Annotated in this window: 56 protein-coding genes and 4 pseudogenes (1 of these 60 running past the window's edge); 33 read left to right on the plus strand and 27 right to left on the minus strand. The window is 56.4% G+C overall.

Annotated features, from left to right (window positions below; genetic code table 11):
* Positions 1-175: 175 nt before the first annotated feature.
* Together AC2FLZ_RS03685 and AC2FLZ_RS03690 are read left to right on the plus strand one after the other, a co-directional pair.
* Positions 176-888, plus strand: a pseudogene (locus AC2FLZ_RS03685) (IS6 family transposase).
* Between the two features lie 52 nt (positions 889-940).
* A pseudogene (locus tag AC2FLZ_RS03690) lies at positions 941-1,015 on the plus strand (IS6 family transposase); the annotation flags it as partial.
* 66 nt (positions 1,016-1,081) lie between these two features.
* Here AC2FLZ_RS03690 and AC2FLZ_RS03695 read toward each other — a convergent pair.
* The 15 genes from AC2FLZ_RS03695 to AC2FLZ_RS03765 form a co-directional block, all read right to left on the minus strand.
* Entirely contained in the window at positions 1,082-1,777 is a 696-nt protein-coding gene (locus tag AC2FLZ_RS03695) for an RraA family protein (RefSeq protein WP_480607618.1), read from the minus strand.
* Positions 1,774-2,469 carry an alpha/beta fold hydrolase gene (locus tag AC2FLZ_RS03700; RefSeq protein ID WP_480607614.1) on the minus strand — a complete coding sequence of 232 codons (696 nt, stop codon included), beginning with the start codon at positions 2,467-2,469 and terminating at the stop codon, positions 1,774-1,776. Before AC2FLZ_RS03700 ends, AC2FLZ_RS03695 begins: the two co-directional genes overlap by 4 nt.
* On the minus strand, positions 2,466-3,590 hold the full coding sequence (locus tag AC2FLZ_RS03705) for a cobalamin-independent methionine synthase II family protein (protein ID WP_480477944.1): 1,125 nt from the start codon (positions 3,588-3,590) through the stop codon (positions 2,466-2,468). Before AC2FLZ_RS03705 ends, AC2FLZ_RS03700 begins: the two co-directional genes overlap by 4 nt.
* Before the next feature lie 102 nt (positions 3,591-3,692).
* Entirely contained in the window at positions 3,693-4,655 is a 963-nt protein-coding gene (locus AC2FLZ_RS03710) for a cupin domain-containing protein (RefSeq protein WP_496812018.1), read from the minus strand.
* A gap of 151 nt (positions 4,656-4,806) precedes the next feature.
* The gene (locus tag AC2FLZ_RS03715; protein ID WP_480484715.1) at positions 4,807-5,781 is read right to left on the minus strand and encodes a nuclear transport factor 2 family protein; all 975 of its coding nucleotides are present in this window, start codon (positions 5,779-5,781) and stop codon (positions 4,807-4,809) included.
* A complete protein-coding gene (locus tag AC2FLZ_RS03720) occupies positions 5,778-6,797 on the minus strand; it encodes a LacI family DNA-binding transcriptional regulator (RefSeq protein ID WP_480477938.1) in 1,020 nt (339 codons plus the stop codon). Before AC2FLZ_RS03720 ends, AC2FLZ_RS03715 begins: the two co-directional genes overlap by 4 nt.
* Positions 6,797-7,564: an SDR family NAD(P)-dependent oxidoreductase gene (locus AC2FLZ_RS03725; protein WP_496881816.1), complete on the minus strand. Its 768-nt coding sequence runs from the start codon at positions 7,562-7,564 to the stop codon at positions 6,797-6,799. The genes AC2FLZ_RS03720 and AC2FLZ_RS03725 overlap by 1 nt, the downstream gene beginning before the upstream one ends.
* A gap of 1 nt (position 7,565) precedes the next feature.
* Positions 7,566-8,615, minus strand: a complete 1,050-nt coding sequence (locus AC2FLZ_RS03730) for an ester cyclase (RefSeq protein WP_496808229.1) — start codon at positions 8,613-8,615, stop codon at positions 7,566-7,568.
* 83 nt (positions 8,616-8,698) lie between these two features.
* Positions 8,699-10,039, minus strand: coding sequence for a histidinol dehydrogenase (hisD, locus tag AC2FLZ_RS03735; RefSeq protein ID WP_496881817.1), 1,341 nt, complete (start codon positions 10,037-10,039; stop codon positions 8,699-8,701).
* A gap of 11 nt (positions 10,040-10,050) precedes the next feature.
* The gene (locus AC2FLZ_RS03740; protein WP_496808231.1) at positions 10,051-10,581 is read right to left on the minus strand and encodes an ester cyclase; all 531 of its coding nucleotides are present in this window, start codon (positions 10,579-10,581) and stop codon (positions 10,051-10,053) included.
* A gap of 132 nt (positions 10,582-10,713) precedes the next feature.
* Positions 10,714-11,742, minus strand: coding sequence for an ester cyclase (locus AC2FLZ_RS03745; RefSeq protein ID WP_480625601.1), 1,029 nt, complete (start codon positions 11,740-11,742; stop codon positions 10,714-10,716).
* A gap of 179 nt (positions 11,743-11,921) precedes the next feature.
* Complete coding sequence (locus tag AC2FLZ_RS03750; RefSeq protein ID WP_480477928.1) at positions 11,922-12,803, minus strand: carbohydrate ABC transporter permease; 882 nt, start codon at positions 12,801-12,803, stop codon at positions 11,922-11,924.
* A 1-nt stretch (position 12,804) separates the two neighbouring features.
* Positions 12,805-13,833, minus strand: a complete 1,029-nt coding sequence (locus tag AC2FLZ_RS03755) for a carbohydrate ABC transporter permease (RefSeq protein WP_496881818.1) — start codon at positions 13,831-13,833, stop codon at positions 12,805-12,807.
* A 65-nt stretch (positions 13,834-13,898) separates the two neighbouring features.
* Complete coding sequence (locus tag AC2FLZ_RS03760) at positions 13,899-15,125, minus strand: ABC transporter substrate-binding protein (RefSeq protein ID WP_496808235.1); 1,227 nt, start codon at positions 15,123-15,125, stop codon at positions 13,899-13,901.
* Positions 15,126-15,208: 83 nt separating this feature from the next.
* Entirely contained in the window at positions 15,209-16,258 is a 1,050-nt protein-coding gene (locus AC2FLZ_RS03765; RefSeq protein WP_480484721.1) for an ABC transporter ATP-binding protein, read from the minus strand.
* A gap of 160 nt (positions 16,259-16,418) precedes the next feature.
* On the opposite strand from AC2FLZ_RS03765, the gene AC2FLZ_RS03770 reads away from it, so the two are divergent.
* From AC2FLZ_RS03770 to AC2FLZ_RS03785, 4 genes are all read left to right on the plus strand, one after another.
* Positions 16,419-17,420: a nuclear transport factor 2 family protein gene (locus AC2FLZ_RS03770; RefSeq protein WP_496881819.1), complete on the plus strand. Its 1,002-nt coding sequence runs from the start codon at positions 16,419-16,421 to the stop codon at positions 17,418-17,420.
* On the plus strand, positions 17,417-18,301 hold the full coding sequence (locus tag AC2FLZ_RS03775; protein ID WP_480623366.1) for an amidohydrolase family protein: 885 nt from the start codon (positions 17,417-17,419) through the stop codon (positions 18,299-18,301). Before AC2FLZ_RS03770 ends, AC2FLZ_RS03775 begins: the two co-directional genes overlap by 4 nt.
* A gap of 399 nt (positions 18,302-18,700) precedes the next feature.
* Entirely contained in the window at positions 18,701-19,342 is a 642-nt protein-coding gene (locus AC2FLZ_RS03780; RefSeq protein ID WP_496881820.1) for a Crp/Fnr family transcriptional regulator, read from the plus strand.
* Between the two features lie 65 nt (positions 19,343-19,407).
* Positions 19,408-19,608: a YgaP family membrane protein gene (locus AC2FLZ_RS03785; protein WP_480520765.1), complete on the plus strand. Its 201-nt coding sequence runs from the start codon at positions 19,408-19,410 to the stop codon at positions 19,606-19,608.
* 252 nt (positions 19,609-19,860) lie between these two features.
* Here AC2FLZ_RS03785 and AC2FLZ_RS03790 read toward each other — a convergent pair whose 3' ends face one another.
* Entirely contained in the window at positions 19,861-20,394 is a 534-nt protein-coding gene (locus tag AC2FLZ_RS03790; protein WP_480477912.1) for an NAD-dependent epimerase/dehydratase family protein, read from the minus strand.
* Between the two features lie 18 nt (positions 20,395-20,412).
* Between AC2FLZ_RS03790 and AC2FLZ_RS03795 the strand changes: the two genes are divergently transcribed.
* Genes AC2FLZ_RS03795 through AC2FLZ_RS03805 form a run of 3 tightly spaced genes read left to right on the plus strand, consistent with a single transcriptional unit; the run spans position 20,413 to position 21,022 of the window.
* Positions 20,413-20,607, plus strand: a complete 195-nt coding sequence (locus AC2FLZ_RS03795) for a hypothetical protein (RefSeq protein ID WP_480477910.1) — start codon at positions 20,413-20,415, stop codon at positions 20,605-20,607.
* Between the two features lie 19 nt (positions 20,608-20,626).
* Entirely contained in the window at positions 20,627-20,797 is a 171-nt protein-coding gene (locus AC2FLZ_RS03800; RefSeq protein ID WP_480555753.1) for a hypothetical protein, read from the plus strand.
* Between the two features lie 48 nt (positions 20,798-20,845).
* Entirely contained in the window at positions 20,846-21,022 is a 177-nt protein-coding gene (locus AC2FLZ_RS03805) for a MerR family transcriptional regulator (protein WP_480555809.1), read from the plus strand.
* A gap of 218 nt (positions 21,023-21,240) precedes the next feature.
* Here the strand turns inward: AC2FLZ_RS03805 and AC2FLZ_RS03810 are convergent, their stop codons facing one another.
* From AC2FLZ_RS03810 to AC2FLZ_RS03835, 6 genes and pseudogenes are all read right to left on the minus strand, one after another.
* The gene (locus AC2FLZ_RS03810; protein ID WP_480555755.1) at positions 21,241-21,402 is read right to left on the minus strand and encodes a hypothetical protein; all 162 of its coding nucleotides are present in this window, start codon (positions 21,400-21,402) and stop codon (positions 21,241-21,243) included.
* Between the two features lie 61 nt (positions 21,403-21,463).
* A complete protein-coding gene (locus AC2FLZ_RS03815) occupies positions 21,464-22,024 on the minus strand; it encodes a DUF3833 domain-containing protein (protein ID WP_480520763.1) in 561 nt (186 codons plus the stop codon).
* Complete coding sequence (locus AC2FLZ_RS03820) at positions 22,021-23,247, minus strand: MFS transporter (protein ID WP_480520761.1); 1,227 nt, start codon at positions 23,245-23,247, stop codon at positions 22,021-22,023. The genes AC2FLZ_RS03815 and AC2FLZ_RS03820 overlap by 4 nt, the downstream gene beginning before the upstream one ends.
* The gene (locus AC2FLZ_RS03825) at positions 23,247-23,741 is read right to left on the minus strand and encodes a hypothetical protein (RefSeq protein WP_480520759.1); all 495 of its coding nucleotides are present in this window, start codon (positions 23,739-23,741) and stop codon (positions 23,247-23,249) included. Before AC2FLZ_RS03825 ends, AC2FLZ_RS03820 begins: the two co-directional genes overlap by 1 nt.
* Positions 23,734-24,150, minus strand: a pseudogene (locus AC2FLZ_RS03830) (class I SAM-dependent methyltransferase); the annotation flags it as partial. The pseudogene AC2FLZ_RS03830 and the gene AC2FLZ_RS03825, both read right to left, overlap by 8 nt.
* Positions 24,151-24,178: 28 nt before the next feature.
* The gene (locus AC2FLZ_RS03835; protein ID WP_496881821.1) at positions 24,179-25,522 is read right to left on the minus strand and encodes an NAD(P)/FAD-dependent oxidoreductase; all 1,344 of its coding nucleotides are present in this window, start codon (positions 25,520-25,522) and stop codon (positions 24,179-24,181) included.
* A 127-nt stretch (positions 25,523-25,649) separates the two neighbouring features.
* On the opposite strand from AC2FLZ_RS03835, the gene AC2FLZ_RS03840 reads away from it, so the two are divergent.
* The gene (locus AC2FLZ_RS03840; RefSeq protein WP_496881822.1) at positions 25,650-26,420 is read left to right on the plus strand and encodes a DUF1365 domain-containing protein; all 771 of its coding nucleotides are present in this window, start codon (positions 25,650-25,652) and stop codon (positions 26,418-26,420) included.
* Positions 26,417-27,142, plus strand: a complete 726-nt coding sequence (locus tag AC2FLZ_RS03845; RefSeq protein ID WP_480477892.1) for an SDR family NAD(P)-dependent oxidoreductase — start codon at positions 26,417-26,419, stop codon at positions 27,140-27,142. The genes AC2FLZ_RS03840 and AC2FLZ_RS03845 overlap by 4 nt, the downstream gene beginning before the upstream one ends.
* Positions 27,143-27,385: 243 nt before the next feature.
* On the opposite strand, the gene AC2FLZ_RS03850 is transcribed toward AC2FLZ_RS03845, so the two are convergent.
* Entirely contained in the window at positions 27,386-28,096 is a 711-nt protein-coding gene (locus AC2FLZ_RS03850) for a GntR family transcriptional regulator (RefSeq protein WP_480477890.1), read from the minus strand.
* Positions 28,097-28,325: 229 nt separating this feature from the next.
* On the opposite strand from AC2FLZ_RS03850, the gene AC2FLZ_RS03855 reads away from it, so the two are divergent.
* The 6 genes from AC2FLZ_RS03855 (at position 28,326) to AC2FLZ_RS03880 (ending at position 33,661) form a co-directional block, all read left to right on the plus strand.
* Positions 28,326-29,513 (plus strand): ABC transporter substrate-binding protein, encoded by a 1,188-nt coding sequence (locus AC2FLZ_RS03855; protein ID WP_480495255.1) that lies wholly within the window; start codon positions 28,326-28,328, stop codon positions 29,511-29,513.
* A gap of 97 nt (positions 29,514-29,610) precedes the next feature.
* Positions 29,611-30,480, plus strand: a complete 870-nt coding sequence (locus AC2FLZ_RS03860; RefSeq protein WP_496881823.1) for a branched-chain amino acid ABC transporter permease — start codon at positions 29,611-29,613, stop codon at positions 30,478-30,480.
* A 19-nt stretch (positions 30,481-30,499) separates the two neighbouring features.
* The gene (locus AC2FLZ_RS03865) at positions 30,500-31,471 is read left to right on the plus strand and encodes a branched-chain amino acid ABC transporter permease (protein WP_496881864.1); all 972 of its coding nucleotides are present in this window, start codon (positions 30,500-30,502) and stop codon (positions 31,469-31,471) included.
* The gene (locus AC2FLZ_RS03870) at positions 31,468-32,250 is read left to right on the plus strand and encodes an ABC transporter ATP-binding protein (RefSeq protein ID WP_496881824.1); all 783 of its coding nucleotides are present in this window, start codon (positions 31,468-31,470) and stop codon (positions 32,248-32,250) included. Before AC2FLZ_RS03865 ends, AC2FLZ_RS03870 begins: the two co-directional genes overlap by 4 nt.
* Before the next feature lie 3 nt (positions 32,251-32,253).
* Entirely contained in the window at positions 32,254-32,976 is a 723-nt protein-coding gene (locus AC2FLZ_RS03875) for an ABC transporter ATP-binding protein (RefSeq protein ID WP_480477882.1), read from the plus strand.
* A 7-nt stretch (positions 32,977-32,983) separates the two neighbouring features.
* Entirely contained in the window at positions 32,984-33,661 is a 678-nt protein-coding gene (locus AC2FLZ_RS03880) for an aspartate/glutamate racemase family protein (protein ID WP_480477880.1), read from the plus strand.
* 421 nt (positions 33,662-34,082) lie between these two features.
* Here AC2FLZ_RS03880 and AC2FLZ_RS03885 read toward each other — a convergent pair whose 3' ends face one another.
* Entirely contained in the window at positions 34,083-34,826 is a 744-nt protein-coding gene (locus tag AC2FLZ_RS03885) for a GntR family transcriptional regulator (protein ID WP_496881825.1), read from the minus strand.
* A 124-nt stretch (positions 34,827-34,950) separates the two neighbouring features.
* Between AC2FLZ_RS03885 and AC2FLZ_RS03890 the strand changes: the two genes are divergently transcribed.
* From AC2FLZ_RS03890 to AC2FLZ_RS03955, 14 genes are all read left to right on the plus strand, one after another.
* Entirely contained in the window at positions 34,951-35,994 is a 1,044-nt protein-coding gene (locus tag AC2FLZ_RS03890) for a transporter substrate-binding domain-containing protein (RefSeq protein WP_480623377.1), read from the plus strand.
* Between the two features lie 75 nt (positions 35,995-36,069).
* Positions 36,070-37,236, plus strand: coding sequence for an amino acid ABC transporter permease (locus AC2FLZ_RS03895; RefSeq protein ID WP_480477874.1), 1,167 nt, complete (start codon positions 36,070-36,072; stop codon positions 37,234-37,236).
* Between the two features lie 3 nt (positions 37,237-37,239).
* Positions 37,240-38,313: an amino acid ABC transporter permease gene (locus tag AC2FLZ_RS03900; RefSeq protein WP_496881826.1), complete on the plus strand. Its 1,074-nt coding sequence runs from the start codon at positions 37,240-37,242 to the stop codon at positions 38,311-38,313.
* Positions 38,314-38,325: 12 nt separating this feature from the next.
* The gene (locus AC2FLZ_RS03905) at positions 38,326-39,066 is read left to right on the plus strand and encodes an amino acid ABC transporter ATP-binding protein (RefSeq protein ID WP_496881827.1); all 741 of its coding nucleotides are present in this window, start codon (positions 38,326-38,328) and stop codon (positions 39,064-39,066) included.
* Between the two features lie 8 nt (positions 39,067-39,074).
* Positions 39,075-40,028 carry an aminotransferase class IV gene (locus AC2FLZ_RS03910; protein WP_496881865.1) on the plus strand — a complete coding sequence of 318 codons (954 nt, stop codon included), beginning with the start codon at positions 39,075-39,077 and terminating at the stop codon, positions 40,026-40,028.
* Entirely contained in the window at positions 40,025-41,569 is a 1,545-nt protein-coding gene (gene betC, locus AC2FLZ_RS03915) for a choline-sulfatase (RefSeq protein WP_496881828.1), read from the plus strand. Before AC2FLZ_RS03910 ends, betC begins: the two co-directional genes overlap by 4 nt.
* Positions 41,566-42,456 carry a 4-hydroxy-tetrahydrodipicolinate synthase gene (gene dapA, locus AC2FLZ_RS03920; RefSeq protein ID WP_496881829.1) on the plus strand — a complete coding sequence of 297 codons (891 nt, stop codon included), beginning with the start codon at positions 41,566-41,568 and terminating at the stop codon, positions 42,454-42,456. The genes betC and dapA overlap by 4 nt, the downstream gene beginning before the upstream one ends.
* A gap of 67 nt (positions 42,457-42,523) precedes the next feature.
* The gene (locus AC2FLZ_RS03925; protein WP_496881830.1) at positions 42,524-43,777 is read left to right on the plus strand and encodes an NAD(P)/FAD-dependent oxidoreductase; all 1,254 of its coding nucleotides are present in this window, start codon (positions 42,524-42,526) and stop codon (positions 43,775-43,777) included.
* 20 nt (positions 43,778-43,797) lie between these two features.
* Positions 43,798-44,499 carry an SDR family oxidoreductase gene (locus AC2FLZ_RS03930; RefSeq protein ID WP_480623383.1) on the plus strand — a complete coding sequence of 234 codons (702 nt, stop codon included), beginning with the start codon at positions 43,798-43,800 and terminating at the stop codon, positions 44,497-44,499.
* Between the two features lie 10 nt (positions 44,500-44,509).
* Positions 44,510-45,988, plus strand: a complete 1,479-nt coding sequence (locus AC2FLZ_RS03935; protein WP_496881831.1) for an aldehyde dehydrogenase family protein — start codon at positions 44,510-44,512, stop codon at positions 45,986-45,988.
* A 2-nt stretch (positions 45,989-45,990) separates the two neighbouring features.
* Positions 45,991-46,788 carry a pyrroline-5-carboxylate reductase gene (locus AC2FLZ_RS03940; RefSeq protein ID WP_496881832.1) on the plus strand — a complete coding sequence of 266 codons (798 nt, stop codon included), beginning with the start codon at positions 45,991-45,993 and terminating at the stop codon, positions 46,786-46,788.
* Positions 46,785-47,546 (plus strand): SDR family NAD(P)-dependent oxidoreductase, encoded by a 762-nt coding sequence (locus AC2FLZ_RS03945; RefSeq protein ID WP_496881833.1) that lies wholly within the window; start codon positions 46,785-46,787, stop codon positions 47,544-47,546. Before AC2FLZ_RS03940 ends, AC2FLZ_RS03945 begins: the two co-directional genes overlap by 4 nt.
* Positions 47,546-48,301, plus strand: coding sequence for an SDR family NAD(P)-dependent oxidoreductase (locus AC2FLZ_RS03950; RefSeq protein WP_496881834.1), 756 nt, complete (start codon positions 47,546-47,548; stop codon positions 48,299-48,301). Before AC2FLZ_RS03945 ends, AC2FLZ_RS03950 begins: the two co-directional genes overlap by 1 nt.
* A 20-nt stretch (positions 48,302-48,321) precedes the next feature.
* On the plus strand, positions 48,322-49,338 hold the full coding sequence (locus tag AC2FLZ_RS03955; protein WP_496881835.1) for a proline racemase family protein: 1,017 nt from the start codon (positions 48,322-48,324) through the stop codon (positions 49,336-49,338).
* A 28-nt stretch (positions 49,339-49,366) separates the two neighbouring features.
* Here AC2FLZ_RS03955 and AC2FLZ_RS03960 read toward each other — a convergent pair.
* Positions 49,367-50,051: pseudogene (locus AC2FLZ_RS03960) on the minus strand (IS6 family transposase); the annotation flags it as partial.
* 373 nt (positions 50,052-50,424) lie between these two features.
* Between AC2FLZ_RS03960 and AC2FLZ_RS03965 the strand changes: the two are divergent.
* Both AC2FLZ_RS03965 and AC2FLZ_RS03970 read left to right on the plus strand, forming a co-directional pair.
* Entirely contained in the window at positions 50,425-50,655 is a 231-nt protein-coding gene (locus AC2FLZ_RS03965; protein WP_480495238.1) for a hypothetical protein, read from the plus strand.
* A 118-nt stretch (positions 50,656-50,773) separates the two neighbouring features.
* Positions 50,774-50,941: a hypothetical protein gene (locus AC2FLZ_RS03970; RefSeq protein ID WP_496881836.1), complete on the plus strand. Its 168-nt coding sequence runs from the start codon at positions 50,774-50,776 to the stop codon at positions 50,939-50,941.
* 231 nt (positions 50,942-51,172) lie between these two features.
* Here AC2FLZ_RS03970 and AC2FLZ_RS03975 read toward each other — a convergent pair whose 3' ends face one another.
* Positions 51,173-53,671 carry a hypothetical protein gene (locus AC2FLZ_RS03975; RefSeq protein WP_496881837.1) on the minus strand — a complete coding sequence of 833 codons (2,499 nt, stop codon included), beginning with the start codon at positions 53,669-53,671 and terminating at the stop codon, positions 51,173-51,175.
* 343 nt (positions 53,672-54,014) lie between these two features.
* Positions 54,015-55,811, minus strand: partial view of a DEAD/DEAH box helicase gene (locus AC2FLZ_RS03980; protein ID WP_496881838.1) — the 3' portion only. It continues 261 nt past the right edge of the window; 1,797 of the gene's 2,058 nt are visible here — the last part of the coding sequence; its start codon lies beyond the right edge, outside the window; its stop codon occupies positions 54,015-54,017.

A 55,811-nucleotide genomic window follows, 5' to 3' on the forward strand; every position in this document is an offset into this window, starting at 1 on the left:
ATTCACCGATATGTTCAATGCCATCGGCCATGTATGCGACCTCTACTCGGCGCAAGAATGTCGGAACTACTTCAAGGCTGCTGGATATGTCTCAGGTTAAAGGCGGGACGCTTTAGGAATTGAGCAACAGGCATTGCCAAGTTGATCGCGCTGTCCTTTTCGGATAGCGCGTAACATGACCATACCGACTTCATTGCTGCGGCTGAAAGGCTTCCGTTTTCCTCGCGAAATCATCGCTTATGCGGCGTGGGCATATCATCGGTTTGCGCTCAGCTCGGCAGATGTGGAGGGTTTGTTGGGGGAGCGCGGCGTGATCGTCAGCCGCGAAGCCATTCGCCTTTGGGTGAACCGTTTAGGGTCTCAGTTTGCCGATTGTATCCGACGAGACCGGCCCCAGCCGCACGACAAATGGCATATGGACGAAGTGGTCGTCCCGATCAACGGCGTGAAACATTGGCTGTGGCGTGCAATCGATGGCAATGGAGATGTACTCGACATTCTGATCCAGCCTCGCCGCAATGCCAGAGCCGCAAAGCGTTTTTTCGGTCGATTTGTTGTTGCCTATGGCGAACCACGTGTCGTTATCACGGACAAGCTGCGTAGCTGTATACCAAGCCGTTCAAGGTCATCGCGCCGGGCGCCGACCATCGGGCGCACAAGGGGCTCAACAACCGGATCGAAGGGTCACACCGGCCGACGCAAAAGCGGGAAAAGATGATGGGTCGGTTCAAATCACTAACCTAAGAGCAACGATTTCTCGTCGCCCATAACCAAATCAATACGATCTTTCGTCCCCGCCGCTATCGCCTTTCCACTCTCTCCTACCGCCATGTCAGCGCCGACGCGTTCAAGCTGTGGCAAGGTTATGCTACCGGGCTATCGGCTTGATTGCGCGGTCTCACGCTTATTCCAATCCACTTCTGATGACTTGGCAATGCCGGTCAACATAATCCGCAAAGGTCAATTCACGCCTGGGCTCCGCCCGTTTCAGCAGTTTATCCAACTGGTAGGATAATCGCCTCTCCAGTTCCATCCTTTCAGTTCTCGAAGAAACTTGCGGAAGACCCAGACGGTCCCAAGTTTAAGTCCGAGAGGCTTCAAACGCCGCCCATGCTTTTTCGAAGGCATCGAAATCGAACCCGGTTGCGCGGGCGGGATCCAGAATCAGTTTTTCGGTTTCAAGCAACTTGATGATCGCCCGTTCAAGCTTGCCCACGACTTCGGGCGGGATAACCAGCGCGCCATGCCGGTCCGCGTGCACGAGATCGCCATCCTTGATCACAAGGCCGAAAACTGTCACCGGTGTGCCAATCTCTTTTACGTGCACAAACCCGTGGCTTGGCCCGACAGACCCTGCAACTACCGGGAATCCATCCGGCAGGTCGCCGAGGTCCCGCATCACGCCGTTGGTCAGAGCGCCGCTGATGCCAAAGCCTTTGTGGACCGTCGTATTGATCTCGCCCCAAAAGGCGCCGACGCAATCTGGATAATCAAGATCCTCAACCACGGTGACAGCCGGGCCACTCCCACTTGCCATATGCCTGTAATAGTCCATCCGACGTTGGCGGATCACCTCAGGCGGTTCTGACGGCGGGCTCACAGCAGCGATCTTCGCTGTACGGGCATATCCCACCATCGCCCCCGCATCGGGATCAGAACACAACATCGTGCCCCAGGTAAATTCACTGAATCCGCGCTTGCCCTGCGCCACTTCGATGGCGTTACAAACAGTCGGAGTGTCGACCTTTTTCAGCAGGTCCAGCAAGGATTGGTTCATATCATCTCCAGCCAGCGGATCAGGGCCGCCGTTGTTTGTTGCGGTTGTTCCAATGTCGGCAGGTGGCCGGCGTTTTCGATGATCTCCAACCGGCTTTGTGGCATCAGCTCGTGCATCAACTCATGCCTTGAGACAGGGCACAGGCCATCGTCGCGCCCACAGAGAATGAGTGCTGTGTCGGTGAAGTTGCGCAGAGTGTTGCTCTGGTCAGGGCGATCACGCAGGGCTTTGGATTGATTGACGAAAACGTCCGGGCCAAGATCCATGGCCATGTCCATGCACAAATCCAGAATGGCGGCGCGGCGCGGACCGTCCGTCAGGTAGTTCGGTTTCATCTCTTCGGCCATAACCTTGCGCAGGTTGCCACGTCCGACGGCCTCAATCTGAGGGCTGCGCGTTGCTTTGACCTCGTCCAATTCAGCAAGTGGGTTCGTGTCCATCAATGCCAGACCAGCCACACGGTCCGGTGCCTGACGCAGGATTTCCATTCCCACGATGCCGCCCATCGAGAGCCCCGCCAGAGCAAAGCGTTTGGGTGCATAGACTAACACATCGGCGGCCAGCGCCTGCATCGTTTCATGGCCTCCGATTGGTGGGCACAGGATCGGGTATTTGCCTGATAAAGCGTCAATCTGCGGAGCGAACAACCGCGCATCGCACATCATTCCGGGCAGGAGGACAAGTGGCGTCATTTGACCAGGGCAGCCCCTTCGGCAAGTGCGCCCAACTTGGCGTAGGCGATATCCGGATCTACCGCACCAAAGCCGGCAAAGGTGCCAAAGCCGCAGTCCGATCCGGCGATTACACGCTCAAGTCCAACGATTTTCGTAAACCGCTCGATACGCTGAGCAATCAGTTCCGGGTGTTCGACAAAATTGGTCGTGGTGTCCACCACACCGGGCACAAGAACCTTGTCATCCGGAATTTCACCCTTGCGGTCACGGAATACCGTCCATTCATGCGCGTGGCGCGGGTTCGAGGTTTCGAACAGTACATAGCGAGATTTGGTGGACATCAGCGTCGAAAACACCTTGTCCATGCCGATGTCGCAGCAATGTGGCCCCTCGTAATTGCCCCAGCAGATATGGACGCGCACCTTGTCGGCTGGGACATTTAGCAATGCGTGGTTCAATGCCTCAACATGCATGTTGGCGATTTTCACGAACTCGTCGTCGGACAGATCGGTGAACAGCATATGCCGCGACAGGGCCAGATCCGGGCAATCCAGCTGCAAATCCAGACCCGCACCAATGATGGTCTCATATTCTTCTTTCATCGCGTCGGCCAGCGCGGCCAGATAGGCCTCGCGCGTTGGGTAGAAGTCATTCTGCAGAAAAAGGGAAATTACCCCTGGGCTGGCGGCGTTCATAAAACCGCGCGCGACCCCGTGTTCGGTCATCGCCGCCTTGAGATTGTCTATGTCCTTCTGCAGCTCAACTTGCCCTATTGAGCGCACCTCGCCCACGCACATGGGCCGTGCATATTGGGGCGTGCCGCCATCATCCGCCAGACGTTGCAGATATCCGGGAAACATTTTGAGGTCCGCAGGCGCATTGCGCGGGCTGTCACCTGCAAAACCGGTATACCGGTCCTTGACGTAAGTGGCGTAAGAAATCTTTGAGGTCTCACCGTCCGAGACGATATCTACCCCAGCCTTGGCTTGTTTCCGCACGGTCTCGGACACGGCAGCGGTCATGCAGGCGTCAAATGCAGCCTGATCGAACGGTTCCTCTCGCTCGCGAGCAAAGATGAAATCAACGACCTTCTGATTTCGTGGCAGACTTCCCACATGGGTGGTTGAAACGCGGGTCATGTCTTCATCTCCTTCCAAATCTTGATCCAGCACCGGGCCGGAAACCCGGCGCTGGATGCGCTAAGCGCGCCCCGAATGAAACCGGGACACGCAATTTTGGCTTTATACACCCGTCCAGGTCGCGCCTGCCGGATCGTCGGTTGCGGTGATACGATACAGCCCCGCTTCTCCGGTCATCGACGGCTCGGCGCTGTAGCTTTCGCCGGGCAGAACCAGTGCGGTGTCGCCGTTGGACAGGGTGGTCTCGACCTCATTGATCCTGATGCGCCAATGGCCGCTGGCCGGCATCAGAACCACGGGTTTGTCCGCCTTGATCTGTTCGGCCACGGCCGAGCCACGGGTCAGGAAATCAACCTCGAACCCTGGCTTGTCCTTGATCAGGCCGTTTTCACCGATCACAACCGCAGGCTTGTCCGCCGCCAGCGCCATCAGGTCCCAGTAGCGGGCGACATATTTGCCGATCACCGCCTCAACGGGAACCTCGGGATAGGCTTTCAGTTCTTCCTCGGTCAGCAATGGCATGGGCTGCACATTGTGCGGCAGTTCCTCGCCCTTCTTGCTGTCATAGAGAACGCCATTGTTGCCCAGCACCAGGCCATGGGCCTGCGCGTCCTCGATCACCTGAGGCGCCCAGGTCACGCCGCCACCGGCATCGTCGCCCCCCAACATCGACATGATCATGCCATAGTCCTGGCCGACATTCTCGAACCCGCGGAAGATGCCGGTCGGGATGTTGAAGATGTCACCTTCTTCAGCGATGAACTCGCCCGCCGTGCCATAACGACCCCAGAAGAACCGCCATCGACCTTTAGCAACAAAGAACACCTCGGCGGTAGTGTGACTGTGCAGTGAGTTGCGGCATTTCGGCGGTTGCCCCGCTGCGCCGATGTTGAACCCGATCTTGTCGGTGATGTGGACGTGCTGATCCGGGCTTTCGCTGACGCCGCCGCCAATGATTGTAAAGTTCTCTTTCTGGTCTGAACCTGGCGTGTGGGCGTCGATGAACGCGGTTTTACAAGGCTTCAGTTCGCCATAACGGACGATGCGGCTTTCGATGGTACTCATATCTTTTCTCCTTTTGATTTGGGTTTGATGAAATCAATCCAAACCACCCGGCGGGCGATTGTTCAGCCGCCGGGCGCGCAGGCTGGCGCGATGGGCGTGGTACCGCCGCAACGCCTGCCCGGCATCCAGATTTGAGATACGGTGCGACATTCTAGAGATCACCGGTCTTCAGCAGAATCTGTTTCCAGATCGAGGTTTCGTCAAACAAGGTGTATTCTTTGCGCAGACCCCACGGACCGAACTCGGCGTGGCTGATGCCCAGCACAAAGACCTCGGCCCCTGTGGGCACGCCGAACACGCCCCAGCCGTCATGCTTGCCGTGCAAAGACCAGCGGATCGCGGCGCGCGGCGGCATCATCGGGTCGTCACGGCCGATCTGATGGTGGATCTTGAATTCGGCACGTGGGAACGCTGCGCGCAGACCCATCCAGAACCTATCAACCGGCCCCCAACTGTGGCCGGTCGTGCCGCCGGGATATTCTGACAGAACAGCGCGGTCGTATTCAGCCTCGATCACCCTCATATCGGCATTCATGATCCGGGTCAGGATATCCGCGTATTTCTGGCCCCATTCACTGTCATTGCCACGGCCTTTATAGGGGCCGGGCCTATCGTTCGCGGGCGTGAGGGGCTGCACGCAGGCGTCTGGCCCACCCTCGCGCGCGATCAGATCGCGGGCGTATTCCTTGGGATCCCAGCCCATCTGCTGCACGATCGCGCTCTGGTCGCGGATGAGCCACTCATCGTTGATCTGGTTGTTTATTGCGTGGCAGTCGGCAAGAATGCGGTAGATCAGTTTCTTGCCAGTCGCCTTGCCATAAACACCGTCACCGAGATGGCTCGCGGTGGATAAAAGGCGATGCGACGACAGCATGCCCTCTTCTGGCGTTCCCGACCAGATCACATCCTCGCCCAACAGTGTACGATCAGGGAACTCTGCAAGGGTCGCCATAGTGGCAGCAATGACATTCTGATTTCCGACAACCACCGACCCAGGCGAACGCACGACGATGTCCGGGGCATAATAGTCGTGCAGCGTCGCAATGCCGCGATCTTCCCAGATTTCTTTGGTGATTCCTATTATGTAATCGGGAAAGTCTTTGAATTTGGGATTAAATCCCTTCATGTCTTCCATCCTTCAGGTATGCGGGCGGAGCCTCGAACAATCAGCGGCCCGTCAATCTCGACCCGACGCGGGCCGGCATCGGGGTCCTCAATCTTGCCAAGCAGAATATCGACAGTTTCGGTGACCATGCGATTGGCAGGCTGTCGAATGGTGGTCAGGTTGTAGGCTGGCCATGAGGCGACAGTGACATCGTCGTACCCGATGACCGAAACGTCGCCCGGAACATTCAGCCCTAATTCGAACCGCAGCGTGTCCATCACGGAAATGGCCATGTGATCGTTGGCGACAAACACAGCATCAGGCGGATCGGCTTCGAACATCCTCAGCGTGGCTTGCCGGGCTTCTTCCGTCGAAAAATTTCCTACCTCACGGGCGTGCAGCGTAACCCCGGCTTTCTGCAAGGCGGCAACAAACCCTGTTTCGCGGTCACGCTGGGTCGAAGCTCCTTCCCACCCGGCGATATATCCAATCTTTTGGTGCCCAGCTGCCAACAGGAACTCAGCCGCCTTTCGACCACCGGCGACGTTGTCGGATGTAACTGACGACATTGCCGTGTCATCTTGTGCCCGATTGAACAACACCATCGGTATACCGGCCGTTCGGCAGCGGTCGGACAAATCCGAGGACAAAGCCACCGAAGCGGCGATGATCCCTTCGACCTGAAAGTCGAGTATTTCTTCGACCACATTGTCGATGTTTCCAGACTCATGCGAAGCCATGAATATCAGCACGTGGTATCCACGTTCCTGTAACGTGTTTGTCAGCTTCTCCAGCGCCTCGGGATAGAACTGGTTGTTCAGATAGGCCACGACAAGCCCGATGATCCGGCTTTTCCCGGACACCACAGCGCGGGCCAGAACGTTCGGGCGATAGCCCAGTTCCTTGGCCGCCTTGCGCACCTTTTCAACGGTTTTTTTCGATGCCGACGCGCCGGGGGTGAACACACGGCTGACCGCAGATTGGCTGACCCCGGCGAGACGGGCAACTTCCAGTGATGTAACTTTTTGTGTCGCCATCAGTCTGCCGTCCAACCTCCGTCAACTATCAATGCCGTGCCCGTCACCAGCGCCGACGCGTCCGAGGCCAGATAAACCACCGCCCCCATGATGTCCTCAATCTCTCCCGGGCGACCCAGTTTTATCTTGTCCAGAATCCAGGCCCGCTTATCCGGATCGTCGAAAGTCGACTTTGTCAGATCCGTCAGAATGAAGGTGGGGCAAATCGTGTTAACCCGGATCTTTGACGGTCCGAACTCAAGCGCCATCGCCTTGGTGAAGCCTTCAACCGCGAATTTCGACGCACAATAAACCGCGCGTTCGCGACCACCAACATGGCCCATCTGGCTAGAGATATTGATCAGTGAACCGGGACGGCCGACGTCGAGCAGGCCTTTGGCAACAGCCTTGGTCAGGAAATATGCACCTTTGACATTGACCCCTATCACCGCATCGAAATCTTCAGGCTGTGTTTCCACGGCCTTGCCGTGTCGGGCAAGCCCGGCTGAGTTCAGCAGAATATCGAACGGCCCATTTTGCGCTACAGCTTCAGCGGTTGCCGCCACGTCCGAAACATCCAGTTCCAGAACCCTGGCAGACCATCCCTGCGCCGACATATCTTTTGCAATATCCTGCAGCGCACCTGCACGGCGCGCTGCCAAAGTGACCTCAGCACCATGTTCCGCCAGCGCCACAGCGCAGGCCATGCCTATGCCCGACGAGGCTCCGGCGACCAAAGCTCGCTTGCCGCTCAGGTCGAAACTGGGGGTGCTGGGAAAATGTGGCATATCAGACCTCGCCGACCGGGAATGGGATGGTGCCCGGTACACGTGCCTTATTGAACTCACGCAGTCGGGCAAAAACATCTACGCCCAATTGCCGATACGCGTCCAGCAGATCGACCAACACCCAATTCTCGCGGATCAGCCCACCTTCCAGACGCCAGAAATCAAGTGACTTCAAAGTGATCCGTTTGCCCGAAGACGCAATCCCCATCCAGCCGTCATGGGTGACGGTCTGGATCATGTTCGGCCAGCCGGTCACAGCGGCGTAGTCGCCATCACCAAAAAAATGAAAGGTAATCTCGTCAGCGTGCTGGCCACGATCGGGCATTCCGTTGAGGAAGGGAACCTGGTGCCAGTTGCGGAATCCCGCGATACCGCGCGCTGTCCCGATCCCGGCGGGGCCGTACCAGTTCATGCGCGGATGCCAGAACCGCTCCATCTCCATCACTTCGGGCCCACCCTGGCTGGGGTGTTTCTCAAGATGTTTCAGCATGTCGACGATATGATTGCACGAGGCCAGAGATTTCACCTCATCCCACGGTCCGGATACAACGCCATCCAGAGACGCCGGGCCGGGGATGCAGAACTCCAGCCCCAGAGACGGGGCCATTGGCCAGGCATTCGCCTGCATCATGACTTCGGGAATATCCCAGAGTGTCTGGATCTCGACAACCTTGCCTTCTTCGAAACGGTAGAATTCGTGGAACCGCATATGGACCAAATGCCCGGTCGGCGGGATGTCCAGCCAGGGGGCGACAAAGGTGCCGAAGTAGTGGCCGCCGCAGCCGACCCAGTCGTTGCCCTGTTCTGTCCGACCACCCATGACGATCCAGTCGCGACGCTCAAGATCGGGCATGGATTTTAGTATCGGCGCATAACAGGTGTCATAGAGTCCCTGCGGGCCGGTCAGATCTCCGAATGGATACAACATGTGGATGGCAGCATCGGGCGCGATTACCGCCTCCAGCGCATCTCGTACCCCGGCTTCGTCGAATTTATACATAGCCTCGCGCAGGGGCGCGATCAGGGCCTTGTGGGTAGAGTGAGTATCCATTGCGAAATCTCGCATCGTGTTAACTTCTTATTCAAAAAATTCTGTAGCGCCCCGGTCGATTCCGGGCGAAAGAATCGTCCCGCTTACGAGGACGCCTCCGCCGTCTCGGGATATGGTGCGCCTTCACCATAGGGCACGTTGATGCCCCCGTAACGCCGGAGGCGGATGTTGCATTGTTCGGCATGGCCGACAAAGCCTTCCAGCATGCACAGGCGCGAGCCGTATTCGCCGATCATCGCCGCGGCCTCATCAGTGACGACTTTCTGATAGCTGTGGGTTTTCATGAATTTGCCGACCCAGAGCCCGCCGGTATAGCGCCCGGCCTTCTTGGTCGGCAGTGTATGATTGGTTCCGATCACCTTGTCGCCGTTGGCCACGTTGGTGCGCGGCCCCAGGAACAGCGCGCCATAACAGGTCATGTTTTCCAAAAACCAGTCGTCGCGGTCGGTCATGACCTGAACGTGCTCGGAGGCAATGTCTTCGGCCATTTGCAGCATCTCGTCATAGGTGTCGCAGACGATGACCTCGCCATATTCTTCCCAGCTGATTTTGGCGGTACCTGCGGTGGGCAGGATTCCGAGGATACGGTCGATCTCGCTCAGTGTTTCTTGGGCCAGCTTGTGCGAGTTGGTGACGAGAACGCAGGGGCTGTTATAGCCATGCTCGGCCTGTCCCAGCAAATCGGTCGCACAAAGCTCGGCATCTGCAGCAGTTTCATCGGCGATGACCATCGTCTCGGTCGGACCCGCGAAAAGATCGATACCGACGCGGCCAAACAGCTGGCGCTTGGCTTCGGCCACAAAGGCGTTGCCGGGGCCAACCAGCATGTGAACCGGATCAATGGTCTCAGTCCCGATCGCCATGGCGCCGATGGCCTGGATCCCACCCATCACGTAGATCTCGTGGGCACCGCCCAGATGCATCGCTGCGATTACGGCCGCATTGGGTTTGCCCTGAAACGGCGGGGTACATGCGATGATGCGCGGAACACCCGCAACCTTTGCTGTTGCGACCGACATATGCGCCGATGCCACCATCGGGAACTTGCCGCCCGGCACGTAGCAGCCAACCGACTGCACAGGGATGTTCTTGTGACCCAAAATCACTCCTGGCAGAGTTTCAACCTCGATATCCAGCATCGAGTCGCGTTGTGCCTGCGCAAAGTTCGTCACCTGCTTCTGCGCGAATTTGATATCGGCCAGTTCGCGTTCAGTCAGCGAGTTGATCAATTCGTCGATCTGATCCTGGCTTAGACGGAAGCATTCCGGCGAGTAATTGTCGAACTTCTCTGACAGCTCACGCACAGCGGTATCGCCGCGGGTTTCGATATCCGCCAGCGTTGCCTCGACAACAGCTCGGGTTTTGGCATCGTCTTCTGCTCGGTCAGCTTCTGGTTTGCCGCGTTTCAGGTATTCAATAGCCATTGTCTCTATCCTCAATTTTCAGGCCGGGGTGGAGTTTTTTCTCCCCGGTCAAATGCTTCCCAGCCTTCGCCATTGAACAGATCAACGCCAAGCTGCGTGGCGACATGGGCGAAGTCGACATTCACCCAATTGTCGATGATCTTGCCATCGACGACTTTCCAGAAATCCATGTAACGGATCTCGACCCGCTTTCCCGTCGGAGCGATGCCCAAGAACTCGCCCGAATGAGTCGCCTCCTGTCGGCCAAAAGCGGCAGCCCACTCGCCCATGTAAAGTCGGGCCTCGTCGATGCAGGTCTTATCAGAAAATGCTGCCTGGAACGGGCGCTGCCAGTTGTTCTGAAACTCCTTGAGCCCAGTTTTGGTGCCGCAGCCCTGGTTGCCGATCCAGCGGAACCCTTCGGCGAAGAATTCGCCGATATCGTCGATGCGGTGATCATTCAAACCATCGACCATGCCCTCGATCACGGCGCGGGTTTCGGTTGTCTTGCTCATGTCCGTGTCTTTGGTCAGCACGGCCTGTTCGGGGCGGGAGCCCTTCATGTGTTTTTTCCTTTTATGGTTACCAAGGGGTTTTCTGTGTCGACTGGGAAGGTCAGCCTGCTGTCAGAAAATCCCTTGGCATCCGGTTGAGCGCCGGGTGGCGCGCAATGGCGTTATGTCTGGCAGAACAGCTCATTGGGTCTGTTCAGAAATTTCGGCAAAAAGGTCGTAACCCAGTTGCAACAGCAGATGTGGAATATCGAGCATGCACCAGTTCTCGATGATCTTGCCGTCTGCGCAGCGCCACCAGTCGCAGTCACGCATAAAAACGCGCTTTCCCGTTGGCTCCAGGTCCAGGAAGGGTTTGACGTGGACGCCGGTGATCTGCGGCCAGCCGCACAGGAACGCATAGTCGCCATCCCCGGCCTTGCAATTCGAACCAACGCCGGTGACGCCTGCATCCGTGCCGTCGCCCCAGCCCTCGAACGTGTTTTCGAAAGGGGACTGGAAGCCGGCAAACGCATCCACTGTCGCATAAGAGCCTAGCCCGCCGGGACCGTACCACACCATTCGGTCATCCCAATAAGGTCGCCAGCTTTGGTCTTCGGTCGTCAGCTGTATTAGCATGTCCTCGACCAGATCTGCTGTGGCGCGTGACTGCGCTGGGTCTGATGGCCCAATGACGATGCCGTCATGAGTTGCCGGACCTGGCACGACACCTTCATAGCCCTGTAGGTTCAAAGGCCAGAGGCCGAGTGCGATGATCAGTTCTGCAAAGCCGAGGAAGACATAGGATTCGACGATCTTGCCATCTTCCATTCGGTGGAATTCACCAAACCGCAGAAATGCCAGTTTGCCACTGGGTGGAATACCACAAAGCGGTCGCGTGAAATGACCATGGAAATACCCGGTTGAGGTGACCCACTCGCTTCCCAGGTATTCGCCACCCGTGACCACATAGTTCTGACGGGTGAGCCCCTCGAACGCCTCTGATATCGCAAAGATGACAGAGCTGACGTAGCCGTTGCCATCGTGGGCTGCATTGATCGGATGGCTCGCTTCGGTAGTGGCCGTTGCGGCGAAAATCTCGCTGGCGGCCGTCTCCATGGTCTCGCCGAGGCCCTTATCAAAGCTTTCGAGAAACTGACGATAAAGCTGTTTGTTTTCAAACGTGGTTCCGGTAGCAATACCCATCGCTGGGCGATTTGCGCGCTTGTTCATGGCGCTTTCCTTTTTAGAACGTGTTCCTATTCGCTGTGACGGTGTGCTGGCACGAGGACCTGCGCGCATCAAAGCAAATGGAATTCGTCCCGGCCGACGGGCCCCGCGCGCAGCCAAGTTCAGGCTGGCTGCGTGCGCGTGGGCAGATACGGACTGAGGATGAGTGCGCCCCATTTGTGTCAGCCTTTCACAGCCCCGGCGGTCAGGCCGCCCACGATCTGACGCTGGAAGAACATCACCAGGAGGAACAGTGGAACTGTGGCTGAAACCACCGCCGCAACAGCAAACATCACGTTGCCCTCAGTCTGTGTTGTACCGAGGAAGGCGGCGATGGCAGGCACCATTGTGCGGTTGCTTTCGGACAGCAGCATCGCGCCCACAGCAAAATCGTTATAGGCCAACAGGAAGGAGAACAGCCCGGTGGTAATGACACCCGGCCACATCACCGGAATGATCACGCGTCGGAAAGCCTGAAACTGGTTGCATCCGTCGACCTTGGCACTTTCATCCAACTCGCTTGGGATGTTCTTGAAGAAGGAATGCAGCATCCACAGGGTGAACGGCTGGTTGATTGCCACCAGCACGATAATGGTGGTCGGAAGAATCCCCCAAACATTCCATTCAAAGAAGGGCAGAAGATATCCTGAGACCAGAGTGATTGGCGGCATTGCACGGAAAATCAACGCCGTGATCAAAAGCCAAAATGTGTAGTTATAGGTTGACCGCGAAAGGGCGTAACCCCCTAACGTTCCGATGGTCAGCGAGATGGTAACTACAAAGAAACACACGATCCCGGTGTTCAGAACATTGCGCCAGAACTCTTCCTGAATCCATGCGCCCTCATATCCGGTGGTGGTGAACGGCGAGCCATAAACCGCTTCGGTTCGGGCGCCGGTCAGGGCGTTGGTCCAGTCAGCGATCGAGAAGAAATCCAGCTCGACCTTGAACGATCCCCAAACCGTCCAAAGGAACGGAAAGGCGGCCAGGATAAACCAAAGGAGCACAAACAGGGACGAGGCGATCCGAAGGCTTGTAGGCATTCTTTGTGCGCGGCTGGCCATATTATCTCGCTCCTTTGAAATCGCGCCAGGTGCGGACAAGCACGGGCGACAGAAGAGTGGCGACCCCGATTATCGTCATCACAGAGGTAGCGGCAGCGGAAGACAGTTGCCGAGTCTCGCCACCGAGATCGTAAAAGATGAAGGTGCTGAGTGATTGCGCATGCGCTTGTGCGCTGAAGCCGATGATAGGTTCAAACACCTTGAAGTTATCCATCAACTGGATCAGCGCAACAAATGTGACCAGAGGCATGAGGTGGGGAACAACCACAAATTTGACCTGTTGCCAGCGCGTAGCCCCGTCGATCTGGGCAGCCTCGATCTGGTCTTGGGGCAAGGTTTGCAGACCAGCATAGAACACGACAAAGGCAAAAGGAGCGGCGTGCCAAACACCATAGACCATCAGTGCTACCCACATCAGCCCTGTTGAGGCTTTTAGGCTGAAATTCGGATCTCCGGCCAGATATACGAGGGCGTTTCCGATCACCCCGCGACTGTCAATCATCCAAAACAGGATGAGCGAACCGATCAGCGGGGTCACAATCATGGGCAGAAGAGAGAAAAAGATCATCAGACCCTTGAGTTGCCGGTGCAAAGAGTTGACCGCCAACGCAATCAACAGCCCCAATACAATTGTGAGCGGTGTCACGACAGCTACGAAGGTCAGCGTAAACGCCATTGCCCGATAAAAGGGCAAATTCCCGAGCTCCGAGAAAAACTCGCCCCAATTGTCACTCGAGGCCCAGATTTGACCAAACTCCTGTGTCGCCAGATGGCCTCGATTAAAGTAAATGTCCAATCCCACAAACCGGCCCAGAGGTTGCTCGGCGCGAAGGGCCGCAGTGGCCGCTTGATCAACAGTGGTCTCGGTTGTGCATCCGATAAGCGGGGTGCAGTTCTCAACCTCCAACAGAACGGCCGGGTGCGGGGCGAAAATCGATTGGGTCACCACCGAGACAATAGGCATGGCGATGAACAACAACATCGCAAGACCTGTGGGCAAGAAGAACCAAAGGAATGTCTTATGGCGCACGTTGCAATCCTCTCATCGGTGTGTTTGTGCGGACGCCGTTCAAGAACGCCCGCACAAGGCACATCTTATTGAAGGTAACCTTGCTCGATGGCGGCAGCCCGATAAGCAGCCTCGACATCGGCCAATGCCTGCTCGGCTGATTCCTTACCTTGCATGAAGTCCGCAAGTTCGTTGCCGAGCGCCGTGTGCATCAAGCCCATGTAAGGCAACATCGGATAGGGCAGTGTACCCATCTTGGCTGCCGCAAACACACCTTGGGCATCTTTACCAGGCTGGTAACCTTCGATAAGCCAGACTGCCAGAGGCGTGGTTTCATCATTCAGCATGTCCGGGCGGATGCCGTGCTTCATAGCAATGAACGTGGCCTCAGCTTCTTCATCCGGAATGTTTTTTCCGACAGTCCAACCGTCCCACCACAGGGTCGTCGCTGGTGTGGTGCCGCCGCCAACCGTCAGCGGAGCGCCAATCGCATGGCCATCGATCACCTCCTGTAGCACACCTTCGGTAGTGGTTTGCTGCGATGCGCGCGAGCCCCACATATTCATGATCGCAACGTTGCCAGCGCGGTATTCGGCATTGGTGGCATTAGAGTCATGCGTCAGGAAGTCGGGATTCATGTATTCCGACAAAGCCTTCATCATGTTCAGGGTGTTGACACCGGCCTCAGAATTCACGTTGGGTTCCGCCGTACCGGGTTTAAAATGGCTGCCGCCATAGCCAAGGAACATATTGTTGAATTCCTGCGCCAGGTTCCAACCCGATGCATAGGCTCCACCAACCGGGTTTTGCATGATGCCCTGCGCACGAATGGCCTCGGCCACCTCGAGCATTTCCTCATAGGTGGTCGGCACTTCGACGCCAGCCTGTTCCAGAACATCCTTGCGATACATCAGATGCTGCGCGTTCGCCATAAAGGCGACGGCCATGATGTTGTCGCCAATCTTGATCAGCTGCCCAGGCTGCAGGTCCTGGCCATATTTTTCCACCAGATCATTGAGCGGACGAATAACGTCTTCGTTCATCAGTGCCACAACCGAACTATTGGCGATGATTGCGGTTGTGTATTCCGACGGATTGCCTGACAGGCCAGCCACGTTGATGGTCTGGTGCTCGGATGTCAGGTTGGATTCTACCGGCGCTCCGGTGCATTCCTTTGCTCCGGCTGCGACGGCCTGGATGGCCGCAAATTCATTACCGACTATGTTGACACGTGCGCCGATTTCGCAGGCATATCCTGCGCTTGCGGCAAAGGCGGCTACCGAGCCGGCCAATGCAATATTCTTCAGAAACATCAATATTCCTCCCTAGATGGATGGGTGCATCTTCGAAGTCTGCACCCTGGATACCCCGTCCCAACGGGTGTCGTTTGCGGTTCTCAGCCTTCCAGGCGAGCCCCAGTTTGCGCATCAAACAGATGGCAGTGGTCGGTATGGATATGAATCGAGACCTGATCGTCGATTTCGGCCCGATAGGTTTTGTCGGCCTTGACCGAGACCAGCGCACCACCGATCCGAACCGAGACCATGGTGCTGTCGCCCAACAGCTCTTGTGTATAGATCGGTGCATTGATCTCGCCGCCGCTTTCCACAACATTGGCGTCCTCGGCGCGAAACCCCAGCGTGATAGGACCGTCGGGCGCGTTCAACCCGTGTACCTCAGTGCTTTTGGCGCGAAACACGCCACCCTGAACCTCGCCATCGACAAGGTTCATTGCCGGGTTGCCGATAAAGCTGGCGACAAAGGTGTTGGCGGGGGTGTCATATATATCGACCGGAGTACCGACCTGTTGCACGACACCCTGTTTCATGATCACCACCCGATCAGCCAGTGTCATAGCCTCGATCTGGTCGTGGGTGACATAGATCGTGGTGACCGCCAATTCGTGGCTGAGGTTCTTGATCTGTGCGCGGGTGGAAACGCGCAGTTTTGCGTCAAGGTTGGATAGTGGCTCGTCCATAAGGAACACGTTCGGCTCGCGCACTATGGCACGAGCCAAGGCAACCCTCTGACGCTGACCACCAGACAATTCCGCTGGCTTGCGGTGCAGGAAGTCATCCAACTCAACCATGGCCGAAGCGCGCCGCACTTTTTCGTCATGGGTAGCAGGGTCAATACCGCGAACTTTAAGCGGGAAGCGAATATTCTCGTAAACGTTCATGTTGGGGTACAGGGCGTATGACTGGAACACCATTGCAACGTCTCGGTCTTTGGGCTCCATGTCATTTACTCGGGCGCCGTCTATCAGGATGTCACCCTCAGATGCGTCCTCGAGGCCAGCAATCATGCGCATTGTCGTGGTCTTTCCGCAACCTGACGGCCCAAGAAGTACCAGAAATTCCTTGTCGGCTATTGTCAGGTCAAAATTGTCAACTCCGACAAACGATCCCCAACGCTTTCCAACATTGCGAAGTTGAATTTCGGCCATTCTGTCCTCCCTGCTGCACTCGTAGTGCATACGCTTGCAAAACCATAGACAACAAAAGAAACATCTGGCAAGCTTTTTTTGCATGCGTGTGCAAAAGCCGACTTCATCTTCCTCGCAATTCGCCCCTTGGCAGCGACTAAAGAACTGAAAGAAAATAATAATGTCCTATGAAATCCAAAAATCGATCATCTTGGATTACTACACGGCGCTCAGCAGCGTAAAAGAATCGGATATCGCCAACACGTTGTCTGAGTTCTGCACAGAAGACTACCTGTGGCGCGGTTTCCACCCGTTTGATGAGCTTCGGGGCACCCATGACGTAGCACAGGCATTCTGGCGTCCCCTGAAGCAAAGTCTAAGGAAAATGCAGCGCCGGATGGACGTGTTCATGGCCGGAAAAAACGAGATGGACGGATTCACCTTGGTCTGGGTTGTTTCAATGGGGCATCTGATGGGCCTGTTCGACAATGCGTGGCTGGGCATCGCCCCCACGGGCAAGATGGCGTTTTTGCGCTATTGTGAGTTCAACAAGATCGAGAATGGCAAGATCGCCGAAACGGCGATGTATTTCGACATCCCGCATTTCATGATGCAGGTCGGGTTGCAGCCCTTCCCGCCTCAAACTGCAGCCCATCTGGTTCAACCCGGACCGATGACGCATGACGGGTTGATGTTCAGCCCGCAGCCTGCCGAAGAAGGCGAGAAAACTCTCGACACGATCAATGCCATGATTTCCGATCTCGGCCAATGGAACAGCGGCCTGAGCCTTGAGGAAGAATTGCGCCAGACATGGAGCGAAGACATGATTTGGTGGGGGCCCGCAGGGATCGGTGCGACCTATACGATTGAGCGTTATGCAAAGCAGCACTCAGGCCCGTTCCGCGCATCCTTAACGGACCGCTCGAAGACCAAGCACATTTGCCGCTTGGCTGAGGGTCACTATGGCGGCTTTTTCGGCTGGCCGAATTTCACGGCGCGGCCCACCGGCGGGTTCATGGGTATGCCCGCCACAGGCAAGGCCGGTGAATTCCGTGTGATCGACATCTATCGTCGCGCGGGTGACAAGCTGGCCGAGAACTGGGTTTTCATTGACCTGCTGCACTTCTGGAAACAACAGGGTGTCGATATTTTGGGGTGCATGTCGAAAGTACCGCGAACATGACCGGCTGGATCGATGCCCATCACCACCTTTGGGACCTTGAAGCTGTAAACTACCCCTGGCTGATGGCGCGCGGGGTGGAAAGGTTCTTTGGCGACCCGACGCCGATTCAACGGAATTATCTACTGCGCGAGTTCCGGTCCGAAGCCGCGCCCTGCGGAGTCGGTGCCTCGATCCATATCCAGGTGGGGGCCAAAAACGGTCTGGACGAAGCCCGGTGGGTTCAAGCTGTCGCCGAAACCAATCCAGACTGGCCAATGGCGCAGGTTGTGTTCTGTGACCTGACCTCGGCTGACCTACACGCCCAGCTTGATACGTTTCAGGCCCTTCCAACTGTACGCGGTGTGCGCCAGATCGTCGGGCGCGCACCCGGAGAGGACGCGCAGACGGGAACCAATTTCCTGTTGGACGATCCGCGGTTTCTGGACGGACTGAATGAGGCTGGACGGCGTGACCTCAGCTTTGATCTGCAGCTCATTCCTGATTTGATCGGAAAAACCACCCGAGTTCTCGCGCAAGCCTCGAATACACGAGTCGCTCTATGCCATGCCGGATCACCATATGACCGCACTCCGGCGGGCCTGAAAAGCTGGGCTCAAAGATTGCGCGCTCTGTCCGATCTGCCGCACGTCTCATGCAAGCTCTCAGGTCTGGGCATGTTCGATCACAACTGGGCGCCTGAGAGTATTCGCCCGATCGTGGAGATTTGCCTTGAACAATTCGGACCAAAGAGGGTCATGTTTGGCTCGAATTTCCCGGTCGACAAACTCTATGGCAATTACACATCGCTGGTACAGGCTTACCGTGATCTGGTTCCGGCTGAGGCCCAATCGGCTGTGTTCAGAGAAACCGCCGCACACTTCTATGATCTCAAGATGCCCTGAGAATGCTATTCATCCTTGAAACAATAAGGTTCTGTCGCAGATTTCTTTGAGAACTGCACAGACGGAGCTGGAGAGGCGATTTTCCCGCCAGTTGTTAGGCCGGTAATCGGCTCTCAGGAGTCATCTCGACTTCCGCCCATCTGACAGCGATGACTTTGACGTTCCGGCACTCAAACGCAACGGGGACAGTCGTTCCGGGGAACCCGTAGGAATGGGGAAGCCTTCCTAAAGATAATGGAGCTCGTTTCGGACCCATGAGGTGTTGGTATTCAAGGCTTGAATTGACAGAATCTTCAACATTGATCCTGTGCAGATGGGTTCGTCACAGATTAATTGGGTTTGCCCGCGAGGGTCCCAAGGCAAAAAACCCGGAAGAGAGCGTGATACGGAGGTAAAGCAGTGACCCAACAGAACTGGAGCCAGGCAATTCTCGACCGGCTCAAGTCCGAAGGAAGTCGTCTGGCCATACCTGACGGATACCAACTGTTTGCACCGGGCGCTTACGATGAGGTGTTTTTGATCATTCGTTCGGGCATCGTCCGAGTGGAACAAACCAGCCCGTCAGGGCGGACCGTTGTTCTTTATCGGGTTGGCCCGTACGACAGTTGCGTTATGACGACCTCGTGCATGTTGTCGGACATCCCCTATTCAGGGTTCGGTTATGCCGAGGGGCCGGTGACGGCGCTGGCCATCGGGCGGGACAAGTTCAACACGTTGCTGGCCACAGATGCAGAATTTCGAGGTGCGGTCTTCATGGCGTTTTCACAACGCATTGTTGAACTGTCCGAGGTTATCGATGATCTTCTACTTAACCGGATGGACCTGAAATTGGCGCAGTGGCTTTTGGATCAAGGCGCACATTCGGGCGATATCCGCACCACGCACCAGCGCATTGCGGCCGAACTGGGCAGCGCACGCGAAGTCATGTCCCGTATCCTCAAGGATTTTGAACATCGGGGATGGGTCAGGCTTGAGCGAGGTGTGATTTATCTGCAGGATCGCCCAGCCCTGCACCACCATGCCAGAACGGGAGTTGTGTGACCTCGTCACATAACACGGTTTGGAAAACAGCGAATCTTGGACCAGATAATCAAGGAGATTCGACCATGCAATTCACGTCTAATGTTGGTTCTGTCGACCGGGTTCTGCGCCTGATCCTCGGTGGCGTGCTGATCCTTCTGGCACTGACCGGCACCATCGGCCCCTGGGGTTGGCTTGGAGCTGTGTTTGTGCTGACGGCCTTCATGAAATTCTGCCCGATTTATGCGCTTCTGGGTCTGTGCACCAACAAGCAAGCCAAGCCGTAACACGTCCTACCCTTGCCTCGCGCAACACTGGGATTCGTCTGGGTTCCGGCGTTGTGCGGCGGGCGCGGCGTTCCTCGGGGCATCCACTGTTGTCCATCCCCCAGCTGACAACCGGCACCAAATTCGAAAGGTGTCAGCATTCGGGCCAGCATGTCGCCTTCTACCCCTAGCACCAGACCGCTACGCAGTTGCACAACCCGGATGCCCATACCCACGATTGGCGCAGCGGCGCGCTCCCATGTGTCGCACACCTCATGGATGAAGACGGGGTGGTAGGTGTCGTCTTCGGTGAGGATCTCGTCTTGCCGCGGCCCATACCAGCCCACGGCGGAACCGGTGATTAGGCAAGATGGTTTTTGATCCAGCCTGCGGATCAGTGCGACGAAATCTTTCGTCATCACGACCCGAGACTGCAGGATGCGCGCGTTTCCGACGCGTCCAATGCGCGTTTGCCACCAGCTCACCTGCCAGATTGACGATGGCGTCAAAGCGCTCTGTGTTGTCAATTTGCTCGAGTGAGGTGATCAGGCGTACCGGATGGGGCAATGCGTCGGCCTTTTGCAGGTTGCGGGTCAGGACGGTGACGTGGTGGCCACCAGCAACCAGGGCCTCGACCAGACGTTGCCTGATGAAACCGGTGCCACCCGTGATCAGCAGATGTTGTCGGGGCGCGAGTTGCGTGACCAGAGAGGCCGCGTTGACGGCATTCAACCGCGTGCTGCGTGCGGCCGCCAGCAAATCGCGCGCGCTGAACAGCGCCACACCAAACGCGGCAAGGGTAGCCATGATGCTCCAACTGCCGTGATGGACAGCCATTCGCCGTCCAATTCGCCCTTCGTGCCGATGAAAACGATCTGGCTTCCAGGCGCTCGCACCGTCGAACAGATCGAAGGACTTGTGGAAGCTCTCTCGCACGGTGCGTTGCCGGAACCTGTCACGCAGCAGATCGAAGCCCTGATTGCACGTGAACCGGAAGACACGCCGGACAGGGCACGTTGAAAGAAACCCATTGCGGGCAGTGGGCGAACGCCTGATTTGTTTGCAACTGGCCTTTTTGCCTGAGCGCTACCATCTGGCAGTAGGGCATGCGGCGACCAATCTAATGGAAGTTGAGAGTCCTATTTATCCTATGCTGCACTGTCGTCGAAAGCCGATTGCTGAGAAGCTCTATAAAAGACGCTTGACCTGAAGTAGCTTCAGGACTGTAGGAGCCTGGGCGAAAGGGTCTGATAGTATGATGATTTCAGAAGTTGCCGGACTCACCGGGCTCAGCATCTCGACAATTCGCTTCCATGAGAAATCGGGGCTATGCCCTTCATCCAACGCGGCTCGGATGGCAAACGCAGGTTCAAGAAGACAGATGTCGATTGGTTGGAGTTATTGGCGTCACTTCGCTCGACAGGAGTGCCTTTGACGGAAATGCGATCTTTTGCAGAGCTCTACGCATCTGGCGACGGCAAGGTCCCTGAGCGCAAAGCTGTCCTGTTGGCGCATAGGCGACGACTTGACGACCATCTCGCCATGGCTCTGCTTGATTCCGGGTGTCTGTCTCATCTCCACTCCTTGGTGGTTACGATGTGCCAGAAACCCTCTCTTATCAAATCAACCTAAACTGTCCCATTCGCGCTGACGTCAGACAATATAGATCACACCCCAGATGCCAAAGCCCCACCCCGAGGGTTGATCCGGCCAGAAGTCCATGGTGACAGGAAACTGTTCGGGCCGGTAGCCTGCGAATTCATTTGTCATCAATGGCGACGGCTCAAACACAACAGACGCCAGTGCAACTGTCATCGCAAGAATGGGTAGATTTTGTTCATCAGGACAGGTCCTTCTGTTCGGGTCCCATCCCGGTTCAGCGTCGTGCTTCGTGGTCCGGGCGCATGGTCGCGATCAACTCGGCCACCTTGATGCCGAATTTGCGCATCTCGGACTTGTTCATGATGACTCCGTTTTCAGTTAGGTAAAGCCAGTCGGTTGCTGTCAGCGTGTGACCGCCCGCGTCTTCCGGCAGAATGATCTGGTACTCCATCTTGATTGTTGACCCAGAAACGACTCCTCGTGCCTCGCCGACAATGTCGTCGGCGGTGGCGGTGAACGTGTTGCCGTCGCTGAGCTTCAGGAACCATTTGCGACTTTGCTTTTTGCCGTTTGAATAGGTGAACTCTTCGCTCAGCGTACCAGTGTCGCCGTCCCATTCACCGACCATTCTGGCAACGAAGCTGTTCGTCATCTTTCCGGTTGGGCCATAAATCAGACCTTCGGAGAGGATTTCACCGCTCAGGTGGGTTTTGAGCGAAAAGGCAGGGCTTGTATCGGCATAGTCTGACGAGGTTTGTGCGCGAAAACTGAGAAACATGGACTTTGCCGCCATGACCAGAGCGGCAAGAATGAGCAGGGCAGTAAGGAGTTTCATTGGGTTGGGTTCTCCGTAGGAAGCGCCAGGACAAGCGCCAAGGCGCCGAGTTTCAGGATGCAGGGAAGGACGGCATAAGAGATGTTCAATGTATTCAGGGCCTCAGTGCTGTTTGTCGCGCCGGGTCTAAAGCCACTGCTTTCCAGCACGGGCAGAACAGCGAAAGCGGCCACAGCAAGGCCAAGTTTGCCCGCAAAGGACCAGATGCCAAAAGCTAACGATGCCTTTAGACCCGCCCGGGTCAGCGCCACCGAAAACATAGCCGGAAGGATAACCATATCGGCCCCCAGGGCGGCGCCGGATGCCAGGCAGATCACCGCAAAGCCAACCTGACTGCCGGGTGTTAGGAACGCGGCCCCGACAAAGCCGAGGATTGCCAAGGGCATGGCGACCAACAGCGTGGCCTTCGAGCCCATTCTTTGGCTCAGACGGGCCCATAGCGGCACGCTGAAACCTGCGCTGAGAAAGAACAGGATCAACAAGGGGCCGGCTTTGCCCGGCAGTTGTAAGCGGTCTTCCACGAAAAAAAGAAACAATGTCGAGGTAATGGCAACAGGTAGGCTGTTGACCAGTGCCAACACGAGAAGTCTCAGAGCGCCAGTTTGGCGTAGCGCACCAAGGGACATACGGTCGCCTTCGATGGGTTCGCGACGCCAGATCGGCAGGGTGATCACGGCAACGACAAGGGCCAGCGCTCCAAGAAACAGGCCAAACGCTTCGTATCCCTGACCGGTGGCCCCAAGGGTGACAAGGAAAGCCGGTGCAATGGCGGCAATCACCACGCCAGCCAGCATGCCACCCTCACGAAACGCCGCCAGCGTCATCAGAGAGCGTGGCGTCGGTGTGGCTGCCAGAGTGGCGCTGCGTCCATAGAGCAGGATCATGCCAAGACTGTAGGCCGAGAAGAGCAGAACAAGGATTGCCACCAGACGTGGCATCGCGTTTGGCCCCGGTTGAGCGGTGAATAGCAATGGAAAGCCGATCGCCAGCCCAAGCGCCGCGGCGCTGGCAAACAGGATTTGTGCCCGTGGCCAGCGGTCGATTGCCCAGCCAATCAGTGGGTCCTGAACAAGATCGACCAGCCGGATGACCAACAGGATCGTGCCAATTGCCCCCAGCCCGATGCCAAGCTCGACCGAAGCAAACCGCGGCAAGTGGATGTAAAGCGGAATGCCAGCCGCGGCCAGCATCAGCGCATAGAGGCTGACACGCGGGTAAAGCATCACTCGCCCTTCAGTTTCCGGGTGAAGGATTCCGAACGTGTGTTTTCGCCAAGAAAGATCGACATGAACCTGTTCTTGATCCTAGGATGGCTTAGCGTGCAAACCCGTTTTCCATTGTGCCAGAACCCGATTTGGTTTGGCCCCTTGGAGATGGCGACATAGCGGTCACCCTTGCGTACATCGTTGAAACACATTTCCAACTGGCCGCGCGCCGGCAGGGTGGCCCCGGTACGGCTCAGTTCGCGCATGGTGGCTTCGACCAGATCAAGTTCTGTCAGGTTGCGGAGGTATTTCAGCTCGAGCCCGAAATCCTTGCTCCAGTCCAGAGGTGCTCCGGACTTGGTGAAGAGCTGAGCTTCGTAGAGCGGGAGGCCTATATAACGAAAAGTTGCCGTGCCGCGCGTTTCGGCATCGGGCAGCACAGATTTGATTGCGGACGCCTGCGTACCCGTGGGCGACGCGAGCAAGGCAAAAGCAAAGACAAAACTACGCATGGGCCATCTCCACTTGAACGACATTGGTATGCCCCACGGCAAAGGACGCGGCACAGATCTCGAGATAGTACTGCCAGTTGCGGAAGAAGCTCTCGCCATATCCCAGTTCCGAAACGCGACGCTTTTGCGCGGTAAGGTTATTGGCCCAGTTCCGACAGGTTCGGGCATAATCCTGCCCGAAAGCAAAGCTGTCGCAAGCTGTGAATCCAGCGTTACTGGCTTGGGCCTCGATAACACGGTCCGACAGCAGCATGCCGCCAGGGAAAACGTATTGGCGGATGTAATCGGACGAGGACTTGTATGTGTCAAAAAAGCTGTCTTTGACGGTGATCGCTTGCAACAACACGCGCCCACCCTCGGCCAAGCTGCGCTTGAGCGTTGCAAAGTAGCTGGGCCAGTAGCGCTCGCCCTCGGGGGTGCGCAGGATCAGCTGCCCGTCATGCAGTCGCTCGCAGGTCGATAGAAAATTCGATTTCAGAGCCTTGTTGATCAAGCGCATTTTCCATTCCTGTGATTAGGTGACGTTCATTCAGGGCGCGCACGACGCGCATTGCACTGGCGATACCGTCCTCGTGAAACCCGTGCCGGTTCCATGCTCCGGCAAACCATGTCCGGTTGCGTCCCTGCATTTCCCGAATGTCGCGCTGTGCCTTGAGCGCTGCCTTGTCAAACATCGGGTGGGCGAAGTTCGCTACGTCATAAACTTTGTCCTGAGGGATCTCGGTCGACGGGTTCAGGGTGACGAACAGGGGATCGGATTCAGGGATATTCTGCAGCCTGTTCATCCAATAAGTGAGGCCGATGTCGCCATCCTGCGACCGGTACGCCCAGCTCGACCAGCAGGCGCGCCGCCGGGGCATCTGATTTTCATCACAATGCAGAACAGCCGTATTGGGTTGATAGCGGATGTTACCAAGAGCGGCTGCTTCGGCGTGTGTCGCGTCTTGCCCCAAGATCTGGAGGGCCTGGTCCGAATGGCAAGCCATGATGATCTCGTCAAAAGAAGCCGATAGGCCCTTGTCAGCAAAGATGCGCACTTCATGCGTGTCGCGCTGGACATGCCGAACCGGTGCATCGGTGCGAATGACACAGCCGCGAGCCAGAAGCGCGGATTCCAACCGGCGGACATATTCGATGCTGCCACCTTTCACCGTCCACCACTGATGTTCGCCAGATCCGGCTAAAAGTGCGTGGTTGCGGAAGAATTGTACCAGCGATTTCGCCGGGAATTGGTCTATATCTTCAACCGGGGTTGACCAGATCGCTCCGCACATCGGCATCAGGTAGTTGTTGCGGAACCAATCGCCGAGGCCCAGCTCCTCGACCAGTTCACCAATGGTCTTGTTGTCATCCGTAGCGGCAGCCTCGGCACGCTTTCCAAAGCGAATGATGTCCGCAATCATCTTGTAAAACTGCGGTCGCAGCAGGTTACGTTTTTGCGCAGTGATCGATCCCACGTTGTTCAGACCGTATTCCAGCCAGCCATCATTGATGCTGGCGCCAAAACTCATCACGCTCTTGATCACCGGAACGTCGAGATCACGGAACAGCCGCGTCAGGTAGGGATAGGTTACGTAGTTGAACACGATGAAACCGGTGTCGACCGGTTGGTCGCCGTTCTTGCCCGCCATCACGGTTCGGGCATGCCCGCCTAGACGCGGGGATGCTTCAAACAGGGTGACGTCATGGTAGGGCGCCAGATAATAGGCGGACGAGAGGCCCGATATACCACCGCCGACAATTGCGATTTTCTTTCTTGGGCCGTGAATCTGATCGAACATGCCGTCCTCATCTTTACAACGTTATGAGGCTGTTACGCGGCGCCGGTCAAATTGGATCAGAAAAGCACGAGAATAGTTTTCAACGCGTTCTGATCCATGAGCCGCGCAGCCGCGTATAGGACACATGATGCTGGAACATATTCAGGCCCAAACCCTGCATGCCCGACGCGGAAAGCTGAAGAACACCTTCAGCTACGGTGTCGATTTTGTGTTGACCGATCTTGGTGTTAAGGCGCCTTGGCTGTTGTCGCGAAACCGGTTCAATCTATGGTCACTGTGGGATCGTCAGCATGGCGGAACACGGGGTGACGGGCGCGGGTTGGCGTGGTTCAAGCAGGTTCTGCAAGAGAGTGGGTTACGAACCAAGGACGCACAACTTTTGCTTCTGACCCAGCCAAGCTTCCTTTGGTTTCATTTCAACCCGGTCAGCTTTTGGATTGCGCTGGTTGATGGCACCCCGAGGGCCTTTGTTGCCGAGGTTAATAGCACCTTCGGCCAGCGACATTGCTATTTTTGCGCACACGAAGGATTTCGCCCGATCGCACGTAGTGACACTCTGGTTGCCGAGAAACTCATGCACGTGTCTCCGTTTCAGAGAATTGCAGGTCACTACCGGTTCAATTTCGGCTTCAGTGACACACGGATCGACATTCGCATTTCCTTTGAAAATGAAGACCAGGGCGTTCTGGCTACGCTATCCGGAGAGCGGCGTGCGGCAACAAACAGGTCGCTCCTTTGGGCCGCCGTCCGCCGACCCTTGGGTGCGGTGCGGGTTTTGGCGCTGATCCATTGGCAGGCGGCGATCCTGTATCTGAAACGCGCGCCGTTTCTTCGGAAACGCCCTGCGCCCGCGGCTCTTATAAGCGAAAGCCAGCCGTTAGGTGACGTCGGCAAATGACCGATTTCCTAAACAAGACATATTGGCTCATCGGAGCTAGCGAAGGATTGGGGCGAGCCCTTGCGAAGCGACTGGACGCAGAAGGTGCGCACCTGATCTTGTCGGCGCGTAATCGCGAGCGACTGAATGCCCTGAATGCCGAGTTGACCAGTGCAACCGTGCTTGCGCTGGACGTGACCGATGGCGACTCCGTGCGTCGCGCGGCGCAGGCGGTGGGTGATGTGGACGGTGTGATTTATAATGTCGGCGCCTACGAGCCCATGGGCACAACAGAGTGGGACAGCGAAACCGCGTTGACCATGGTGGATGTCAATTTCACCGGGGCGATGCGTGTCTTGGGCGAAGTGGTGCCAAGGATGGTTGCGCAGGATCGGGGCGACATTACCCTGATCGGATCACTGGCGGGATATCGCGGTCTTCCCGCCGCGATCGGGTATGGCGCCAGCAAGGCTGCATTGATCAGCCTTGCCGAAACCATGCGTTTTGATCTTAGAGACAGCGGAGTATTTGTGCGTCTGATCAATCCCGGTTTCATCAAGACCCGCCTGACCCTGAAAAACAAATTCCGTATGCCCATGTTGATGACGCCCGAAGATGCCGCGACCCGTGTGTTGAAGGCCATGACAAGGCGCCGTTTCCGCACGGATTTCCCGGCGCCGTTTTCCTGGGTGATCCGCGCGCTCGCAATTCTGCCGGACTGGCTGGTTTATCGCGGGAAGTAACGCCGTTTCCAACTTGTTCCGAAACGATGGGGCTGCCGAGTTTTCAGCAGCCCCAGATTGTTGGCGGTGCCCTGCCACGACGAACAGGTTATTGTCCTTAGTTACGGGCTGGTCGCGTGACGGGAAGCGACCGTGTTGCACGGATCGCTCGAATTCCTTCGGCGGCACGTTTTCAGAAAGGCCCGGCCAGAATGCCCTTTTAGTTCAACGATCCTGTTCGGACGGAGTTTGTGACAGAACCAATTACATGCGTCCGGTGAGTATCTTAGCCAGATCAGGTTCAACCTTTTGGGTTTTTTCCAGATCCAGGCTGTTTTTAACGTGAAGAAGGTGGTGTTGGATGCTGTCTACCGCAGATTGCGGGTCACCACTCGCGATCGCATTGATGATCGACGCGTGCTCATCATCGGGGCAAGATGAGTCCTTGTTGGTTCCAAACAGCGCCACGATCAGAGAAGACCGGGTCACCAGTTCCCTGACGACGCGAGTGAGAACTGCGTTGTTGTGGCATTTAGCTAACTCGACATGAAATTCACCAGAGAGCCTGATAATTTCTGTTTGGTCGTTCCTTGCCCTAGCCTCATCTTCTTTTTTGATATGAAGCCGCAACGCTTTGACCCCCGCGTTGCTAATTTCTCGCGTCAAATCCCGAACGATACCGGTTTCGATCATCAAGCGGGCCTCAAACACGTCTCGGGCTTCTTCGGGGCTTGGGCAAGCAATGAATGCACCGCGGTTGGAATGAAGTTCAACAATGCCTTGGCTACTTAACAACAACAATGCGCGGCGGACGCGCATGCGACCAACGCCAAAGGTCTCACATAAGGTTTGTTCACTCAATTTGGTTCGTGGAGCCAGCTTTTGTTCCATTACGGCGGAATAAATTCGATCAACGATCAATTGCTCATCCGGATCAGATTGGACGGTGTCGAGTATTTGTTGTGCGTCTGTCATCTGGTTTCAATTCGACTGGAATTCTTGTGCGTTTTTCTTAGACGCACGGCTTCTGACTGACAATATATTGAGTATTTGTTCACAATATCAACACTGCCATTCATTAAAAAATGTTGACATAGATTGTTAACAATGTTGAGTTTGGCAGCATCACCGGGATTCGACCTGTGACTCAATGACCTTTGCAAGCGCCCGAAAGAGGCGCCCGAACCTCAATAGGGAGGAAAAAATGAAACGCAGAAATCTGATGAAATCATCGGCGGCCCTGGCGCTGGCCATATCCGTTCTGGGCTCCACCGCCTGGGCGGAAAACCCGGTTCTCAAGATTGGCTTTGTTGGTGTGACTTCAGGTCCGGCAGCGGCCTGGGGCATCTCGAACCAGCGCTCGATGGAAGCACGCGCTGACTGGATCAATGAATCCGGCGGCTACAAGATCGGTGATACCACTTACGATATCGAAATCGTCTCGTTCGATGACCAGAAAGACCCCAAGCGCGCAATCGCGGGCATGGAGAAGATGGCACAGGAAGGCATCCACTATGTGGTTGGTCCGAATGTGGATGACGGCGCTGCTGCCGTGCGCCCTGTGGCCGAGGCTCAAGGGATCATGTATTTCCCATATGCCTTCCCGAAAGAGCTTTATACAGCGCCCGCGTCAAACGCGGTTCTGGGCATGGTCGCGAACTATCAGTCCGGCCCGGCGATTTACGAATACCTGCGCGACGAAAAAGGCGTGAAGACCGTGGCCTTTGTTGCGGCAAACGAGTCCGACCCGCTAAGCCAGCGCGACGGCGGTATCGCGGCAGCAAATGCGCTGGGTCTGGAAGTTGTTTCTGACAACGTAACCTATCAGGTGGATACGACTGATTTTACCCCGGTTCTGACGCCTGTAATGCGCACGCAGCCTGATCTTCTGGTTCTGTCCGGCGTCTCCCCGGCCAATGCACCTCAGTTGATCCGGTCTGCGCGCGAACTGGGGTATCAGGGCATCATCTCGACCGAGACTGCGCAGGATGCGACGGTTCTGCGCGAAGGTGCGGGCGATCTGGCCAACGGGTTCATCTCGGTCGGCGGTGCATCTACACCTGAAATCGCATCGGACGACATGAAGGAATTCGTCAAGCGTTACACCGATATGTTCGGCGAATATAACGATGAATCGAATACCAAGGTCTATGCACTGGAGTATATTCTGGCGACTTTGAACGCCAACCCGGCGGGTATTGACGACGTCAAGGCGTTTCAGACCACGATGGACACGTTCGAAGCACCGAACCCCTTCATGAAGGGTGACGCCGTGATGCGCTATGTCGGAACAACCTCCTTCGGACAAAAGCGCCAGATTGCGGTCCCGCTGGTAGTGAATGTCTACCAGGACGGAGAGTTTGAAACACTCTTTGTCGCTGAAGTCGACTGAGCCGGAACTCCCCAAGACAAGGCGAAAGCCTAACGAGCCACTCAAACTCCCGGGCTGATGATCGGCCCGGGAAACCCGAACCCAACGCGGGACTATCATGGAACAGATACTAGCAAACGGCATCTACCTGGGCGCGCAATATGCGATGATCGCCTTAGGTTTGACGCTGATCTTTGCCCTGATGAACGTACTGAATTTTGCTCATGGACAGATGTACGTTCTCGGCGGCTTTGTGACCTACACCTTCTACGGACAACTTGGCTGGCCTTTCATCCTTGCGCTGCTGGCGTCCTGTATCACTCTGGCCGTGCTTGGGGCGCTGATAGAACGGTTTCTGTTCGCCCCAGTCATACGACGATCGTCGCGCGAAGAAAGCACAATGCTGTTGGCAGCGGGACTGGCGTTTCTGTTTGACGCGGTCATTCTGTTGGTCTTTGGAGAAAAACAGCGCGGTGTGCCCAAGATCGTCAACGGAGTCTTCAACTGGGATTTCAAGTTGATCATGCCATATGACCGTATTTTGATCTGCGTGCTGGCTATCCTGTCGATCGCCACTTTCATCCTGTTTATGCAATACTCCAAAACTGGCCGTGCCCTGCGTGCGCTGGCGCAGGACAGAACCGCTGCCCAACTGATGGGCGTCAATGTCGCTCGGTACTCCATGATTGGGTTTGCCTTGGGCGCGATGCTGGCCGGATTGGTCGGAGGATTGCTGGTGACCATCACAGGCGTCAATCTGGGCATGGGCGGGCCAACCTCGATCAAAGCATTCATGATGGTGATGATCGGCGGTGCAGGCGTGATTTCCGGTGCAATTGCGGGCGGAATTATCCTTGGTTTCATGGAAGCCATCGGTCTGGCCGTTCTGTCTCAATATGGCGACATCACTTACCTGCTGATCTTCGTCTCACTGATGATTTTCCTGGCCATCCGCCCGCAAGGCCTGATGGGCAAACCGTGGGGATAACGCAGTGCCAAAACTTTCAATGATCCAATGGGCCGGTTTGGCGGTCTTCCTGCTGGCCATCTTCATCGCGGTTCCCGGCTTTGTCGCCGCGTCCGGACGGTCTGACCTGTACTACACGCTGACATCGGTGGCATTGCTGTCGATCGCCAGTGCCGGTGTCTGGCTTACTTTCTATATCGGCCGCATTAACATCGGGCAGGGCGCTTTTGCCCTGATCGGAGCTTATGTCTCGGCCATTCTGGTGACCAAGGCTGGCATTTCGTTCTGGCTGTCCCTGCCGCTTGCGGGCCTCTTTGCAGCTGGTGTGGCGGTTCTGATCGGCCTGCCGATCCTGCGGCTGCGGGGTGTGTATTTTGCAATGATCTCACTGGTGCTGACACAGGTCGTCACCTTGACTGCGCTGGCCCTGCCCGTCACCAATGGTGCCAAGGGCATCACTTCGATCCCGCTTCCGGGTGGGGTGTCGATCCTTGGTATCCCTCTGATACCCGATTTCGGAACGCTGGAGAACCCAAGGCTGGCCTTCTACTACACGGCCTGCGTTCTGATGGTCCTGACCTTTGCCGCCATGTACCGGCTGGTGAATTCGCGCCTTGGCCATCTTTGTCGCTCGATGCAGCAGAATGAGGAACTGGCCAGCTCCATCGGTGTGAACATCTCGTATATCCGGGTCATCGTCTTTGCCATCTCGTCCTTTCTGGGCGGCATTGGCGGCGCGATGTTCGGATCGATTGCGCAATCGGTTTATCCGTCCAGCTTTCAGGTCGCCGACAGTGTGAACTTCATGCTGAACTGCTTCCTCGGTGGTCTGGGATATGTGTTTGGCCCGATGCTGGGCACGCTGGTTCTGTATTTTGGCTGGGACCTGTTGTTCGAATTGGGTCGCTTCCAACTGCTGGCCTATTCCAGCTTGCTGATCATCCTGATGCTGTTCCTGCCCAACGGGCTGCTTAGCCTGCGTCTGCCCGGCAAGAAAGGAGAGGACAAATGAGCCATCTTCTGGAAGTCCGCCACGTCACCAAGAAATTTGGTGGCCTAACCGCGAACAGCAACATCTCGTTCAACGTCAATGAGAACGAGATCCTGTCGGTGATCGGACCGAACGGTGCGGGTAAAAGCACGCTGTTCAAGATGATTTCGTCCTTTCTGCCGACCACGACCGGAGAGGTGCTGTTCAAGGGTGAGAGGATTTCAAACCTGAAACCGCACGCAGTGGCGCGTAAAGGCGTTGTCCGTACGTTTCAGGAAACGACGATCTTCAAATCCATGACAGTGCGCGAAAGCATCATCGTCGCGCAGCACTTACGGGCCCGTGCCTCGCTGGCCGGGTATTTCTGGGGCACAAAAACGGCGCATGAGGATGTTGACAGTTTCGGGCAATATGCCGACGATCTAATCGATTTCCTCGGAATGACCGAGATCGCCAACGAACAGGCCTCAAACCTGCCACAGGGAAACCTGCGGGCGTTGGGGATCGCGATTGGTCTGGCAACAGATCCCAAGGTGTTGCTGCTGGATGAACCCTTCGCCGGGATGAACCATGACGAGACCATGAAAATGGTCAATCTGGTGCGCAAGGTGCGGGATGACCGGGGGGTGACCGTTCTACTGGTAGAACATGACATGCCTGCGGTGATGAATATCTCGGACCGGATCGTCGTGCTGAACTTCGGTGAGATGATCGCCGAGGGCACACCGGTAGAAATCCAGAACAACGAAAAAGTTATCGAAGCCTATCTGGGCAGCGCCGACGACGAGATTGGGATCTGAGCCATGACCAAGATGTTAGATTTCAAGGACGTCGAGCTCTACTACGATCACGTCTATGCCCTTAAAGGGGTATCAATTGATCTTGAGCAAGGCGAAACAGTTGCTCTGATCGGCGCCAATGGGGCAGGCAAAAGCTCGATCCTGCGGGCGATTACCGGGCTGGCGAAAATCAAATCCGGATCGGTGGCGTTTGAAGGTGAAGATATCGCCGGAACCAACCCGGCCGAGATTGTCTCGAAAGGCATCGCAATGGTTCCAGAAGGGCGGCGCGTCTTCCCGTACATGTCGGTAAAAGACAATCTTCTGATGGGGGCGTTTACCCGCTCAGACAAAGCGGATGTTCAACGCACTCTGGATTCGGTTCTGGAACGGTTTCCGCGTCTGAAAGAGCGCTACAGCCAGTCGGCAGGAACCTTGTCGGGTGGCGAGCAGCAGATGATGGTGATCGGGCGCGCTCTGATGGCTAAGCCACGCCTGCTGTTGCTGGATGAGCCGTCGTTGGGAATTGCGCCCAAACTGGTGCAGGACATTGCGCGGTCTATTGTGGCTATCAACCGGGACGAAGGTGTGTCTGTACTGCTGGTGGAACAGAACTCGCGCATGGCGCTGTCGATATCGCACCGCGCCTATGCACTAACCACAGGAAATGTGGTGATCTCCGGCAATTCCAAAGAGCTTTTGACCGATCCACGTATCAAAGCCGCCTATCTGGGCGGGGAAGTGTGAGTATGTTGTGAAACTGCTGGTCGTCAATCCCAACACTACAAGTTCCATGACCCGTAAGATTGCGAAAGCGGCGCACGCTTGTGCACATCCCGAGACCGAGATCATAGCAGTGAACTCGCAAGATGGCCCGGCCAGTATTCAGGGGTATCTGGATGTTTCGACCTGCGTTCCGGGTCTGCTGGATGTGGTGAAGGCACACCCGGACGTGGACGCCATTGTTGTGGCGTGTTTCGACGACACCGGAGTCGACGCTGTGCGCTGTATAACTTCGGCGCCGGTCATCGGCGTCGGGGAAGCGGCCTACCACGCGGCCTCCATGATAAGCCCAAAATTCAGTGTAATTACAACCTTGTCCCGGTCTCTCGCAGGATTGGAAGCAAATTTGCTGCGCTACGGTTTGGATCGCAGATGTGTTCGGGTTCGGGCATCGGATGTACCGGTTCTGAAGCTTGAGGAAAACGATCCGGCGACCATCGACAAAATAAGGGTCGAAATTCGCGCCGCAATTGAGGAGGATAGAGCGGAAGCAATTGTTTTGGGCTGTGCGGGAATGACCGACCTCATGGCGCACCTATCGGAAGAATTCAAACTACCCGTTGTCGATGGCGTTGCCTGTGCCGTTACCTTTGCCGAAGCTTTGGTCAAAGCCAAGCTCACGACTTCGAAACTTTGTTCCTATTCCTAGGTGCTTGTTCCCAGAGTTTGATGGTGTGATAAATTCTTTGGAATCGGATAGGGGCTTTGGGACCACGTCGTCGCTGGAGCGACTTGTCTATGCATGCCGTCAAAGCAGAAATACGGTGGTCGCAGGCTTTCAGCACAATACTGAACTCGGAGCTTGAGTTTAAACCAAAGGCTGTCGCGATTTAGAGTAAGCGGCAGACGGTAGCGACAAGATGCCATCAACCAATTTTATCTTGAGGGAGTATGCGATTGTCGTTGTCTTCCAATGGCAACCACTCTTGCCTTTGGATAACACCCCCGATCAGCTTCGCCCACATTTGCAGAATCCGCTCCACAAGATGCCGTGACTAAGCACCAAACCAATCCTTGTAAGATCGCTGAAAAAGTTCGGCTTGCTCAATACTTTTGCGACAGTGCCCAATTTAGGTGCCGGAACCCATCGATCCTTTGCGCGTGGAAAGATCAAAGTCAAAGTCTTCGCTATAATTGGCGCTCATGAACATAACAAACCGGTCGTGGAAATGCCTCGTGTGGGCGTGGGCCAGTCTATCAGCCTCCGGCACATCCCTGTCGCGAATAGCGTCAATCATGTCGTAGTGATCCGGGCTCAGAAGATGTTCGGTCGCCGATTCCGCTAGATAATCAAAATGCATGTGCAATATGCGCCGTCCTTCCGAAAGAAGCTGACCATAGGCACGTCCGAGGTAAGGGTTTCTACCTGCTGTGGCGATCACCATGTGAAAGTCGTAGTTCGTCGCCGACATCTCTAGATAGTTGTTTTCGGCGCAGGCGCGATCAAAGGCCTGGGCCTTTTTCGTCATATTCTGGATTTCGTCCTCGGTCCGGTTTTGCGCCGCCAGACGCGTGTTGATCCGCTGTAGAAAATCCAGGGCTTCGACATAGCGGGGAAAGCCTTCAAAGTCGATTGGTGCAACCAGAGTTGAGCGGTTCGACAGCATCACTACCAAACCTTCGGCGGACAACCGAACCAGCGCTTCGCGCACGGGTGAGCGCGACATGGCGAATCGTTCCGACAAGCTGGTTTCATCCAGTGGCGATCCCGGCTTTAGCTCGAGTGTCAGAATCTCCCTCTTGAGTTCGCCATAGACAAACTTCGATCCACGACCCTTTGCGTGCCGTTGAGGAAGTTGCTGTGAATCAACCATTTTTTCTTAGTCCCTAATGAAGTGCCTGGGTCAAGTAGTTCGGCTTCGACTAAGTTTTTATTGACATGTCGCCATCGTGTCGACAGAAATCATGCAGACAAAATGTCGACACAGGGAGGTGAAAATGAAATTTGCCAAGGCTATTGCATCATCAGCGGTGGCGGTTGTTGCTGCGTCTCAGATGGCGCATGCGCAGGTCGCTGAAGACAGCCGTCTGAACACAGTCCTCGAACGCGGTTCGCTTCTGTGTAGCGGCCACAACGGTTCGTTTCTTGGATTTGCCGAGGTTGACGATCAGGGGAACTGGCGCGGTGTGGACATCGATTTGTGCAAGGCACTTGCGGCAGGTCTGTTTGGAACGTCCGAAGGTAACCTTGAGATTGTTCCGATAAGCTGGGCCCAGCGTTGGCCGTCTCTGCAATCCGGTGACATTGACGTTGTCATCAAGGTGTCCGGTTGGACCCAAAGCCGGGACACGGAGCTCAACCTGGCCTATAGCCGCCCGTATTTCATTGGTGCGTTTCAGGCAATGACGCGCACGGATCTCGGCGCCAAGACGATGGCGGATCTGGCCGGAGGGTCCATTTGTGTTGCTGCCGGTACTTCGACCGAGCGCGCCACTGCAACTTATCTCGACACGCATCAGATCGACGCCGAATTGCTGACTTTCGAGAATGGCGACGAACTACGCAATTCCTATTATGAGGGCCGCTGCGACAGTATTATCGAATGGGCGCCCAGCCTTGCCGCAGGGCGTGTCGATGCGCCGGACGGCGCGGATGCTCATGTCATCCTGCCGGATGTGATCGCACTGGAGGCGGAAGGCATCATTGTCCCGGAAGGCGACCCGGATTGGCTGGACGTCCAGAACTGGATGCTGTCCTCGCTGTGGTTCGCCGAAATGGAAGGAATCACGTCGGAGAACATCGACGACATGCGCGCCAACCCGCCTTCAGCGACGGTTGGTACATTTCTGGGAGTAAACCCGGGATATGGTGCGCGCCTGGGTCTGTCGGATGACTGGGCGTACAACATGATCAAAGAGGTCGGCAACTTTGCCGAAATCTACGACCGCAACATCGGATCTGGCTCTCCCTATAACCTGCCGCGTGGGATCAACAATCTCTATAACGCGGGCGGTGTCTTCTATCCGATGATCATCGACTAATACGTCGATGCCTACCGGGCGCAGCCTTTGGATTGCGCCCGGCTCAGGTCAGGTTGCCGCTTGGGGGATAAGCCGATGCAATCACTCATCAAAAGCAGAAAGTTCCGGGATACCGGACTGCAATTCGCATTTGTAGGCGGAATTGCGTCAATGCTGATTGTCATGGTGCTGGTTGGCCGCGCCAATCTCGAGGCGCAGGGAATGACTTCGGGGTTCGGGTTTCTTGAACGGGCCACAGGCTGGCGTATCAGCTTTTCTCTGATCGACTACAGCACGAACTCGACCTATGCGCGGGCAATTCTGGTCGGAATCCTCAATTCCCTGTTCCTTGGCGCTATTGCCCTGCCGATCGCCACGATCATGGGTGTCGCGGTAGGGGTCATGCGGACATCGGGCAACGGAATGGCCGAGCTGGTCGGCACCACATTTGTCGAGCTGTTCCGTAATGCGCCCCTAATCCTGCAGCTGTTGTTCTGGTACACGCTGCTTTTGTCTCTGCCCAGCCCCCGAAATGCAGAACCGATGCTGGGCGGTATCGCCCTGACAGGGCGCGGCATCTATATTCCGGGGCTCAATGTAACCGGTGCTTCTGTTTTTGTCTCCGTTCTGGTCATCGTCGCCGCGTTTGCGGCAGCGCTGTGGCTGGGGGCCAAGCGCTGGCCGGATTTGCATTTGCGAAAAGCCAGCAAGGAGAGAAAACTGCTGTGGTCTGCGGCTCTGGTTGCGGCCATTACAGCGATGTGGCTAGGGCGCATTCCCGAGACGCCCTTGGTAAGTGTTCCCGAAGCAGCCGGTTTGAATTTCCGCGGTGGAATCCGCGTTTCACCGGAACTGATGGCCTGTCTCATTGCCATCGCGATTTACGGCGCAGCCTACATTGCTGAAATCGTTCGGGCCGGCTTCAATGCCATTCCGAAAGGTCAGTCCGAGGCTGGACGCGCCCTAGGTCTGTCCTCGTGGTACATCTTCAGTCGCATTCGCCTTCCGTTGGCCATCCGCATCGTGATGCCAACGCTGATCAACCAGTATGTCTGGCTGTTCAAGGCGACTACGATTGGTATCGCTATCAGCTTCACCGACTTCTTCATGGTGATAAGCACTGCGATCAATCAGTCGGGGCAGACGCTGGAACTGATCGCGATACTGATGGGTGGTTTTCTGATCATCAACTATTCGATGGCCTGGGTTCTGAATCGCGTGAATGATGCGATCAAGCTCAAGGGCACGCAGCTGAGGATCTGAATGATGACCGATCTTTCAATTCCAAACACGCCTGCGTTCGGCAAGATCAAGAAACACTATTTTGCGACCCCACTGAATAGCGCGATCACCGTTCTTCTTGCAGCATTCACGGCCTGGGTTTTGTGGAACCTTTTCAACTGGGCGGTTCTCGAGGCGATCTGGGGCTATGGCAAGAACGAGGAGTGCCGCGCGCACGAGCATGGGGCCTGCTGGTCCTTTGTTGCGACGCGCTGGCGGATCGTGCTGTTCGGCCTCTACCCGTTCGAGGAACAGTGGCGCTCGGCGCTTGCCTGTATCGTCATGCTGGTAGTCGCGATCCTGTCCTGTGTTCCGGTGTTCTGGAATGCAATGCGCCTGCCGATTTTGTGGGTCGCCGGGTTCGGAGCCTTTTACATTCTGATGCGCGGTGGTGTCTTTGGCCTGACACCCGTGGTCGAGCGTGACTGGGGCGGGCTATCCCTGACGGTGTTCATATTTTCCGCCGTCTGCTTGATGGGCATGCCGTTGTCGATTGTTTTTGCCCTGCTGCGTAGGTCTGAACTGCCTTGGATCGCCAAAACCATGGCGCTGGTGATCGACGTCATCCGGTCCTTGCCGCTGCTGTCGATCATGTTCACCTTCGCCATCGTCTTGCCATTCGTGCTGCCGGGCTGGGCGATCGGTGACAAGCTGTACCGCGTGATCGTTGGCTACGCGATTTTCTTTGCTTGCTATCAGGCCGAGATCATACGTGGCGGCATGCAGGCTATTCCGGCTGGTCAGGAAGAGGCCGCCAAGGCGCTTGGCATGGGCTACTGGCACCGGATCGGGTACATCGTGCTGCCGCAGGCCTTTCGCAACGCATTGCCGCCGACGATCAACCAGTTCGTCATCACGTTCAAGGAAACCTCGCTGGTCACCATTATCGGCTTCTTCGATATCTTGGCCTCGGGCCGTGCCGCCGCTGGTACCGCCGACTGGAGCTTTGCGACGATCGAAATGTACGTGTTTGTCGGCCTCATCTTCTTTGTCTTCGTGTTCTCACTGTCCCGCTATGGCGCCTATCTGGAACGCCGCATGAGCGTTGGCAGCCGTTGAGGAGGAAATCACATGTCTGAGCAAGCCATCTCGATCCGTGCCATGAACAAGTTCTATGGCGGCTTTCACGCGCTGAAGGACATCGATCTTGACGTTGGTCGGGGTGAGAAAGTGGTCATTTGCGGCCCGTCGGGGTCGGGAAAATCCACCCTGATCCGCTGCATCAACCGGCTTGAAGAACATCAGGCTGGGACCATAGAAGTTAACGGCATTCCGCTGGATGACAATGTCGACAACATCGACGAAATCCGGCGCGAGGCGGGAATGGTATTTCAGAACTTCAATCTGTTCCCGCACATGACCATTCTTGAAAACTGCACGCTGGCTCCGACGCTTGTGCGCAAAAAGTCCCGCGAAGAGGCCGAGCAAATTGCCATGTCCTATCTGGAGCGGGTCAAGATCCCAGAACAGGCTCACAAATATCCCGGTGAGCTTTCGGGAGGCCAGCAGCAGCGCGTGGCCATCGCCCGCGCCCTGTGCATGGCGCCTGAGATCATGCTGTTCGACGAGCCGACTTCGGCGCTGGATCCCGAGATGATTTCTGAGGTGCTGGATGTGATGGTCGGACTGGCCGAGGAGGGCATGACCATGGTCTGCGTGACGCATGAGATGGGATTCGCACGTCAGGTGGCGGATCGGGTGATCTTCATGGCGGAGGGCGAAATCATCGAACAGGCCCCGCCTGGCGAGTTTTTCGAGAACCCTAAAAGCGAACGCACCAAAACCTTTCTTGGTCAGGTCCTCGGTCACTGATCATGGCGATGGATTCTCACGACATATCCACCCACGACGCCGAAGTGGACGCACGCAATGATGCGCTTCAGATCTACGTAAATGGCGAGCTTGTGCCCAAGGAAGAGGCCAGCGTCTCTGTTTATGACAGCGGCTTCATGCTGGGCGATGGCATGTGGGAAGGTTTGCGATTGTATGATGGCGAATGGGCCTTTTTCGACGAACATATGGACCGACTCTTCAATTCACTCAAATCGGTCTCGATCGATATCGGCATGGGCCCCGAGGACATACGGGGCATTCTGGATCAGACGGCAGCGGCCAATGGCATGATCTCCGACGCCCATTGCCGTCTGATGATCACACGCGGTCGCAAGGCGAAACCGTTTCAGCACCCGGGCCTCAGCAGGTTCGGCCCAACGATTGTTGCGATTATTGAACACTCCAAACCCGCTGAGGGTCTGCAATCGCAGGGTATCCGGCTGGCCACCGTGCCGCAGGTCCGGGGGTTGCCGACCAGCCAGGACCCGAAGTTCAATAGCCATTCCAAGCTCAATTGCGTGATCGCCTGTCTTCAGGCGGAGCAGGCCGGCGCGGATGAGGGTCTGATGCTGGACCCGCATGGGTTTGTGAACACCACCAACGCCTGCAATTTCTTTATCGTCCGGCGAGGCGAAGTTTGGACATCGACCGGGGACTACTGCATGAACGGTGTAACCCGCGCCAAGGTCATCTCGCTGTGCCGCCAGAATGACATTCCGGCCTTTGAAAAAAACTTCTCGGTATACGAGGCCTATGGCGCGGATGAGGCGTTTCTGACCGGCACGTTCGGGGCGCAGACGCCTGTAGCCTCAATCGATGGCAAAACGATTGGTGATGAAGGCGGCGCAGGTCCGGTCACTCGGCAAATCCGAGAACTCTACAAAGATCTAGTCGCCAATAACGTGGCAACCCAGAAATCCCAGCGCGGACGATCGTCATGAAACCAAACATCATCCTGTTCATGGTCGACCAATTGACCTCGTTCGTGCTGAATGCCTATGGGGGAACGGTCTGCAAAACGCCCAATATCGACGCGCTTGCCGCGCGTGGCAAGGTTTTTGAGAACGCCTATTGCCCCTATCCCTTATGTGCACCGTCGCGTTTCGGCATGATGGCCGGACGGCTGCCGTCGCGCATCGGGGCCTATGATAATGGGGCCGAATTCACCGCGTCCACACCGACCTTCGCCCACTATCTGCGGCTGAACGGCTACTATACCTGCATCTCGGGCAAGATGCATTTCGTGGGCCCGGACCAGTATCACGGGTTCGAGGAACGGTTGACCACCGAGATTTACCCAGCCGACATGTCCTGGACGCCGGATGCGGATTTCCGCGATTTCAACAAGGATGAAGAACGCGCCTATACTTTTGGCGTCTCGACCATCGACACAGTGCGCGACGCAGGCCCGGTCGCCCGTTCGATGCAGATCGACTACGACGAGGATGTTGTTCACCACGCGGTGCGAGAGCTTTACACCCGAGCCCGCAGCGACGATGACCGCCCGTTCATGATGACGGTTTCACTGACTCATCCGCACGATCCTTATGTGATTACCCGAGACTATTGGGACAGGTACGATGACGCACACATCGACGCGCCACGCGTGCCACATATCCCAGTCGATCAGCGCGACGCGCACAGCCAATCGCTCTACTACCACTATGGTCAGGACAAGTGCGAACTGAGCGATGCCGATTATCGCAATGCCCGGCGCGGGTATTACGGCATGATCTCATATGTGGATGATCTGTTCGGTCGGCTGATGCAGGCGCTGGAGGACAGTGGCTACGCAGACAACACAGTTGTAATGTTCGCCTCGGATCACGGCGACATGATCGGCGAGCGCGGGATGTGGTTTAAGAAAACCCTGTTCAACCCCGCGATTCAGGTACCGTTGATCATTGCCCATCCCGAACACGCTCCGGGTCGCGTTTCTGCCCCGGTATCGCTGTTGGATATCTTTCCAACCCTCCTCGATATCAGTGGCGTGCCCGCCAAGGATATAAGGACACCGCTTGACGGGCGCAGCCTGTTGCCAGCGCTGCGCGGAGAGCCCCAGTGCGGTCCGGTTTTTTCCGAACATATCGACGGCGGCACGTCAGCCCCGCGTGTCTGCATCCGCGACGGTGAGAAAAAACTGATACTCTCGCGCGCCTATCCGCCACAATTCTATGACCTGTCCAACGACCCGCTGGAACAGACAAACATCGCGGGGCAGGGCGATCCTGACGAGGCACGCCTAACCCAACTGGCCGAGGAGACCTGGCCGCTGGACACTTTGCTGGACGACGTCGTGGCCAGCCAGGTGGCCCGCAAGCTGATCGACACTGCACTGTCTACAGGGCGTGAGGAAATTTGGGATTTTACACCGCGTCCCCTGACCCAGAACACCAACTATGTCCGTCGGGGCGACGCGTTTCCAACCGTCGAGCGGCGTGGATACCTCTACTACAACAAATCACAGGACTCTGACCAATGAGCTACAACGTGAAACTCTCTGGCATCATGCCAGCCCTGGTGACGCCGTTTGGCGACGATAGCAAGATCGATTTCGGCGCGTTCGAAAAGCTGCTGTCGCATCTCCGCGAGGCTGGCGTCACAGGTTGGGCCCCAAATGGTTCAACTGGTGAGTACTTCTCGCAGAGTAATGAAGAACGCCGAGCCGTCCTGCAATTCGTCAAAGACTTTGCCAACGACGGCGAAATCCTGATCGCAGGAACAAATGCCCCTGCAACGCGTGAGGTGATCGCGCAAACGGCGATGGCCAAGGAAATCGGCTATGACACCGTGCTGCTTGCGCCGCCATTCTATACACGCCCGACGCAGGACGAACTGATCCGGCATTATGAAACCGTACTGGAGGAGGTGGATGTCAATCTGGTTCTCTACAGCTATCCGGCAAAGGATGGCGCGGATATCAGCTTTGAGCTCATGGATCATTTCGCCGACAATCCACGCGTGATCGGTATTAAGGAAAGTTCGGGTGTGTTGCAACGCGCCGTCGACATTGCCAGCCGGTATGAGGGCAAAATTCAGCTGATCTCGGGTTCGGACGACATTGCGTTAGACTTCATGTTCTGGGGCGCGGATAGCTGGATCTGCGGACCGTCGAACTGCATGGCCCGGGCCTGCTGCGATCTGGACCGTGCCTATCGGTCAGGGGATTTGAACACGGCGCGCGAGATGATGAAGAAGCTCTATCGTGCCATGAATATCCTTGAGTCCGGCAAGTTCGTTCAAAAGATCAAATACGGCTGCGAACTTCAGGGTTTGTCGATGGGCGAATGTCGCGCACCTCTTGGGCCGCTGACGGATGAGGAAAAGGCAGACATGCGCGCGGCGATGGAGCCGATCCTGAACTGGTAGTCCCTTCCCGGGTGCGCTTGGCTACATGCCGTTTGCGCCCGGTCGTCCATCAAGTCTGCGAACTGCGATGCCCCAGACCGAACAACAGTTTGACACTGCCATCATCGGCGCCGGTATCATCGGTGCTGCGCTTGGCTATGAGCTTCAGAAACGGGGGCACAGGGTGGCCCTCATTGATCGTGGGGTGCCCGGACACGGTGCGTCTTTCGGCAATATGGCCTCGATCGCCGTGACCGAATTTATGCCGGTGTCGCGCCCTTCGGTCTGGATGCAAACACCGCGTTGGCTTTTGGACCCCGAAGGACCCATACGCGTGGCTCCGGCTTATGCTCCACGTCTTGTCCCGTGGTTCCTACGGTTCTTCAGGGCTGGTTTCCCATCGCGGCTGCGGCAGTTGGAGGCGAACGGAGCGGCGTTGTGCAAACGTGCATTGCCAGATATGCAGACCCTGATGGCCGAAATCGGCCTTGCGGATGATGTCAGCAAAGCCGGGTGCTTGTCACTTTATGCCAATGATCAGGAGTTTGAGGCAGATCGCGAGCGGCTGGATATGCTTGACCGGTACGGTTTCGATTATGAGGTGATCGGCGGCAATCGGTTGCGCGAACTGGAGCCAGACATTGCTCCGGTCATTCAAAAAGCGGTCCTGTTGCCGGATAACCGGACTGTTCGAAATCCGTTCGACATCGTGTCCCGGCTTGCTGAGATTATTGCAGCCAGGGGCGGACAGATCGTTCGGGGCGATGTTATCGGGTTTGAGGCAACGGGCGAAGAAAAGACCGTGTGTCTTGGTGACGGCGCTCGTTTGCGTGCGAAACATGTGGTCATCTGTGCTGGGGCTTTTTCGGCCCGTCTGTCCAAAATGCTGGGTGAACCGCTGCCATTGGAGACAGAGCGTGGCTATCACACGCAGATCATGTCTCCGGGGGTCACACTGGGCCATTCGATCATCTGGCCTGCCAAGGCGTTCATGGTGAGCCCGACTGCCGGTGGAATTCGTATTGGCGGAACCGTCGAGATGGCGGGTCTTGAGGCCGCGCCCAATTATAGCCGCGCCAGGATCACTGTCGCGCGGGCACGTCTGGCGCTACCGGGGTTATCTCTTGATGAAACATCCGAATGGATGGGACACCGGCCGGCCTTGCCGGATACGATCCCGGTGATGTCAACCTCAGGCAAGATGCCGGGGGTGTTCTATTCCACGGGACATGGACATCTGGGTCTGACCTATGCTGCGACTGCGGCCCGGTTGATGGGGCAGCACATTTCCGGAGAGATACCCGATGTCGATCTGCACCCCTATAGGGTCGACCGATTTTAATTTGAAAACAGGAGCGGACCATGACCGAAAAGATATGTCTTATCATTGGCGGTGGGCGCGGAATGGGCGCAGCCACGGCGCGCGAAATGCACGCGCGGGGATACAATCTGGCGCTTATGTCACCATCGGAGTCCTGCGAGTTACTGGCTCAGGAGCTGGGCAGCGTTGCCCACCGAGGTAAGGCCGAAAACGCAGAGGATACGCAGGCGGTCTTTGACCTTGCCATGGCCACCTTTGGGCGCATCGACGCTTGCCTGATCCATGTGGGTGGCCCGCCTAAAGGAGATCTGCTTGAAATCCCGGAAGAGGACTGGGATCGCGCCCATGAGATGGTTCTGAAACCGGTCATCCGCATGGCGAAGCTGCTGGCGCCGGTGATGGAGGCGCAGGGTGGTGGCTCAATCGTCAACATCACAACCTTTTCAGCATTTGAGCCATCTCTGACCTTTCCGACCTCCAGCGTCTACCGCGTTGGTGTCTCCAGCTTTACCAAGCAATTCTCGGACCGGTATGGCCCGGCCAATATCCGCATGAACTGCCTGCTGCCCGGTTTCACCGACAGCCTCGACTTGCCGCATAAATTCGCCGAGATGTCGGCCCTTGGCCGTCTGGCTCGGGCCGAGGAACAGGCCAAAGCGGCTGCGTTTCTGCTGAGTGACGACAGCAGCTACATCACCGGTCAATCTCTGCGCGTCGACGGCGGCGTCACCCGGCATATGTAAAGGAAACGCCATGCGGGACAAACTGTTTATCAACAACGAATGGGTTGCTGCCGCCTCTGGCGAGGTGTTCGACGTGGTGGACCCATCGAACAATGTGGTCGTGCACAAAGTCGCCAAAGGTGGTCCAGCCGATGTCGACGCGGCGGTCAAAGCGGCCCGTACGGCTTTTGACACCGGCCCCTGGCCAAAACTTTGCGGTGCCGAGCGCGCCACTGTTTTGCGCAAGATGGGCGACGAAATCGCTGCGCGCACGGATGAGCTGGCCCGGATGGAGGTGATGGATAACGGCAAACCCCTACCCGAGGCGGTGTGGGATATCGAAGACACGGCCGGAGTCTTTCACTTCTATGCGGATCTGGCGGAACGTCTGGACAATAATGCCGAAGAACAAATTCCTTTGGGCATGGAGGGGTTCACCTCAAAGGCTGTGAAGGAACCTATTGGGGTGGCGGGTGCGATCATCCCGTGGAATTTTCCGATGCTGATGGCCTCGTGGAAAGTGGCCCCAGCGTTGGCCGCAGGGTGTACGGTTGTGCTTAAACCCTCGGAGATCACACCGCTGACAGCGCTTGAGCTTGGGGATATTGCACTTAAGGCAGGTCTGCCTGCCGGAGCATTGAACATCGTCACCGGTTTCGGCCCGGATGCAGGCGCGCGGCTGGCTGAACACCCGGATGTGGACAAGCTTGCTTTTACCGGATCGGTGCCAACCGGATCGCGCATCATGGCGGCAGCGGCGCAGAATGTGAAAACCATCTCACTGGAACTGGGCGGCAAATCGCCTTTGATTGTGTTTGCAGATACGCCCATCGAAGAAGCCGTCGAGTGGATCATGTTTGGTATCTTCTGGAACCAGGGTGAGGTGTGCTCGGCCACCTCGCGTGTGCTGGTCGAGGCTCCGATCTATGATGCGGTGATGTCTCGGCTGGTTGAAGAGGCTGGCAAGATCAAGATTGGCCATGGGCTGGAGGATGGCGTGTTGCTAGGCCCGCAGGTCAACAAAGTACAGCAAGGGAAAATTCTGGCCGCGATCGAGAAGGGCAAGGCCGAGGGTGCCCGGCTGGTCTGTGGCGGTGGCGTTCCCGAAGGGTTCGAGCAGGGCTGCTATGTTGAACCCACCATCTTTGCCGATGCGCCACTGGACGGGCATGTATGGAATGAAGAGATATTTGGACCAGTGGTCTGTGTCCGCTCCTTCACCACAGAAGAGGAAGCGGTCGAGCTTGCCAATGCGTCTGAATTCGGTCTGGCCGCAGCCGTCATGTCCGCCGATACCGACCGCGCTGAGCGGGTTGCCCGGGCCTTTCAGGCTGGCATTGTCTGGATCAACTGCTCGCAACCGACCTTCACAGAAGCGCCTTGGGGCGGATACAAAAAATCGGGCATCGGGCGGGAACTGGGAGTTTGGGGCCTGAACAACTACCTCGAAACCAAACAAATCACGTCTTATGACCGCTCTAAACCCTGGGGTTGGTATATCAAGGAGTAGGGATGCGACTTGGCTTCATCGGAACTGGCGTCATAACCGAAGCGGTGGTGACCGGATTGCTGGCGTCAGATGTTGATGTAACTGCAATCCACGTCACCGAACGCAATCGCACCATCTCGGCGCGGTTGGCAGCGGTGAGTGAAAAGGTGCAGGTCTGCACAGACGCGCAGGCCGTTGTTGATGGGTCCGATCTGGTGTTTCTGGCTATCCGCCCGCAGGACGCGCAGGCGGTGCTATCGTCCTTTCGATTTGCCGAGGGGCAGCATGTTTGCAGCCTGATCGCTACGGTGACCCACGAGGCTCTGCAAGACTGGATCGGCACGTCTGTGCGCCTGTTCCGTGCAATTCCTTTGCCCTCGGTCGCCCATCATCGTGGCGTGACGGTTCTGTTTCCGCATGACCCGGTTGGCGAAGCGCTGTTTGGCCCGCTGGGGGCCGTGGTCAGCGCCCGAACAGTGGAAGAGTTTGATGCTTTCGCCGCTGCAAGTGCTGTGATGGGAACGTATTTTGGTTTTCTGGGTGCTGTCTCAGACTGGATGCAATCCAATGGGATTGGGCGGGTGGATGCGCAACACTATCTGAGCGGAGTTTTTTCCGGATTGGCGCATACCGCAATGGAAGATCGCGACAAACCTTATGAATTGCTGCGGGTCGAACACTCGACGCCCGCAGGACTGAATGCGCAACTGTTCGAGGTTTTTGCAAATGCAGGTGGCCCCGAGGCTTTGAAAGCGGGGCTCGACATCGTATTGCTACGGCTGAGCAATGCGCGCCAAGCGACCGAGGGAGTGGCGGATTGACTCGTTCTCTGCAAGATAAAACCGTTCTGTTGACAGGGGCCACCGGGTCCATTGGCCAGGCTATCGCACGCGAATTGGCAACAGTGGGTGCACGTGTTTTGCTGCACTATCACAGCAACGTGGCCCGTGCCGAGGCGTTGGCAACAGAGATTGGGCAAGGGGCGAGTGCACTTGCCGCTGATCTGTCCGACCCTTTGGGGCCAAATGCGCTGTGGGAAGCCGCCGAAACCCAAGCAGGTCGGATAGATGCGCTAATCAATAACGCGGGCATTCTAACGGCTTCATCCGTGGATGATCCTTTAGAGTCTTGGCATCGGGTCTGGCATGGCGATCTTCAGGTCAACCTGATGGCCACCGCTGATCTGAGCCGCGCGGCCATTCGGCATTTCCGGGCGCAGGGCGGCGGGCGGATCATCAACATGGCGTCGCGCGCAGGGCAGGGCGGATATCGGGCCGAGGCGATGTCTTATGGCGCGACCAAAGCGGCCCTGATCAACCTGACCCAAAGCATCGCGCGAGGCTTCGGCGCCGACGGGATTACGGCGGTGGCTATTGCGCCGGGTTGGGTGCGGTCCGAGATGTCCGAGGATTTCATCCACACGCATGGCGAAGCGGCTGCCCTTTCGGGCATCCCGCTGGGTCAGATGGCCAAGCCGGAGGAAATTGCCGAACTAGTAGCCTTTGTTCTTCGGCCCTCGCAGGCTTCGCTTACAGGTGCGGTTCTGGATATAAATGGCGCAAGTCAGATGAGGTCATGATGCAGCGTTTTGAAGGAAAATCTGTTGTCGTCACCGGTGGAGCAGGGGGTATTGGCACCGCGATCTGTCAGCGGTTTGCAGATGAAGGGGCTTTGGTTTGTGTCGCCGATGCAAATTTGACCAGGGCGGAAACCGTCGCCGGGAACATACAGGCGGCTGGAGGTCAGGCGGAAGCCCAAGCGTTTGACCTAACCGATCCTGCAAAGATTCGGGACTTTGTCCGGGACTGGACTTGCGCAGGGCGCAGGATAGACGTGTTGTGCAACAATGCCGGGCTGATGCGGCGGGGCGCTTTGATGGAACTGTCTGCTGAAGACTGGCAACAAACCTTCGCCGTCAATGTCGATGCACTATTTCATGTGTGTCAGGCCGTCATCCCGGTGATGCAGGGTCAGGGTGGTGGGGCTATCGTCAATACGGCATCACAATGGGGGATTCACCCGGCGCCAGGCCATATCGCCTATAACACTGCCAAGGCGGCTGTTGTTGCTTTCACCCAGAACCTTGCTCGCGACTATGCGCCGGACAATATTCGCGTGAATGGCGTTGCCCCGGGCGAAGTCCGGACGCCGATGCTGGAAAGCAATCTGGCACGGTCGGGGCGCAGTCTTGCCGATCTGAACGCACTTGTGCCGTTTGGCCGGATTGGAGAGCCAGATGAGATTGCCGCCCTCATCGCTTTTCTGGCCTCGGACGAGGCGCAATATCTCTGTGGCTCGATGGTGGAATTCACCGGTGCGCAGGCTGTGGCTTAGAAAACGGAAAGGACAAACTCATGCGCTGGTCCCGAATTCTACAAACGGTCGACGTGCATTGCGCCGGCGAAATCGGCCGTGTCGTGACCGGAGGAGTGCTGGACATTCCCGGGGCAACCATGGCCGATAAGCTGGATCATTTGAACAAGGTCGATGACAGCCTGCGCCAGCTCTTGTGCTCGGAACCGCGTTCGGCCCCGGCCGGGTCTTTTTGTTTGCTGGTCCCGCCTTGCGACCCTGCGGCAGACATTGGGTTCATCGTGCTGCAACCTGATCAGGCCCATGCGATGTCGGGATCCAATGCAATGTGTGCAGTCACGGCCCTGCTTGAAACGGGCATGATCCCTATGGTCGAGCCCGAAACAACCGTGACGCTGGATACCGCTGCTGGTCTGGTGCGCGCGGTGGCCCGTTGTTCCAACGGGAAGGTGACCAAAGTGTCGCTGGATATGCCGCCTTCATTTGTTGCCAAGAAGGACAGTGAAATCGATACCCCGGACTGGGGGAAAATCCGCTATGATCTGTGTTTTGGAGGAGTATTCTATGCACTGGTGGATGTGGACCAGATCGGGTTGTCGATCACTCCGGGCAACGCCCGCGAGCTTGCCACGCGCGGAGTCGCCCTACGTAATATGATCGCCGAAACCGAAGATGCGCCGCATCCGACCACTCCGGCTCTGAACGGTCTGGCCTATGTCATGTTCCGGTCAACGGACTCGGATGGTGCGGTGCGGACCTGCACAACGCTGCGCCCTGGGCGCGCTGACCGATCGCCTTGCGGCACTGGATCGAACGCCAACATGGCGGTGCGTCATGCGGCAGGATTGGCATCACCGGGCGACATTGTGGTGTCGCGTTCGATCATCGGAGGTGAGTTCACCACCGAGCTTTTGGACATCACCAACGTGGGATCATATGCGGCGATCCGGAACCGAGTGTCGGGGCAGTGCTGGATCTACGGGTTAACCCAGATCGGCTTGGATCCGACCGACCCTTTCCCTCAGGGTTTTCGTCTATCAGACACTTGGGGCGGTTAGATTGGAAGTTGCAAGGAACTTTCGGACTTCAAGCAGCTTGAGTGGCAGCATTCCAGACGTCAAGTGCCTCGAGGCGGTGACATCGGATTGTTAAGGCGGAGCGGCGGCGAGAGGGAACACAGAAATAACTCCGAATGGCTGAATGGGTTGCTATGAACCTCTGTAAACCTCCTGAAGAGCGATGGGCTTGCATCGACCGTTCCCTCTTTTGGAAAGGGAGGTGGCTGTTCTCGGCTCGATTGTTCAAGCCTTTGAGCGACCAGTGATCCAACTCCTGCGCCAGCTGCGCTTGGCGGTACCATATGAACGCAGTTTGTCAGTGATGATCCGCTTGGGAAGGAAACCAAGACGCTTAAGAAGGCTGCGCAACATCCGATTGCCCGCCCGTTTGCCCTATTTCGGCTGGAGGACTTCGTCCAACACGAGGCCATGCTGATCGACTGCGCGCCAAAGCCGATACTTGCGATCTGAGATTCTCACCTCAACTTCATCCAGATGCCAGATCTCACCTGAACGCTTCTGTCTCTGCCGCAGGTTTCGAGCTACCGCCGGCCCAAACTTGATGACCCGATGCAGGACCGTCTCGTATGATGCACTGATCCCGCTCTGCGCAGCATCGCTTTAACTTCCCGGAAGCTCAGGTTGCAGCGAACGTACAGCCATACCGCGTGCGCGAATATCAGGTGGAAACTGGTGGCGCTTGTAACTGATCGACGATGACTTCATCGACGTCACCTACGTCCAACTGCGGGCAAGAGCAACAAAACACAGTTAACGTGACAACACCCCCCGTACCGTCCGGCGCCATCGGGTAGTCAGAAGTCGGGTGACCTAAAAAACAGCAGTGGTCTTTGTCATGGACACCACGATATCCACGGAGCGGTATATCCGCGCTACCCTTGCAGCACTGCAGGAGGTTTATCGAGAGGCCGCGGGATCAGCGGGGCAGCAGACGCGATCAGTTTCGGGCTTGTCGGCTATCGTGACCGCCTCGAGGCAGCTCCGGGCCTTGGGTATGACCTTCGGACTTTCGCGGACCTTCAGCAGGGCCTTGACGTTGACAACTTCCTGAGTGGCATCGATCAGATGCAAGAAGCGGAATCCAGCAGCAAGAATTTTCGCGAAGACAGCTATCGCGGTATTGAATACGCATTGGAAGACATGGACTGGAGCGACTTTGGGCGTCGGCTTATCGTACTGGTTACAGATGCAGGTCCTCGCGAATTCGATGATCAGTATTCTACCACGGGGCTGAGCGCCGAAAGTCTGAACCGGATTATCCGTGAGCGCATAACCTGGAAGAAGCATTGCAGATGATTGTCGACCAGGCCGAGCGGAACGTCGTGAACCCTGATCATTTCTTTGCACAGGTTCTTGGAGATGCCGCAGAGCTGATCAGGTATCACGCCAATCAGACCCAAGCCTTGCCGAAGTTGTGGCGTTGGACGAATACCTGCCTGACCTGTCCTATAAGTCTCAGATCATGATTATCACTGAGGATGATTTGGTGCGCCTTCCGATTTCAGAACAGCAAACCATCGTGAACGGGCTGTATGACAAGATCGAACGGTACCGGTGGTACAACGAGTCGACCGATCAATAGGTTGATTACCTCTGGGCCGGGCCGCAGGCAGGAAACTTGCTGTACCCGATGTTGTTGGATGAGCTGCCATAATCCCAGAGGTTTTGCCGCGAAGTTTTTGCTCGAGCGAAACCCTCCAAAGCGGTTTCTAGATCATTTGACCATGCACCTAGCGGGCGATGGGTTCCTTTTCTGGCCAAACGATTTGAAAGAAGTGCTTTGCCGCACCGCGCAGATCGAAAAGGGCCAAGCTCAATCCGGCAACCCAGCTTTCCGAAGATCTCCGACAAACCTGTCAAGATTGCTTTGTTGCAGGTTTTCGAATGCCAGACAGACACGGGAACAGGTCATGTCAGGGCGTTTTTCTTGGCTCTGTCCAATTATTCGTCTCGCCTCGTCTGTGGCTTTCTGCCGTATCAGTATCGCCGCCAGCACATAACGGCCGAATGGATCAACCGATTTGCCCTCCAATGCCGTTCTCGCACAAGTTTCGGCCTGGCTAAAGCGGTCGAGAAAGTAAAGGCAAAAGGCCTTAGCCAACAATTTCACCTTGAAATAAGGACCCGATGGTCCAAACCGGGTTGCGGTCTCGAAATGCGATAGCGCTAGCTTTGCTTGCCCGTTTGCGAGATGCGCATATCCAAGAACCAAGTGAGCGTTTGCCGCGCTTGGGTTGAGGCTGACGGCAAGCTGTGCCTCCGCAATAGCGGCATCGTGTTTGTTGAACTGCGTGTAGGCACGGGCAAGACTGGCATGCGCAAAACTGCTTTGTTCATCCAACGCCACAGCGCGCTCTGCGTGATAAAGTGCGCGTTCTCTGGCCTCATTTCGATTATCGACCCGTACGAAGAACAGTTTCCGAAGCTCGGCATTTGCCATCACCGCGTGCGCAAGTGCATAGTCTGGTGCGATATCAATTGTTCTGTTTAGAATATCCCTTGCCTTCTGAGTATCTTCATCTGTGAATTTGAACAGATGCCACAGTGCTTTTTGAACGCTGTCCCATACGTTGACTTCGCCACGTTTTAGCCGCGCTTGCTCACGCACGTCGAACCTTAACTCCCAATCTATGTGCCCCACAACGGCTGATGCGATCTCCTCCTGCAAGGAAAAGACATCTTCTGTCTTGTGATCCAGGCGATCGGCCCAAAGATCATGCCCGGTCGATGTATCTACCAGATGGGCAGTTACGCGAACGCGCTGATCGTCATAACGGACGGTGCCCTCAACCAAATAGTGAGCCCCGAGACGTTGCGCGATCTCTTCTCCGAGCAAAGAAGCATCCTTGAGGAGCTTGGTGGAGGAAGGTGAGACGACTGACAGCCAATCCACTTTGGCAAGTTCGGTCACGAGTTCATGGTTGATGCCAGCCACAAATCCGTTGGTGTCGCTTTGTCCACTAATGCAGTCAAACGGCAGCACCGCAATGACCGGCTTCTGTGGCGTCGGTAGCTGGGTAACCATCTGATCATACAGTCGGTCTTTTTCGGCGGGAGGTTTGGTTATTGGTGCAAGTGTTTCGGCCTCAGGTCGAGGTTCGGTCAAAGGTTCCAGCGTTGTTGGAAAACGGAACACAGGTCCGTGCCTGGGCCATTCAACATTGTTGAGCGTCATGTAGTCTTTGAGATTGTGAGCTGCATACAAGAATGCGTGGCTGCGCGCACCGACGCTGAGGTTCTTATGTGCGAAATTCAGTCCCACTGCGACACGGGCCAGCAAGTATTGGCTTTCCATAAAGCTGAGCCGGTGGCTTTCGTGGCGCTCAACCCAACTCATAGCGCCTCGCCGCAGAGTTCTGACAAACTCGACGATGCCGACGTCATCCTGCCAAAGCCCTAATGTGTGGTGTTTTGAATGAAAGAGGCCAAGGTCATCAAGGATAGCATCCCATTGGGCAGGTACACAATTTCCGCGCCGCGCCAAGAGGTATGCCAACTCGAAATAGGCATGATCATAAAATAAGAACTGCTTGTCTTCGTACAGTGCCAAATCGATTAGAAAATAATCTGGATCGCGGCTTTTGTGCGCTTGAACCAGTACATTGTAGCCATGCAGATCCCCGTGCACTCGACCTTTTGCTGCTCTTACGCTCAACCGGCTTGGAAGATGCTCGTCACAGGCAAAAGCCAGTGGGTTCGGGTACCAATGTCCTTCAAACATCAGACAACGTTCATTCGGGTCATGACCGCAAATACCCGAAAGAAAGTGATGAAGCCGACCTAGCTTAGGATCCAATCTATAGCCGAGCCATCCCGAAAGCAGATCCCGAGGCGATTGCAAACCAGGCGCCATGCTGTAATCAACGTTCCAGTCATCAAGCAGGCTTGTCGACAGCCGCTCAAGTACGTTCAAGGCCAGTTCGTAGCCGCAATCGTTCCAGGGAAGTGAGTATTCAAGCCCTTGAGCCACAACGGTGGAAAGTATCGTAATCTTACCGTCGTATTCCAAAGAGTGGACGATGCGCGCCAAATGCCTTGATCCAAACGCGGGAACTGCTTCGAACGCCTCCCGATGCCTTTGGTTTTCGGCCTTTTCATTCCATTCCGGATCGGGAAGAGCGTCAAACTTAAGAATGGCCTGGCCGCTGAACGCGTCGCATGTAATGTCGACAATATAAACAAGGGCTCCGGACTTACCGGCACTTAGCTGACGGTGAAAATAAATTTCATCCTCTACTGACCACTTGTCAGCAACCAGTGGCAAAAGCTCGATAAACGCTTCAGGCCATGAGAGATCATTATTAGCGGGCACTAACTACACTCCGCAGAAGTGTGGCCAAGGGTTGTGTAAATCTTTAAAGCGGCACCGTTTTGTGACATGATACACAAACAATTGTGTGAACCAAGGCGCTAAAGCTGACCGGTCAGAGCGTTCTGCGCGACGGATGACCTTGCCAATTGAGCCCGAAGGGCTGCAACACACATGAAAGTCCGCCTTGCGAAGAAACATCGATGCGCATTTGAACGCGATCCATGTCTGCTCTTGGCCGTCCGTGTCCTTCGCCCTCAAGCGGATTGGGTGGAAGGATTAAGGACCGCCTAGGACGATGCGCCACTGTACCGGTGTCCTTGATGAATGTCTCTTGCCCGAGCGCTCAGTTTCTCTTTGAAGGCTTGCGGAAAGGCCTTGCTTCTCCGCCCTTGCCGTTTTTGCTTTTTGAACGCGGAGCTTTCGAGTCTTTGGTGTCGGTCTTGAAACGCGCCTTTTGTGCTTTCAGAGATTTGGATGTGTCAGAAGCGTTCTTATCTTGCTTTTGTCGCTTCTTATCCATTGCGACGGGCTGTGGTTTAGCCTTTCCGCGCTCACGCGTCGGTCGCGCTTGCGGAGCCGAGTCCCGTTTTTTCTTGTCTTCGCTTGCTTGTCTGTTCGACGTACCTGCCGCAGATTTTCCTTTGCTCTTAGGGCGCTCGGATGCAGTCCGGACATCTTGGTCAGAACGTTCGGAGCCAGGCACAGCTTTCCACGGTTTGCCTGAATCAAGCGCTCGGGATTTGGCGGGCTCGACCGATGATTGTGGGGCTGCAGGCGGTCCTTTGGGCGAGGCATCGAAATCTGGGGTGCCCACCAGCTCGGTCAACGTCGCACCTTGTTCTATGATGAGATCAGCGCCCAGTTCTTGTTTCATTGCGGGCACAGCATCATTGGCGATCTCGACAAAGGTCTCTTGATACTGAACGCGGATTGCGCCGATAGCGTCTTTGGACAAACCCGCGTTGCGGCACAGCATTGGCAGCAACCAACGCGGCTCCGCACGCTGTTTGCGTCCCAAAGAAAGTGAGAACCATGTGCTTGGCCCAAACGCCGCGCGCCGATCAGTGTCGCGTTTTCCAGACTCTGGTGCCGTTCCAAGGATCTCGGGTGCCGAGTGGCGCTCTCGGTAGAGGCGCATATAGGCTGCGGCGATCTGCTCGGGAGTTCTTCCGCTGAGCAGCCGCTCGGCAAAAGCCGTTTCCTCAGCACTTGGCGGCTCATCCAGGGCGGGATTGGAAATGATGCGTTCCTCTTCCCGTTTAAACACCTCATCGGCTGAGGGTGGTGCGCCCCATTCGGCCTCCAGCTTGGCGGTTTTCAGCAATCGTTGTGCCTTTGAACGCTGCCGAGCCGGCACGATCAGAATGGATGTTCCCTTGCGTCCGGCACGGCCTGTCCGTCCAGAGCGATGCAACAAAGTTTCCGCATTTGAGGGCAGATCCGCATGGATCACCAACTCCAACCCTGGAAGATCAATGCCGCGGGCGGCCACGTCGGTCGCAACGCAAACCTGCGCGCGCCCGTCACGCAGGGCTTGCATCGCGTTGGTGCGCTCTGCCTGACTGAGTTCCCCTGACAGTGAGACGACAGAAAACCCCCGATTGGAAAGTTTCGCGGTCAGGCGCGCCACCATAGACCGGGTGTTGGCGAACACAATCGTGGTTTGAACGTCGTGATAACACAGCAAATTGATGATCGCTTTTTCAATATCCGACGGAGCTACGTTCAAGGCACTATAGGTTATATCCGAATGCTGGACATCTGCGCTTCCGACCTTGATCCGCTGCGCACCCTCTTTCTGGTAGGTCCGGGCAAGCCTGGCAATGCCTCGTGGAACAGTGGCAGAGAACATCAGGGTGCGCCGGTTTTCGGGCGTTTGATCAAGGATGTATTCAAGATCTTCGGCGAACCCCATGTCCAGCATTTCATCGGCTTCGTCGAGGACGACGGTCCGCAGATCGCTCAGGTCGATCACCCCACGTGTGATATGATCGCGCAGCCGCCCAGGTGTGGCGACTACGACATGTGCGCCGCGTTCAAGCGCCCTGCGCTCTGTGCGCGCATCCATACCACCGACAGCCGATGCAGTAACGATCCCGGCTTCGGCAAACAGCCAGTCGAATTCTCTCCGCACTTGCAG

The organism is Ruegeria sp. YKSF131 (genome assembly GCF_059612645.1).

Excerpts from the sequence above, each read along its gene's own strand:
- AC2FLZ_RS03855 (WP_480495255.1), top strand. The coding sequence starts at position 28,326 with ATGAAACGCAGAAATCTGATGAAATCATCGGCGGCCCTGGCGCTGGCC.
- AC2FLZ_RS03925 (WP_496881830.1), top strand. The coding sequence starts at position 42,524 with ATGCCCCAGACCGAACAACAGTTTGACACTGCCATCATCGGCGCCGGT.
- AC2FLZ_RS03785 (WP_480520765.1), top strand. The coding sequence starts at position 19,408 with ATGCAATTCACGTCTAATGTTGGTTCTGTCGACCGGGTTCTGCGCCTG.
- AC2FLZ_RS03940 (WP_496881832.1), top strand. The coding sequence starts at position 45,991 with ATGCGACTTGGCTTCATCGGAACTGGCGTCATAACCGAAGCGGTGGTG.
- AC2FLZ_RS03695 (WP_480607618.1), bottom strand. The coding sequence starts at position 1,777 with ATGAACCAATCCTTGCTGGACCTGCTGAAAAAGGTCGACACTCCGACT.
- AC2FLZ_RS03700 (WP_480607614.1), bottom strand. The coding sequence starts at position 2,469 with ATGACGCCACTTGTCCTCCTGCCCGGAATGATGTGCGATGCGCGGTTG.
- AC2FLZ_RS03815 (WP_480520763.1), bottom strand. The coding sequence starts at position 22,024 with ATGAAACTCCTTACTGCCCTGCTCATTCTTGCCGCTCTGGTCATGGCG.
- AC2FLZ_RS03810 (WP_480555755.1), bottom strand. The coding sequence starts at position 21,402 with ATGACAGTTGCACTGGCGTCTGTTGTGTTTGAGCCGTCGCCATTGATG.
- AC2FLZ_RS03760 (WP_496808235.1), bottom strand. The coding sequence starts at position 15,125 with ATGTTTCTGAAGAATATTGCATTGGCCGGCTCGGTAGCCGCCTTTGCC.
- AC2FLZ_RS03790 (WP_480477912.1), bottom strand. The coding sequence starts at position 20,394 with ATGGCTACCCTTGCCGCGTTTGGTGTGGCGCTGTTCAGCGCGCGCGAT.
- AC2FLZ_RS03720 (WP_480477938.1), bottom strand. The coding sequence starts at position 6,797 with ATGGCGACACAAAAAGTTACATCACTGGAAGTTGCCCGTCTCGCCGGG.
- betC (WP_496881828.1), top strand. The coding sequence starts at position 40,025 with ATGAAACCAAACATCATCCTGTTCATGGTCGACCAATTGACCTCGTTC.
- AC2FLZ_RS03870 (WP_496881824.1), top strand. The coding sequence starts at position 31,468 with ATGAGCCATCTTCTGGAAGTCCGCCACGTCACCAAGAAATTTGGTGGC.
- AC2FLZ_RS03825 (WP_480520759.1), bottom strand. The coding sequence starts at position 23,741 with ATGCGTAGTTTTGTCTTTGCTTTTGCCTTGCTCGCGTCGCCCACGGGT.
- AC2FLZ_RS03775 (WP_480623366.1), top strand. The coding sequence starts at position 17,417 with ATGACCGGCTGGATCGATGCCCATCACCACCTTTGGGACCTTGAAGCT.
- AC2FLZ_RS03930 (WP_480623383.1), top strand. The coding sequence starts at position 43,798 with ATGACCGAAAAGATATGTCTTATCATTGGCGGTGGGCGCGGAATGGGC.
- dapA (WP_496881829.1), top strand. The coding sequence starts at position 41,566 with ATGAGCTACAACGTGAAACTCTCTGGCATCATGCCAGCCCTGGTGACG.
- AC2FLZ_RS03860 (WP_496881823.1), top strand. The coding sequence starts at position 29,611 with ATGGAACAGATACTAGCAAACGGCATCTACCTGGGCGCGCAATATGCG.
- AC2FLZ_RS03950 (WP_496881834.1), top strand. The coding sequence starts at position 47,546 with ATGCAGCGTTTTGAAGGAAAATCTGTTGTCGTCACCGGTGGAGCAGGG.
- AC2FLZ_RS03705 (WP_480477944.1), bottom strand. The coding sequence starts at position 3,590 with ATGACCCGCGTTTCAACCACCCATGTGGGAAGTCTGCCACGAAATCAG.
- AC2FLZ_RS03740 (WP_496808231.1), bottom strand. The coding sequence starts at position 10,581 with ATGAAGGGCTCCCGCCCCGAACAGGCCGTGCTGACCAAAGACACGGAC.
- AC2FLZ_RS03725 (WP_496881816.1), bottom strand. The coding sequence starts at position 7,564 with ATGCCACATTTTCCCAGCACCCCCAGTTTCGACCTGAGCGGCAAGCGA.
- AC2FLZ_RS03710 (WP_496812018.1), bottom strand. The coding sequence starts at position 4,655 with ATGAGTACCATCGAAAGCCGCATCGTCCGTTATGGCGAACTGAAGCCT.
- AC2FLZ_RS03935 (WP_496881831.1), top strand. The coding sequence starts at position 44,510 with ATGCGGGACAAACTGTTTATCAACAACGAATGGGTTGCTGCCGCCTCT.
- AC2FLZ_RS03910 (WP_496881865.1), top strand. The coding sequence starts at position 39,075 with ATGGATTCTCACGACATATCCACCCACGACGCCGAAGTGGACGCACGC.
- AC2FLZ_RS03770 (WP_496881819.1), top strand. The coding sequence starts at position 16,419 with ATGTCCTATGAAATCCAAAAATCGATCATCTTGGATTACTACACGGCG.
- AC2FLZ_RS03955 (WP_496881835.1), top strand. The coding sequence starts at position 48,322 with ATGCGCTGGTCCCGAATTCTACAAACGGTCGACGTGCATTGCGCCGGC.
- AC2FLZ_RS03715 (WP_480484715.1), bottom strand. The coding sequence starts at position 5,781 with ATGAAGGGATTTAATCCCAAATTCAAAGACTTTCCCGATTACATAATA.
- AC2FLZ_RS03805 (WP_480555809.1), top strand. The coding sequence starts at position 20,846 with ATGATTTCAGAAGTTGCCGGACTCACCGGGCTCAGCATCTCGACAATT.
- AC2FLZ_RS03900 (WP_496881826.1), top strand. The coding sequence starts at position 37,240 with ATGACCGATCTTTCAATTCCAAACACGCCTGCGTTCGGCAAGATCAAG.
- AC2FLZ_RS03795 (WP_480477910.1), top strand. The coding sequence starts at position 20,413 with ATGGACAGCCATTCGCCGTCCAATTCGCCCTTCGTGCCGATGAAAACG.
- AC2FLZ_RS03965 (WP_480495238.1), top strand. The coding sequence starts at position 50,425 with ATGCAAGAAGCGGAATCCAGCAGCAAGAATTTTCGCGAAGACAGCTAT.
- AC2FLZ_RS03890 (WP_480623377.1), top strand. The coding sequence starts at position 34,951 with ATGAAATTTGCCAAGGCTATTGCATCATCAGCGGTGGCGGTTGTTGCT.
- AC2FLZ_RS03875 (WP_480477882.1), top strand. The coding sequence starts at position 32,254 with ATGACCAAGATGTTAGATTTCAAGGACGTCGAGCTCTACTACGATCAC.
- AC2FLZ_RS03905 (WP_496881827.1), top strand. The coding sequence starts at position 38,326 with ATGTCTGAGCAAGCCATCTCGATCCGTGCCATGAACAAGTTCTATGGC.
- AC2FLZ_RS03865 (WP_496881864.1), top strand. The coding sequence starts at position 30,500 with ATGATCCAATGGGCCGGTTTGGCGGTCTTCCTGCTGGCCATCTTCATC.
- AC2FLZ_RS03730 (WP_496808229.1), bottom strand. The coding sequence starts at position 8,615 with ATGGATACTCACTCTACCCACAAGGCCCTGATCGCGCCCCTGCGCGAG.
- AC2FLZ_RS03845 (WP_480477892.1), top strand. The coding sequence starts at position 26,417 with ATGACCGATTTCCTAAACAAGACATATTGGCTCATCGGAGCTAGCGAA.
- AC2FLZ_RS03750 (WP_480477928.1), bottom strand. The coding sequence starts at position 12,803 with ATGGCCAGCCGCGCACAAAGAATGCCTACAAGCCTTCGGATCGCCTCG.
- AC2FLZ_RS03765 (WP_480484721.1), bottom strand. The coding sequence starts at position 16,258 with ATGGCCGAAATTCAACTTCGCAATGTTGGAAAGCGTTGGGGATCGTTT.
- AC2FLZ_RS03840 (WP_496881822.1), top strand. The coding sequence starts at position 25,650 with ATGCTGGAACATATTCAGGCCCAAACCCTGCATGCCCGACGCGGAAAG.
- AC2FLZ_RS03820 (WP_480520761.1), bottom strand. The coding sequence starts at position 23,247 with ATGCTTTACCCGCGTGTCAGCCTCTATGCGCTGATGCTGGCCGCGGCT.
- AC2FLZ_RS03895 (WP_480477874.1), top strand. The coding sequence starts at position 36,070 with ATGCAATCACTCATCAAAAGCAGAAAGTTCCGGGATACCGGACTGCAA.
- hisD (WP_496881817.1), bottom strand. The coding sequence starts at position 10,039 with ATGGCTATTGAATACCTGAAACGCGGCAAACCAGAAGCTGACCGAGCA.
- AC2FLZ_RS03745 (WP_480625601.1), bottom strand. The coding sequence starts at position 11,742 with ATGAACAAGCGCGCAAATCGCCCAGCGATGGGTATTGCTACCGGAACC.
- AC2FLZ_RS03835 (WP_496881821.1), bottom strand. The coding sequence starts at position 25,522 with ATGTTCGATCAGATTCACGGCCCAAGAAAGAAAATCGCAATTGTCGGC.
- AC2FLZ_RS03850 (WP_480477890.1), bottom strand. The coding sequence starts at position 28,096 with ATGACAGACGCACAACAAATACTCGACACCGTCCAATCTGATCCGGAT.
- AC2FLZ_RS03885 (WP_496881825.1), bottom strand. The coding sequence starts at position 34,826 with ATGGTTGATTCACAGCAACTTCCTCAACGGCACGCAAAGGGTCGTGGA.